A 57,671-nucleotide genomic window follows, 5' to 3' on the forward strand; every position below is an offset into this window, starting at 1 on the left:
CAACATACTCCCGCAGGGGTTGCTTCGTGATCGGTCTGGGCGGCGGACACGACGTCACGTATCCGCTCGTCAAAGGACATCGTGAAGCCGGTGCACCGTTCGGACTCATGAATATCGACGCGCACCTCGATGTACGGCAGAAGAAGAACGGACTTCACCATTCCGGGAGCAGTTTTCGATTGCTCATCGAAGAAGGCATTGTCTCTGGGACAGACTTTGTAGAGTTTGGCATCCAACCGCTCGCTGCAGCGAAGGCACATGCCGACTGGGTCACAGATCAAGGCGGCCACATCCACTACCTCTACGCCATACAAGCGGAAGCAGTAGAAAGGAATTTTGGTATTGCCACCGCCGCACTCGAGAGCTATTACCTCTCGTTCGACATCGACTCCGTCCGAGCCTCGGACGCCCCCGGTTGCAGCGCACCTTCACCCGTTGGCTTCACCGCAGAGGAAGCACTGGCGATGTGCGCGATAGCTGCTGCCTCCGGCAAGTTGCGTGGCTTTGATATTGTCGAGACGAATCCCCTGTTCGATATTGACGGGCATACGTCACGCCTGGCTGCGATGATGATCGCGACGGTAATAGCGTCTATTCCCCAGTAGGACCCGGGGCTTCTATCTCACAATTAAATATCTTGGCTGTAAACTCAAACGCCGCAGTAGTGCGAACTACTGCGGCGTTTGAACGAAAAACATGATTTCTACTATTCGTTCGTCACCACAACCCGCTTCGAGGTCACGAACGGGATACCATCGGTGCTCACGCCGCTGATGCGGACGATATAACTGCCGGAAGCGACACGAGCCCCTGCATCGGTCGTTGCATTCCAGACCCACGTGCCAGTAGTCGCTGACGACGTGAGCTGTTTGCCGAGCATATCGTACACTTCGATCGTTGCAGACGTCGTGCCCGTCACAGTTGCGACCAGTCTCGATGACATCGGATTCGGCGTCAGGCTGATCGTCACCCCTGAAGGGATCTCCGCACGAACCGAACTCGTCGCTGCTCGTACTCCCTGAAGCTGGAAGCCGGTGCCGAGGAGATTATGTGTGGAGTTGATGACAAGAGTATCGTAGTGAACATCTTTGTCGTTCGCCGTATAGATCACGGTGACGGTCATATTGTCGCTCGGGTGTAGAACAAACGGCGTCGTTGCAGGCGTCGTGCTCTGAATTTGGAAGTACGTACCGTTTTTCAGCGTCACTCCGTTGACCGTAACGTCCACCGTGAGGTTATTAGTGAACGTAAACGTCTTCGTCGGACGATCGCCATGCGACTCGATTGAGATCACACGCGGCTCGTTCGGATAGAGTTCGCGAATGACCGTATCGTTCGTGTGCGTATCCGCATCATGAACCGCAAAGCCTACCAGCGTTCCTTTCGCTTCGTGGCAGGTAATGCTGTCGCCGCTAAGCCAAAAGATCACACACCCGCTGTAGACTCCCTTCGGGTCGCCGTTATTCAATGCGAACGGCGTAAACGTATAGTTGAGGTTCGCCGTACCATGCGCAGGTACGGTGATCGGCAGCGAGGAGGTCAGAGTGAATGCACGAGCATCTTCGCAAGCGACGCTATCGTTGGTGATTGTGATATCGGCGCCGGTCTTGTTAATGAGCTGCAACGCACGATTTGCACTGGCCCCGATCACGATCGGATCCTTGTACCCGGCTGTCTGCTCCGTGCGCAAACATGCATCGCCGCTATTGTTACTTCCCTGTGAGGTTGCCCCAAATCCGACGACCAACTGCTTTGTGGCGCTACCGATCGTGTAGTTCACGGTCAGATTACATTTCGCTGAGCCAGCAGTGCTCGATGCAGTATAGCACATCGTGATCGTGATCGACGATCCCGGAGCAAGCGTATCGTTTCCGGAGAAGCTCGGCCTGAGTGAAAATTGCTGTCCGTCGCAACTCGTCCAGCCAGTAATAACGATCGACTGAGAAGACGAATGATTCGTGATGACAATATCTTTACAAGCGCTTGCGCCAGCTGCCAGTGCTCCGAAACTATATTCGCCCGGATCTGCGACCAGACCGTCGCTCGTCCCACCTCCGCCGTTACCCGAATCCGTCTTCTTATAGGCCGCTGTTACCGCGAGATCGGTATGATGAGTATCATTCTGTCCATCGTAATGCCATGTGACATCCAGTGAATCGACGACTTCATGACGGGATGAATCCGACGTATAGCACACGGTAAACTGTTTCGTTTCTCCGGAATCGAGCGTCACATTATCGGTAAATGACGGGTCGACACTGAATCCACGATCATGCAACATCGACCAACCTGTTAAGACGATCGTCTTCCCGGTCCAGTTGATGAGCGTGAACGTATGGCATGAATCCGCTCCCTGAGCAAGCGCTCCGAAGCTCCACTTACCCGGGTCAAAGATCACGACAGCATCGTGACCGCCATTGCCGCCACCGTTCGATCCTGTTACTTTGCCCACGAGCCCCAATGTCTTTCTACAGTCGCTGCCGACCTTCGAGATGGTGATTGTCCCATGTACCGAGCTCCCTGCTGACGCGCCGGAGCCGGGATGGAAGACGACGGTAATCTGGACGCTATCGCCCGCCGCAAGTGTATCGATATGCGGAGTGACCGAGAATGCGTCGGTACCACTTAAGGAGATCTCGAGCGTGATCGTAGTCGAACCGGTGTTCGTCACCCAGAAGGTTCGAGTTTGCTCGGAGCCTGCATTCGCCGAGAACGACCATGCCGAGTCTGCCGTTGAAAGCGAATACGCACAATCCGCCTTGGACGATTGTGCGGTTACGGTAGCTAAGAGCAGCGCCAACAAACTAAGCACTGCGGATCGAAGTAGAATTCGTGTCATGTCGGTTGAGATGAGATGATACAACTCACTGTACGCACTCAGGGTAGCTGCGTGCTTCTGTAAAATGCCATTATTGTCAAAAAGTTACAGTGCGGAAAAATAAAGTAGGAACCGCATTCAAATAATTTATGTATTTAGATTGAGTCTTAATAACGATGACAGACGAACCTGCTCAAAAACTGACTCGGCTCCCCAAAAAGGAGCCCGCGGCGGAGGTCGTGGCAAATCCGCACGATGTATTCCGAAAGTATCTCAAAGACGGTGATTACCGCATCACCCCGGAACGCTTTGAAGTGCTCGATGCCGTCTTGAAATGGGACGATCACTTCGATGCCGATAATCTGTTCATCTATTTAAAAAACAGTGGTTCGAAGGTCTCCCGTGCCACCGTATATAAGACACTCAATCTTCTGCATGAATGCGGGCTCGTCTCCCGCTATCGGTTTTCACAGGGGCACGCCCAATACGAAAAAACCGTTGGCCGCCCGCACCACGATCACCTGATCTGTACTACGTGCGGCAAGATCATCGAGTTTGACAATCAGCGCGTCGTGCAGATGCAGAACGACATCTGTATTGCGTATGGCTTTAAGCCGCTCTACCACTCCTTCCAGATTTTCAGTCAATGCCTCGATGGCGCGGCTGATATCCAGGACTGCGAGTATGCGCGGCAGTTCAAGTCCGCCCTGATGAATCCGGAGAAGCGTCACAAACATTGATCGAAGGAATAGCAGCAATGTACGGCAAATTATTCAACCAGTTCATCATCAGTTTCCGCGAGTCGATCGAGGCATCACTCGTTGTTATGGCCGTCATGGTGGCCCTGAAAAAGCGCGGAGACGAACGTATCCGCAAAGCGGCTCTGTGGGGGATCATTACCGCAGTCGCGACATGCGCTGTCGGTGGGTACATGCTCGGGACGATCGCTCTTGTCAATAACCATGGTGTAGAACTTGCACTCTATATCTCTGCCGCCGTCGCCGTCACGACCATGGTCATCTGGATGATGCGCTCCGGCAAGAAGATTCGTCAGCAGATCGACGATCGCATCAATTCGACGATTAGCAAAAGCGGCTTCCTCCCGATGCTCGGTATTTTCCTCTTCGTGTTCTTTATGATCACACGCGAAGGGTTCGAGATGGTGCTGCTGTTGCTCGCATTCGGAGCTGGGGTCGGTGGCGGCTATTACGTCAGCGCCATGCTCGCAGGCATCAGCCTCGCTGTGATCCTCTCCTATTCAATCTCGAAGGGACTGATCAAGGTCAATATTGGAAAGTTTTTGCAGCAATCGGCGTATGTGCTGATGATCCTCGTTGTCCAGCTTGTCTTCGACTGTCTGCACGAAGCATACGAGGGTAATTTCCTAGCGCAACCCTCCAATCAAACGTATGCGAATTTCGTCGACTACGTTCACGACCAGGTGCCGGTGTTTTCCTACGCGGCACTCGGGTTATTCGCGATTATTGTGATCTATCATCTGGTCACAAATCTCGGCGCACGACGTGCGGCGAAGTCCGAGCCGGCTCGCGCCTGAGAGAAACTCCACTCTGCCTAAACTTAGTATCCCGTAGAGGGTGTTTAGTGCTCTCACATTCTTTACGTGTATGAACGACCGTATGCACCGTATCATATTTGCTACTACCACTGTCATTCTCACAACAACAGCGGTATTCGCTCAACCCCAAAAGAGTCCGTACGAGATCAAGGACCCAAAGATCAGCATCGTGACCTACCGGCCCGAACACGATAACTCTGGGATCGATATGGCAAAGCAATTTCAGGGCGCGAAGCCGCTGCCAACCTCGCAATATCTCAAGGAAGAGAAGCACCTTCGCAATATCCGGCAACTGAGCTTCGAAGGTGAAAATGCAGAGGCGTACCTCAGCCCGGACGACAGCCACCTCTGTTTTCAGGCGCGAGGACGAGGTGAAGGTCATTGCGATCAGATCTTCACGATGACGCTCGATGGAAAGAATGTAAAACACATCTCGACGGGGACGGGACGTACAACGTGTTCGTACTACATGCCCGACCAAGCGCATATTCTTTACGCATCGACGTTTAATAGTGACGATGCCTGCCCGCCGGAACCAGATCACTCGCTCGGGTACGTATGGCCGCTCTATCGTTCATACGATCTCTATATTGCCGACACTAACGGGGTGACGATTGGCCGTCTGACCGCCGATACTACCTTCTATGACGCCGAAGCTACCATCTCTCCGGTCGGAGACCGAATTGTATTCACCAGCACACGTGACGGAGATATCGACCTCTACTCGATGAAACTTGATGGGACCGGCATCAAACGCCTGACAACAGAACTTGGCTACGATGGTGGCGCATTCTACTCGCTCGACGGAAAACAGATCTGCTTCCGTGCTGCACGCCCTACGGGCAAAGACGCCGATGAATACAAGGCCTTACTTGCGAAGGGACTTGTCAAACCCGGCGACCTGGAAATTATGGTCATGAACGCCGATGGCACCGGCAAGAAACAACTCACACACAATGGCAAAGCCAACTTTTGTCCGTTCTTCTACCCGGACGGCAAACGTGTAATCTTTTCATCGAATATGGACGATCCGCAAGGACGCGAGTTCGACCTTTATGCCGTCAATACCGACGGTACCGGGCTCGAACGGATTACGTATGCAAAGGGCTTCGACGGTTTCGCGATGTTCACCCGTGATGGTAAACATTTGGTGTGGTGTTCGAATCGAAATGGCTCACACCCCGGCAATACCAATATTTTCGTTGCCGACTGGGTCAACTAACAACCACTACTGTACTGAGAGGATATCGACGCTACCCGGTGTGAGCTTATAGACACCGGGTGCTCTGCGGGCAAGTGCGGTAATACGGAGGTCGTGCAGTTTCAGTTGTACGAGCAGATCTCCCTCACCTCCATGAATCTCAAGTGTCCCGTCTTTACTGAGACCAGACGTTAACCATGCAGTAAAGCTCTCTCGGTCTGACGGCGGTACGGAAATGATCAGATGCGGAATCTCCGGCACAATCACGGTATTCCCACCTGTCACTTGTGTGATCTTCTGTTTGAGCGTGAATGATTCTATTTTATTCACCCGCTTACTCGCTTCATCGAGACCGGAAATATCCAGCTTGAAATTCGCAGGAGACCACTTCTTGGCCGCCGACGAATGATCTCCCGGATGAGCAACCTCAGTACCCGCCTGACTAGAACGAACGATTTCCGGCGAAAAAAGAACTGACAAATACGCCGGATCTTTCGAACCAGCGTCGAGCGCCGGAAATCCAACCTCCGTGATCAATGCATTTGTAAACTCTCTGGTCGAACGTGCTTTTGTATTGAAATCTGCGGCAACGATAGCACCATCCTTACGCTGATGAGACTTCGAAAAGGAAGCCTGGATCCACTCGTAGATCGGTGACCCTTGTACCGAAAGCCGCGCAGAAATATCTTCATACTTTACCGGTCCCAGATGCTTCCGCACGAGCGACGCAGGTGCAGCATCGTTGTTGAACCCCGGGCTTGCTACCGTAAAATCGAGCATCCCTGAACGTATTTTCGAACGCAGCGCCGACGAACCCGGCGCAACCCCCTGGCTGCCACCGGTACCGCCGGCAAGCAGATCGGCTCCCTGAAAATTTTGGCTTGCGGCTTCATCGTTCAGCAACACGTCACCGATAAGAATCAACGTCGCCGAAGTGCCGCCAACCGTGATTGGTTCTGTGAGTGCCATGTGACCGGTGATCGGTGCATTTGCGGACGAAGACCGAGTGAACTGCAGCTGACCAGAATACCGCTCGAGCGGGATTGTGAGATCCAGTGAACCTCCTTGCGCTCCTACGCCTGAGACAATCAAATGGTCTGTTGTGCCACAGAGTGCACGTTCGATCTCGAGCAGAGCACTATCATTCAAAAGCCGTGTATCCAGCGAGATATGGACCAATGGGACGCCTGCGTTTGCATTGGTAGTACCACCAAATTGCGACGGGTCGATCGATAGTTCACGCGATGACGTAGTGGCAATCGAGTGCCAGAGATCATTCTCTGCCGACGCGAAACGGCTGTCACGTAACAGCGGCGACGGTGGGGCATTGAGCTGATGAAAAACTGTACGATCAAATGGACTCGAGTGCGCATTGACGACAAACCCTTCGAGCGCGCCACCGTGAATTGGTTGATCGGGCGGCAGAAGTATAATGTCGTTCGTCGCATTGTCGGACGGTACCTGTGGCGTCGAGAAGGTCAGGTTCAACTCCTCCCCATCCGACCCATGGGCCACGGCGGGTAGTATACGCGGTGCAAAATTTCCACCGCCTTCGGTAGCCGACGCCTCTGTCGCACCGTTGCCCGAAAGCCAATCGCGCAGGACATTTGCTCCATCGCCAGGAATCACCGCACCTGCCCGCGGATAGAAGAGCAACGACGAATTCGCAAGACTCAGATACAACGGACTCGTACCTTGTGTGGACGACACGAATCCGATCATCCCTTGATCGCCGCCTGCACCACCCGTGCCGCCAGAACCACCACCAACCAGTCCGGTATTTGTACGTCCCGTTGTACCATTGCTGTCAGCACCAGTCGCTGCCCCGACGCCGGTGCTGCTGTCTGAACTGCCGCCGTGGAGCGTATCGCAATTCCACGACACGGTAAACAAATACGGCTGAGCCCACCCGTCGTTGCTGAGCACAAACGCGTTGCCTGCCTCATCCAATGCTCGAACACTCCAGATATATCGTTTTCCGACTTCCGGAAAAAAATATTGGGCGGGCCAAAGAATTGATGTCTGCATGAGCAGATCGCTTTCGACGAGTGCACGATTTCCTCTGATCGCAGCAATGGGTTCTTGTCCCGGATATACCTCGAATATTGCGAAATGGTATCGAACAGTCTGTGTCGGAGACGGCGAGATGGGCGTCCACTGAAAGAATGGCATCGGAGAGCCATCCCGTGTGAAGATGACATTGTTCGCCCCTGCTCTGCAGAGCACTGAACCATCCTCCGGAAGCATCAACTGCGGCGGCGAGTAGGCAAAGATTTGTGTGCAACCGGCCTGATCGGGGCTCGAGGCGATCGGCGCACCAGTTGCCGCATCCAGCACCGTAACTTTCAAGCATAACAGTCCTTCCGGTACCCTACCGGATCGTTGGGAATTGGCATCGATGGCATTCTCATAATGCATTGCATTCATCGGGACCAAGTCCTCGCCGTTGAAAATTGTCAACCCCGTAGGATTCGATGTAGAAGGTCCGTTCAGAGTGATCGGCGGAAGCTTTGCGGGATCGGAGTTTGCGACGTGCTGACCATTGAGCGTGAAATCGGTGCGAATTTTTACCAGTCGTGTCGGTCCGGCATTACGCACCATGACCGTAGCCGTTGAGGCTCTGCTTTGCCAGTCGGAGAGAAACTGTGACGGTCGGGTTATGATTGGGGCATCGACCTGCACCTGTGCGAACGCAAAACGCGCCGAACAAAGCAGAACAATGACAAAGAGATGATGTAGCGCCCGTCTCATTCCATGTAAAAATACAACAAATTCGCCCCCTGCCACATAGACGCCAAAATCAACCACTGTGTGACAGTTTCAACCAAATATTTACGAGTTTTATCACTACCGAATCATAGGAAACCCTAACAGTGTTTAGTACAAACGATGGACCAACGATCCACTTTCCGAACTACTATACCAACACTGCTTAGGATCCTGGGCAAGAGAGTGTTGCTCGTGACGACACTCGTACTCTTGAATTCGGCTGTAATGGCTCAAGAACGAGAGGTTAAACATCCCCCACAAGCTGGAACGGGACTGCCCGGGCTGGTACGTCCCCTCTCGCTCGCACTCGCACACTACATCATTCCGCTGCATCCGGGGTGGAGGGTCTCAGAAACGCTGGATACAATACGGGGACTTACCAGGCTGGTCTGCACTCTCCCGCCCGACTCGCTGGATCTACAATTGCAGTGCATTTCACGACCTGTCAATGGTGCAGAGATGACCAGCCACGAGTGGGACAACTTAAAGGATCAACTTCGCAGCGAATACGGTGACCGCAAGATCGGCACAATGGTACTCTTGGATACGACCATGATCGGGCATCCGACGAGTGAAGGGATTGTGGGCAGACTCGAACTGTTGGCTCGCATGCCGGATCATCTTGAATTTGCAGCCGCAGTCGTCACCACACGCGAGATTCTGCTGCTGACAGCTCCCATCCCAAATGAAGAGATAACCTCGAAGGTACCATTCTATCGTTCGATCGTCGCAGAGATCAGGGTGCAGAAGTAATTTAAATCCACAACACGGTTTGAGGCGTAATGGCTTGTAGGTAACAACCTTTTATGCCGGTGAACTTGTTGTGGGAATGTCACCGGTTTGAGGTTGTAACCCATTGTGGGTAAATGCCGGAGCCTCAAGCTCCGGCTATTTTTTTTTAAGTTCAGTTCTGAAAACTGATGCGCATTGTACTTGTACTCACACTCGTATCGACTCTCACCTGCACGCTTGCAGCCCAGCAGCGTCCGAATGTCGATACACTTACCCTTGGAGGTGTAAAGACATCGATCCCGCTGAATTCGGCCCCACAATTGGCTCACTTCGATACGATCTTTTGGAGTGCGGACATGGGAGCAGGGATGTTGCGCCATCCGGACAACGCGTTCGGTCACACCGGCGAGTACCGCGTTGCCATTCAGGACGGCAAAGTACAACAGATCACGTTCGCGATCGGCGCGCACAACAAAGCCGAAGCGAAGAAATTCTATGACGAGGTATATGCGCGACTGACGGCCGCGTATGGACAACCCGATGGCAGCAGTGCGACGGAGTTTCGCTGGGAAGGCGTCGAACAATTTTTTGCGACTCGCTTGTCAGACGATGGCAATGCAGTGAGCATTGTCCTCTCCAAGTTCGAAGGCCGGTAATTCGAATGTCATTCGAATTCTTTATCGCCAAACGATACGCGCTCTCGAAGCGTCGCGAGCAATTTATTACGATCATTAGTGCCCTGTCTGCGCTTGGGATCGTTGTCGGGGTTGCTGCGCTAATCTGTGTGCTTTCGGTCTTCAATGGGTTTTCACGCGTCGTGACGGATATCCTCGTTAATTTTGACCCGCATATTCGTGTTACAGCCCTTTCCGATTCGACTACAACGAACGCTCGGTATCTCAATGGCATCGACAGCTTGGTACGAATCGCAAAACAATTTCCCGGAGTCCATGCAGCGGCAGCCGTCGTCAAACAAAAGGCGGTGATCGTCCACTACACACTGCCCCGCGTTGCTGTCATTAGCGGGATCGATATCTCCGATGTCGATCGTGTCTCTGGCCTTGCCAAGACCGTTCAGGCCGGCTCGATGCAACTCGACTCACAGGGGATTGTCCTTGGCCAATTACTTGCGGATAATCTTGCCATCGCGACGGGCGATACCATTCAGGTCTTCAGTTCGACCGGAATGGAGCGCATCCTCTCGGAGCCGGTCACTCCGAAGACGCGATACTTTATCGTGCGCGGAATTTTCGCCGCGAACAACCGCGACTACGATGGCAATAACGCATACGTCAACCTTGCTGCGGCGCGTGACTTGTTCGACGTCCCGAACGACGCGGCGACCCAGATCGACATCCGGTTGAATAATATCGACGAATCGCAAGAGGTGAAAACCGAGATGACGAAGCGCTTCGGTCTGCATGGCGTCTCGATCGACACGTGGTACGACCTCCATCACGACCTCTATAATGTGATGGAGATCGAGCGATGGATTGCGTATGTCATTCTCATCATGATTGTCGCCGTCGCGTCGTTCAGTATCTTCAGTGCGCTCACGCTCACCGTGTTCGAGAAGCGCCGGGATATCGGACTCTTAGTCGCACTTGGAGCCGATCGGAACCAGATCCGAAAGATATTCCTGTCACAGGGCCTCATTACAGGTGTCACCGGCGTACTCATCGGATGCGTACTGGGTCTTGCTGTCGTTTCGGCGCAACAGCAGTTCGGATTTTTCAAACTCGATACGAGTGTGTATATCATACCTGCCATGCCGGTTGAGTTACACGCGCTTGACTTCCTCGCCGTAAGTATCGGAGCATTGGTGCTTGTGGTGCTTGCGGCCATTTTCCCTGCGCGTCGCGCAGCGGAAACGCTTCCTGCCGATTCTCTGCGTTGGGAATAGCGGCGAACAACGATCATTGTTGTGATTCCATGGCTACAATATTAGCAGTTCGAGGACTCGGCAAACTATACCGTTCAGGCACCACGTCAGTCGAGGTGTTCTCTAATATTACGTTCGATGTCGCACAAGGCGAGGTCGTGGCACTCACCGGCGCCAGCGGCTCCGGCAAAACGACGTTACTAAATATTATCGGCACGCTCGATCAGGCGACGTCCGGTACAGTAGGAATCAACGGACAGGACATCTCAAAGCTCTCGCCGGCGGCGATGGCGTCATTCCGCAATACACACATCGGATTCATCTTCCAATTTCATCATCTGCTGCCGGAGTTCACCGCCACCGAGAATGTCGCCATGCCGTCGATCATCGCGGGTGCATCATACGACAAGGCGACTAAACGAGCAACGGAGTTACTTGACGAGGTAGGATTAGCCCATCGGGCAACCCATCGTCCTTCGGAGCTTTCGGGCGGCGAAGCGCAACGAGTGGCAGTTGCCCGTGCATTTATGATGCAACCAACGCTTGTCCTGGCAGATGAACCGACTGGTAACCTTGACCCGGAAAATTCCGACAAACTGTTTTCGCTGATCCTCTCGCTTGCAGCGCGTCACAATCAAACATTTCTGATCGCAACCCATAACCTCGATCTTGCCAAGAGCGCAACACGAACGCTCCATATCGAGAAAGGCGGGATTCGCGCATAACGAGCGAGGGGTGCGTAGCGTTGACCGTCTGTTCCGCTATTTAAAAAAGATATCGTACCCAAAACGCAACAGGGTCCCGACAATAACTACAAGAAAGAAGACTCGTATAAAGGTATTGCCCTTCAGGATTGCAAGCCGTGCACCGACGAATCCACCGAGCGCATTGAACAACGCCATCGGTAATGCGATCATATATAGTATCCGCCCACTGAGCAGGAAAAACGTGATCGAACCAAGATTCGTCGAGAGGTTCAGGAATTTTGCGTTCGCGCTCGCACGCAAGAAATCGTATCCAAGCAGCGTGATCAACGCCAGAATAAAAAAGCTCCCGGCCCCGGGACCGATAAAGCCGTCATAAAAGCCAATGAAGAGGCTAATCGATACTGTGTAGAGCAACTCCAGCAGCGGTGAATGCTCTTTATGCGTATGGCTCCCAAAATCTTTCTTACTATACGTATAGATCGCAACGAGGCTCAACACAACTAGCAGTAATGGCTTCATGAAGCCATTACTGACGACCGTCAACAATTTGGAACCGGTAAATGCGGAGATACACGCGATTGACGTCATGATCGCCAATCGCTTGATGTTGAGTGTTACGTGGCGCGAGTATTGATATGCTGCGATGCTTGTCCCGCAGAACGAGGGCAGCTTTGTAGTCCCGATAACCGTCGCGACAGGGTAGCCAGGAAGCAGGACGAGCGCGGCTGGGATTTGGATCAATCCTCCCCCTCCGACGACAGCATCAACGAGCCCCGCACAGAAGGCGGCGGCGCACAACAGAACGAGTTCGGTGGTAAACACGGCTGCAAAGATACGATTCGCGGTGCTTTCACGTGGAGGAACGTGGAACAACCCTACCCTATGCGCCGTTTAACTTTGGCACTAATACAACGACTTACATGGCACAACCAACCCGTCAGGCCACGCGCCCCAGAACCGCTCAGTCCTCAACCCGCACGCGTTCGTCACAAAGTTCAGGCGGTGCCGCGCGTCCGTTCAGCATGCCGCTGGAGCGCCAGAATATCATCTATATTTTGGCAGGCGTGGCTATTGTAACGCTTGGGTATATCCTCATGGGTAGTGGCGATGCACTTGGGTTCGTGCCGTTGAATGTTTCACCATTCGTTCTTGTCCTCGGCTACCTTGTCGTCATTCCGATGGGCATTATGTACGGAGCACGTCGCAAAAAAAGCCCGGCGACGATGGCCGAGCAGCAACACAGCGCGTAAATCAACTCAAAGCTCCTCCAGGAGCCGTACGGTTACCGTTCTCGTTTCGCGATCGACCCCGACGAATTCCTCGCCGGCCATTGTCATTAATCGTTCGCTGCCATCTCGCATGGTCAGAACGAGTATATTCCCAGCCGGCATTTCCAAATGTTGCCGGACGGTCCCGATCACTTCCTTCGAATCGGCATCCACGACGTTCATGCCGGGATATTCATGGTAATAGGCTTTCCCTTTCGGCGGGGGGAGGGTTTCGGACTCAGGGATCAGGACTTGTGCTTCACGATAGAGGTCTGCCGTATCGCGGTCGGTAATCTCTTTGAACTTCAAGAGGATCCCTTTAACCGTCTCGCGTGTGGACAACAGGGTCAGTTCGGAGACGTCTCCGTTTTCTTTTCGGACCGTTACCGTCTTGAGCTTCTTGAACCGCCGGTTGTCGTAGGTATACGAATCGGCTGAAAGCTCGCCGGCTACGCCATGCGGCTTTCGGATAACGGCAACGAGTATGAGCGCTTCGTTCACGGGCCTAAGATGCAAAAGGCGGGCCTGTGAAGACCCGCCTTTCGCGGTGACATTGGTGTTCTATACCAAGCTTATTCAGCAGCCGGCGCTTCTGCTTCGGCAACCGGAGCCTCGGCCGCTGCAGCTTCCGCGGCAGCAGCAGCAGCAACTTCCGCAGCCTTTGCAGCTTCAGCATCGGCGATCGCCTTTGCGGCAGCAGCAGCTTCCGCTGCTTTCGCGTCGGCCTTCTTCTTCGCAGCTTCCTTCTGGCTAACGAGCTTCTTGGCGTAGGATGCTTCCTTGTTCGCCTTCCACGTATTGAAGATCTCTTCTGCGCGAGCCGGATCGATCTTCTTCTTTTCGAGGTGGAATTTCAGCATGATGCCCTTCGAGGAAAGAAGCGAACGGACCGTGTCCGTCGGCTGTGCTCCGACACGGAGCCAATACATCACGCGTTCTTCGTTGAATTCAATCTTCGTGCCCGGCTCGCTCTTCGGGCGATACTGGCCGAGGGATTCGATGAATCGGCCATCACGGCGGTTACGTGAATCGGTCGCAACCAGCTTATAGATCGGAAGTTTCTTTCTTCCCTGCTTCGCAAGGCGTAGCTTTACCATAGTTTGTTCTGATTTTGGTACTGAATTCGGCAGAGGAAGTCTGACGGGACGAACAACTATGAAAGCCCCAAGACAGAGTCTCTACCACGATTTCGAGCCGCATACAACACAATTTGGCCCGAAAAATTTCCCTATTCCGACCTCCGGCAATGCCCAACTTATCCAGACGTCATTCTGAGCAAAGCGAAGAATCCCTTCATGAAACGCAGTGAGACCCCGCCACAGCCATTCTTCACGGAGCGTACATGGAGAATATGCTCAGAATGACAGTACTACACCATAAGTACAAATGAGCCCTCACCCAACCTCACCCCGGGTCATCTCCCCCAGCCGCGATATCGTCCGCAAATACTTCTTCGTATCGCCCCCGACAAAATAATACCGCTGAAAGAGATCCTTCGGCTCGACCGAGGCTGAGGCAAAGAGCCGGATGTTATTATCATACGCCTTGTCCACGAAGTAGACGAACCTGAGCGCTTTATGAGGATGATCGATCGGAGCGATACCCCGCAACACTACCATCTCGAAATCGGAGAGCGCTTTACGGATTCGCATCGGATGAACCTTCCCAAGCACTTCGAGAAATTCCTTAAATGATGCACTCAACCTATTACATGACAATATACTAACGCCGTCCAGGATCAGATCAAGCTCAGTTTCGGATTCTACCCAAGTGCTTGCTTTACCCTCACCCAAATGGTGCACCGTACGATAGTCTTCGCCGTCAATCCGGACGGTCTCGAAGCGATTCGTCAGAGTCCCCAACTCGCGCTGGAAATCTTCAACTGAGAACTTCCCTTCGCCCAGGGCACCGGGCGGAGTATTGGAGCTCGTCAGGATCGAGACTCCGTTATCGAAAAGCTGGCCGAGCAGATTGGTCGTGATCCTCGTATTGGCCGGATCGTCCAATTCCAATTCATCCAGAACCAGTAGTGTATAGCCCTTGAATGCCCCGACAACTCCTTGAAGCGTCTGCAACCCAACCAGAAACATTAACTCTTGAAAGGACAGATATGCTTTGGGGCCATTAAATGCGTGGTATGCGGACGCCAGTAAGTGAGTCTTACCCACCCCAAAACCACCATCGAGGTAGAGGCCATTTCCCGACTGCTTCGTTTTTGTAAAGAACTTCCCCAAGATGCCACTCGAAGGCTTCGACGTTCCTGCTAACTTCTCAACAAACGACTTCACCCGCCGTAAAGCATCCGATTGCGAGGGGTAGTCCGGCTCCGGGACGTAGTTGCCGAACCTAGCCAGATCGAAATGCTTCGGCGGCACCAAGTCCGTTAGCATTTCCTCCACACTGAGCGGCCGCAACGCTTTCTCGAGGAGAGAACTCGCTTTAAGTGCGGTCTGAATATTATTATTTATCAAGCAACTACCGGAAGTAAACTTGCCTTTTCCGGTTCGCCGACCATTTTATAGATGGCATCGCTGACCCGCTCCATTAACCACATCGGCGTACTCGTCGCACCGGTAATGCCGACCGTCGAAGCGCCCGCAAACCATTCGGATTGTAACTCCTCTTCCTTCTCGGCGAAGTACACTCGTGGGTTCACCGACTTTGCAATATCATGCAGGACTTTCCCGTTCGAGCTCGTGCGGCCGGCGACAAACACGATCACGTCGTTCGCCTTGGCAAACTCGATCAGTTTCTTCTCACGGCCCGAAACCTGTCCGCAGATCGTATCTTTCGCATGAAATTCGACTGCGTCCTCCTCCATTTCCGCGATAACCAATTCCTTCAACCGCCCTTTCAACTCGTCGCGGATGGCATAGAATGTCGGTTTATCCATCGTGGTCTGGGAGAACAGGACCGTCGGCTTGTCGAGCGTCACCTTCTCGGTCGCTTCGGCCAACGTCTTGACCACGATCGCCTCGTCATTGACGACGCCCCGAAGACCGATCACTTCGGCATGGTCTCTCTTCCCGAAAATAACGATTTGGTAGCCTTTGTCGTAGAACTTCTTGATCCGCTCCTGGACCTTCGTCACCACAGGGCACGTTGCGTCGATGACCTCGATCCCCAATCGTTTCAGATCCTCGTAGGTCTTAGGCGGCTCGCCGTGGGCACGGATGAGTATCTTGGTTGCGACATTCTTTGTCGCGTTTTCCTGGGCGATGCGCTCGAAATCCTCGTGATGGATTGTCTTCAGACCTTTCTCGCCCAGACGCTCGATCTCCATCGGGTTATGGATGATATCCCCCAGCGAATAGAGCTCGGCGTTCTGCCCAAGCTCTTCCTCGGCGAAATCTACCGCCCGGACCACGCCCCAGCAGAACCCGCTATTTCTGTCGATGTGTACTTCCATTGGAGTATCAAACATGACTTGAAAGGCCGTCGTTCACCCGAGGAATGCCCGTAACCGCCCCTTCGAACCACCCAACCAATCGTCATTCTGAGCAACGCGAAGAATCCCCCAATGAAACGCAGTAAGCCCCCTTTGAACCTCTCAAACCGACGTCATTCTGAGCGAAGCGAAGAATCCCTCGATGAAACGCAGTAAGCCCCTTCGAACCACTCAACCGAACGTCATTCTGAGCGAAGCGAAGAATCCCTTTGGCGGAGCCTTTCAGGGTTTCAGCAAGGGATTCTTCGCGTTGCTCAGAATGACAGCTTGTTTGGTAAAGAATCGGTCTCGACATCGCACACCCCTCCCACAACCATACAATCCCGGCGGCTGCCCCATCAACAAGTAGGCAGCCGCCGTCGGGTGTTTGCTTGATCCCCCGTGGCGAGGGGTTATTCGTTAGTCCCCGGAAGGCCCCTCGTCACCGGGAGAGACCATATCCGTGACAAGTTGCGGTGCGGGCACACCGAGACACTTCGCGATCCGCTCCAGCGAATCCGCGCTTACATTCGCATTTCCACGTTCGAGATTCCCGATGAAGTTCAGGCTCAGCCCGCTCCGCGTCGCAAGCCGCTCCTGTGTCCATCCTTTTCGGTTTCGAATACGTCGAATGTTCTCACCAATGGTTTTGCGCAAATGCATCGATGCAAATTATGAACAATCCCCGAAAATCCGTACCACGTATGGTTTGTAACATATACTGTGGAAAAGATTTGGGCACTAATACGTGAGCCCGACACTCACGAATAGGTGCCTATACTTTCGACGATATAATATACTGGTGAGAAGAAGGAAACCGTATGACCTATAGGTTATAAAGCCAGCAACAACTCCAAAATAAACTGTAGGGCCAGTAACGGCCCCATCACTGCACCGATCCCCTCACCCGGGTGTTCGATTGATACCCATGACGAAACTACTACCCCTCTTCTCTGTCTTCGCACTGCTCGCAACCACCGCGCATGCTCATGTGTGGCAGGTCGGCCCTACTCGGATGTACACGCTTCCGAGCCAGGTTGCTGCGCTGGTTTCGAGCGGGGATACGGTGGAGATCGATGCGGCGGCGTATGACGATTGCTGTACGTGGTCGGCGGACAACTTGCTCTTGCGAGGCGTCGGCGGCAGGCCGCATCTTAAGAACAAGACGTGCTCCAATAAGGGAATCTGGATCCTCTTCGGGAATAACACGACGATTGAGAACATCGAGTTTTCAGGCGCGGTATCGTCGGATTGGAACGGCGCTGGGGTTCGCGCGCAGGGCGGGAGTTTTACGATCCGTGGGTGCTACATCCATCACAATCAAATGGGTGTGCTCGCGAGCATGACCGATAGCGCCAACGTGCTGATCGAACACTCGGTCTTCGATGCGAACGTCAGTCCGAACGAATCGCTCTTTGCGCATAATATCTATATCAATACGTGCGACACCTTCACGCTGCAATACTGCTATGTGCACGGAGCGCAGGTCGGACACGAGGTCAAGAGCCGCGCGTATGTGAACTTCGTTCTCTACAACCGGATCACCAACGAAGACGACAGCGCCAGCCGCGATATCGATCTGCCGAACGGCGGGCAGGCGTACGTGATCGGCAACATGATCGAGAAAGGACCGAACGCCGACAACACCAATACGCTGGGGTTCGGACTCGAAGGAATGAAGAATCCCGGACCGCAGAATCTCTACGTCGTGAACAACACGTTCGTCAACGACCTACCGGCCAAAGGCATTTACTTCATTCTCCCGAGCAGCGGTTTTGATACGCTGCTGGTCAAGAATAATATCTTCGCCGGGACCGGAGTACTGCTCAACGGCTCGCCTTCGTATATCGATAGCACGACGAATCTGTTCACGTCCGATATTCCGTCGGTGGGGTTCGTCGATCATGGACATTTCAACTACCATCTCACAGTCGGTTCTCCTGCGATCGGCGCAGGCAGCCCCGCAGGGTTCGCACGCGGGTTCTCGCTCACGCCAGAGTTCGAATATGCTGACACCGCAAACGCGGTCGCTCGTGTGCATCTCAAGAGCCAACCGATCGCGCAGGGGGCGTATGAGTATAACGGATCGGAAGCAGTCCGGTCCCCGTCGCGTCCCGACGCTCAACTTCATGCAGTGTATGACCGCGAGCGATCGCTGATCATGATCGATCTTCCCCCGGAAGCCGGTCTCGGAAGTACAGTCACAGTGTATGATATGCTCGGCCATGCACTGGCGGCAATCGCGGCAGATGGCAGAACCAACATCACCATCCCCGTGGCGAACATTCCGTCAGGTCTCTACTTCATTCGTTTGGTATCGCCCACGAGCGTCCTGACGACATCACTTGCCGTCACAAGATAATTAGCACGGGGTATTTATCGTGCTACTTCAAAAAGTATCCATCGAACGTACCGGCAGCGATAGTCTTGCGTTGCTTCGTTGCGAGTTCGATACGCACGAGCGAGGCATTGCCATTGCCGAATCCGTTCGGCCAGGAGTTGCAGAGGATCGAGGCGCCATCGCTGCTCCAGGCGCAGAGCACTTCGGCAGCGTTCCCAGTCGTCAGATCGATCTTCGTGGAGCCTTTGTCCGGCGTGACGATCAAATGATGGCTTGTGCTTTCGTAGAGAAGCTTCGAGCCGTCAGGCGACCATGAAGGAGCAAAACCGCTATCGACGCGCACCGCCGGCGTCCCGGACAAATTGAGCGTGAATACCTGTTCGGCGTCGGCGTAGGCAATTGTCGATGTACCATGCTGCAAACTTACCTGTCCTTCGTCGAACGGGCCCGGATGCACATACGAATTGTAATGTATTGTCTTCTGATTGAGCCCGCCGGTATTCGTACTTGCGAAAGCGGAGCCGCCCGCCGGATCGACAATTTCATAGTAATCGATCATACTATGGTCGTCCGAAAAGCATGGGATCGTTAGTCCGTTGAAATTATCGCTGATCTGCGTGAGCACGGTGCCGTCGGTATTCGCAACATACAGGGTCGCCTTGATGGAGGAGGAATCGTAGGTAGCGAACGCGACTTTCGCCCCGTCGACGGAAAGCATCGGTAGCAGCGCGAGGTTTTTCTCGGTCGGATAGATGAACGAATAGATCGTATGTGGCGACGAGTTATCGTTGTTTGCGACAATGATCTTTACTGTATACGCCGTACCGGCCGTGTCGAGCGTAAGATACGCGACCTTGCCATTCTCTGCGCTGGTCACAAAGCCGACGCCCCAATCGCCGATATAGGCTCCGTCGACATCGGCCGCCTGAATCTTCTGCGGGATCGACCCCTGGGTCGCCCGAAGTGCCGTTAAGAGAGAGAGCATGTTATCCGGCACGTCGCTTTGTGCAATCTTATTGTACACGATGTTGCCGGTACCAGTGGTCGATGGCGTCAACGTCGTGTTGCTTGAGCATCCTGCAACTACAGAAACGGCAAGCAACAATAGCAAATGGCGGTAACGGTTCATACTGCGATCGGAATGAAAGGAATCACAACGGGTGAGGATACAAATAGTTCGTATCCTACATGTCGGGAAGTGGCTCCGTGCGAACGGTGTTGGCTGTCATTCTAAGCGAAGCGACGAATCCTGTTGGCGGAGCCTCACAGGGTTTCATCAAGGGATTCTTCGCTTCGCTCAGAATGACGCCTGGGGTGGGCAAATACCCACAAAACTATTCTCGCTTATACGCTGCTGGCAGCATGCGCAAGTTCTACGACACGTTCTACTTGCTCGTCGAAGGTCAACGTACTGGTATCGATCTCGACGGCATCGGGGGCTTTGCGCAGAGGGCTCAACGCACGTTCGCTGTCGCGTCGGTCGCGTTCGGCGATCTCGGTTTCGAGATTAACGAGGTCGGCGGCAATCCCCTTTTCGGCAAGTTCGCGATAGCGCCGTTCGGCCCGGACCTTCGGACTGGCGATGAGAAAAATCTTCAGTTCGGCATCCGGAAAGACAACAGTTCCGATATCGCGGCCGTCGAGCACAACGCCGCCGCTGGCACCGATCTCCTGTTGCATCTCGACCATCTTTGCGCGAACATCCGCCCGGCTCGAGAGTGCGCTCGCAAGTAGCGCCACATCGGGCGCGACGATCTCTGCCGCAACGTCCTTGCCTTCGAGCAGAACGTTCGCAGATTCGTCGACATCGATGTAGACACGTTCGAGTAGTCTGCCGACCTCATCGGATGCAGGATCGACGACTCCCCACTGCTTGCAATAGAGCGCGAATGCGCGGTACATCGCTCCGGTATTGAGGTGTTTATACCCGAGCCGCTTCGCAACCGTTTTCGCTGTCGAGCTCTTGCCCGAAGCGGTTGGTCCGTCGATCGCGATAATGATGCCGTTGGGTCGCATGTGGTAGTCGTTCGTCAGCAGCCGAGAGCCGATGCGTGCAGAAATCTGCTCGCCAATACTCAGTTTGAACGGAACTCGGTACTAACGATCGTCAATTCCTTCGGATAGGTCATTGCACCGATCGGCGTCGAGAGTTTTGGCTGTGCTTTGAGCTGTACGTGCGAGACGCCACCCTGGCCGCTGATCGCCATTGCAAGGTTGACAAGTTCTTCGTAGCCTTTGTCGGCGAAGAAGTGTTTCAGATCAACCGATGCCTGCAGCGGGATGATGACGGTTTGTCCGCCGTTCGGCAACGAGACGGCGCTGCCGATTCCACCCGTGATGGTCTCTTTCCCATCGAGAAGCAGCTTGTACGGAAATTCGGTGAGCGAAAAACCCGAGAGGTTTGCCTTCGGATCCGGTTTGTTCGGGTTGCGAGCCGCGACATTCAGTGTGAACGTCAGCGGGAATTTGCCCGACTTGAAATTCGAGAGTAGGTTGATACCATCCATCACACTGAGGTCCGAGACGGAATGCTTGCCGGAGAGGTTCACCCCCATCAGGCTCACGTTCACAGCATCCTGTAGTTTAAACTCTGCGCGGGTCAGCCCTGCAAGGGCATTGAGCGTAGCGCAAGAGTTGAGGTTAAGCAGCGCCGCAACACCTGCGGCAAAGATCGCCGTGATGGCGACAAACGAGAAAAGTGACTTCTTCATATTCGGGATAACGTGTTAGAATAACAGATGTTCCCGCAACCACCGATTATTATTTCTTCACAAAATGGATCTTCCCTCAAATTGCATCAGAATAGACAGGCCCGCAGGTAACAGTAACTTAACAATACGATATTGCCGAGGTAACGGCACATTGAATCGCTTGTATGGCCTCCCAATGTTTGGTACACGAACAGTTCATACTGTTCATTGCATTCTTCACAACCATTTGAACAAACAATGTCAAAGCGAATCATAGCATCGATCTTGGCCCTCGCTGTTGCCGTGGGCTGCGGGAAGAAATCGGACACGGCACCAGGAGCCGACTCGACAAAGACAATGTCGACGGCGCTGACCGGTGCAGGCTCGACGTTCATCGAACCGATCATGACCCACTGGGTAAGCGAGTTCGCCAAAGCAGGCAACCCGAACGTAAACTACCAGGGAGTCGGCTCGGGCGCTGGAATTAACAATCTCATCGATCACACGGTAGACTTCGCAGGCTCCGATGCTCCGATGAACCAGGGTGAACTCGATCGCGCAAAGGCGCCGGTCGTGCATATCCCGGCAGTCATCGGCGCGGTGTGCGTCTGCTATAACATCAAAGGTGTCGATAGCGGACTGAAACTCGACGGCGATGTACTCTCGAAAATCTTCATGCAGACGGTTACATACTGGGACGCCCCCGAGATCAAGGCAATGAACCCGGGCATGAAGCTCCCGCACGAGAAGATCTTCACGGTCCACCGTTCCGACGGTTCGGGTACGACGGCAATCTTCACGAATTATCTGACGAAGGTCAGCGATACCTGGAAATCGAAGATCGGCGAAGGCAAGACGGTCAACTGGCCGGAAAGCGCACTCGGCGGCAAGGGAAATGCAGGCGTTGCCGGCATTCTGAAGGAACATGCCAATTCGATCGGCTACGTCGAACTCGCGTATGCGGAGCAGAACAAGATTCCGTATGCGCAGATGAAGAACAGCGCGGGCAACTTCGTCAACCCGAGCGTCGAGTCGGCCAGCGCGGCTGCCGATGGTGTCGATATGGGTGCAACCCTCACCCCGATGATCACCAACACTGCCAACCCGCAGGGCTACCCCATTACGGGCTTTAGCTGGTGCATCATGTACAAGAACTCGCCGAAGGGAACGGACGTCAAGAAGTTCATGCACTGGATCATCTCCGACGGGCAGAACGACTGCAAGGCGCTCTACTATGCTCCGCTTCCGGAGAGCGTTCGTAAGCTGGCATCCGCCGCAATCGACGCGCAGTAAATTTCCCGGGAAAGACAAGAGAAGCCTCAACCTCGCAAAAGCCCCTTGAGACGAAAGTCTCAAGGGGCTTTTGTTATGCCCTAAGCGTACGATACTCGAACGGTCTCCACACTATCGTGCCATCCGATTGCGAAGCGCAAAGCGTGTCAAAAGGCTGAGCGAAAGAATAAAGAATATTAAGATCATCGCACCCGCCAGCGCCAGATGATGCAGTGACTCATATGGGGACGTGGCATATTTGTAGATGTTGAGCGGAAGCGCATCGATCGGCTGGTCGAGCGCCGTGCTGAATGTCATATTCCCGAATGCCGTAAACAACAGTGGCGCCGTCTCCCCTGCAATGCGCGCGATAGCAAGAACGACCCCAGTGATAATACCATCACGCGAGGCCGGCAGGATTACCGAGAACATCGTACGCGCTTCTGTCGCCCCAAGTGCGAGCGACGCCTCTCGCAATCCGTTCGGGACCAGCCGCAGAATCTCTTCCGTTGTGCGCATGATCGTCGGGATCATCAGTATCCCGAGTGCAAATGCACCGGCGACAACCGTGAATGCATGCCCTGGCATCATCTCTGCCGTCGGCAGAACGACAACCACGTACGCAAACAGACCAAGTACGATACTCGGAATGCTGTTGAGAACGTCGGTTAGCAACCGTACAATGCCGGCAAGCCGCGAGCGCGAGCCGGAGAGATAGACGCCGCCGAGGATCCCGAGCGGAATTCCGAACACACTCCCGAGCCCTAGCAATTCGAGCGTGCCGACGATGCCATTGAGCAGTCCGCCTCCGGGCTCTCCCTGCGGCGCCGGACCTTTGGTGAATACATCGAGGTTGATCGACGATATTCCCCCGACAACGAGATAGCCAAGAACGGCAACGAGCGCCCCAACCGATACGATCGTTGCTGCAGTACAGAGGCCGATCATTAGCCCGTTAACGATCCGTTGTCGACCGGCAAAGGTCCGCGGGTCGAGCCGTGCGCGTGTAAAGGAATGTGTCATCCGTTGATATTCTGGGCAGTGTAACGTACTAGCAGTTTCGCGATGATATTCACCACCAGCGTGACGACGAAGAGTGTCAGACCAATCTCGATCAGCGCCGAGCGATACAATCCGGAGGCCTCCGCCAATTCGTTGGCAATCACACTCGACATCGTGTACCCGGAGTTGAAGAGTGACGCAGTGAACCGAGGCGAATTGCCGATGACCATGGTAACTGCCATCGTCTCACCCAGAGCCCTACCAAGGCCCAGAATGACCGCTCCGATGAAGCCGGACCGTGCATACGGCAGCACTGCATGCCAGATCGTCTGCCACTCGTTCGCGCCGAGTGCATACGAACCTTCGCGGATGGCCTGTGGGATGTTTCGCAAGATATCGCGTGAGACCGAGGTGATATACGGGATGATCATGATCGCCAGAATTATCGAGGCGCTGAGCATATCATACCCATTTGGCGTGTCGCCGAAGATCGGCAGCTTCGAGAGCAGCCCATTCGCAGCGATCGGGGTCTCGACATATTTGACAAGGAACGGCTGCAAAACGAACAGCCCCCAAAGACCATAGACGACGCTCGGAATCGCCGCAAGCAGTTCGACCAGAAACGAGATCGGTCGGTACAGTCGTGGCGGACACATCTCCGAAAGAAAAATCGCCGAAAGTAAGCTGATCGGTACCGCGATCAAGAGTGCCCAGGCCGAAGAGTAGAGCGTGCCCAGAATGAACGGCAGTGCTCCGAATCGCTCACTGCCGGGATCCCACGTCTTATCTGTGAAGAAATGAAACCCATACCGATGGAGCGAAGCCGCCGAGCCGCTAAAGAGCTCGACAAAGATCCCCACGATGATCGCCAATACGCTCAGCGCACACGCGGCCAGAATCGCATAATAGATCGTATCGATCGTTTTGCTTCCGAGGCGCCGCCGGGTCTTGTTGCGCAGGCTCGATTTCGATGTCGAGATGCCGGTATCAGACATGGGATATGGATATAGTTCTCCCCGAGATCGGGTTGCATGGGAGCACAACTAATCCGCACGGAACATCGGTTCTCCCGGCAAATTACCAAATCATTAACAATTGGACACGACTATAAATCGGTGGAGACTATAGACCAGAAAATACAGTGGCGGGACCACAATTTAAAAAGAGTGCGGAGCGGACGGGACTCGAACCCGCGACCTCCTACGTGACAGGCAGGCGTTCTAACCAGCTGAACTACCGCTCCATCCGCATCTCGAAAGTTGCGGGCATATAACTGTTATTTAATGCCAGAAGTTCGGCTACGGCAAAAAAAATGCCCGCCGGGTAGGCGGGCATAGGATTCGGTATCTCAAAGCCTTAGTGCAGATTCGGGTTCGCCGTGCGTTCACGCTGTGTGATCGGCAAATACTGCCACGTGTCCGCGCCCAAATGCCACTTGTTGAAGCGGCGTTCGTCCGCCAGACGCGCGCCAGTACAGAAGAGCTCCTTGTCTCGCTCGATGTAAATGCTGTCGAGCGAAATAGACGTTAACTGATCGAGTCCGTGCGAGGTACGTACCGAATTCACGTGGCCAAGCGCCCCGTTGAGGTCGTTTGCCCGTGCAGCACATTCGGCAAGGATCAACTCGTTCTCCTGCCAGGTAAGGAAGGAGATCGACGATGCGTCCTCCGGGTATTTATCCTGCTGATAGAGCGTCAGCGTGCTGTCGATCGGTACGGGTACCATCGGAAGACGGGCCGCCTCTTTCGGGTCGTCCTGAACATACTGATGGAAGCGCGGATCGAGCGTGAATTGCAGACGGCCGTTCCCCGCTGTGCTCCACCAGAAGTTGCTTGCTTCCGACGAGAATTTGCACAGCAAATCGCTCGCACCCGATTGCATGCCCATGCCAGCATCTGTTGCCGCCGTAGTATAATCACCCGTCAGCAAGTGAATGCGGGCGATGAGAGTATGGGTCTGGGCTGCTTGGTCCGGCGTTGCGTATTGCAATGCAAGATTCAGACGTTCCAGCGCAAGCGCATACATCTGGCTCGACGGAATGAAGGGGCTGAGGTTAATCACCCCTCCCCCTTCGGTCGGGTTCAACGCGAAATACGTTGCATAATAGTAGCGGGCCACGCCACCGTAGAAGTATCCGGTGAACATTGCCAAATTACGCAGCGAGGTATCTTTGTAAGTAATCCCCTTTGCACGCGATACCAGCGTGTCGGCATACAGCCTCAACTGACCTAATGCCAATTCTGCATCCTCAACACTGCCGTTGTTGATACGGATGTTCCCCATATCGACTTCGAGATACGTCGGATATGTGGCTGTGCTTAAGCGTGTATCGAATACCAAGGCGTCCGATAAGCCATCCGAAAGGCAGGTCAGCTGTGCCGTCGTGTTGTTGAACGTCGCAATGACGCCCGTAACGACGAAATTGGTCTGGCTCTCACTGCTGAGCAGTTTATCGTCGACCGAACTGATCGGCGCCTGAATGTTCTGTACGAAGTCCTTGCAGCCGAAGAGCGACAGCGACGCAAGGCAAGCGATCGAAAGAATAAGTCTGTTCATAGTCATAGTCGTCCCTTCCTTAGAATCCGAGTGTGGCCGTGAAATAGAAGACGCGCGGGTTCTGCAGCGTCAGGAAGTCCTGTCCGCGATATACCGTATATGTCGAGCCTTGCGTACTGAGTTCGACATCGGGCATGCGGTACGCCTTCGAGATCCATGCCAGATTCCGTACGCCGACCGAAACGGCCAGCGACTTCACCTGACGGCCCGGCAACACATCGCCGAGAACATCTCCAAAGTCATAGCGCAAGCTTACCTCGCGAAGCCGGACGTAATCCGACGATTCAAAATATCCGACCGCACCTGGTGAGTTCGGATCAAGCTGGGCAAGACGATCGGCGGCAGCATTGTATGCGGCCGAACCGGGCGTCAGTGCTTTGATCGTCGTGTCGCCATGCACCGACGGGAAAACGAAGCCCGGATTTCCTTGCAAACCAAGCTCACGGATAAGTGTATTGTATTCCTTGTCGTTGCCGTAGTATGTCTGGAATTGGCGCGTCAAATTGTGGATCGTACCACCCATCTGCCAATCCGTCAGAACATTCAGCGTGAAGTTCTTTAGGAATCGGAAATTGATCGTGAACGAGCCGCTCGTTGGGGCAACCGGGTTACCCAGGTACGAACGAACTGTATCCGTCGACGGGCCGGCATACGTCCCGTCTGTATTGAATGATGCCTTCCGCACGGCGAAGGTATAGAACGCCGAACGTGGCTGGCCGACGGCAATCGCATTCTCGCCCGAATAGATCTCCGGCGCTCCTCCGAGGCTTGTCACCTTATTCTTCCCGTAATTCCAGATAAGGCTCAAATCGAGCTGATAATCTGGTGTGTGAAAGAGCTGACCGTACAATGTCGCTTCGATACCGCTTCCTTCGATCGTACCGACGTTGCGCGGTGTCGCACTGGCAGTCAGACCGGTCGATGGACCGTTCGTGAAATTCACGATCGAGTTCGTTGCGTTCTGCATGTAATACGTGAACTCGAGTCCGTAGAGGTTCTTGTATTCGAGGTCAAGTCCCAATTCCAACTCACCGATACGCTCCGGCTGGATGGCATCGTTACCGATCGATACAATGACCGCCCCAGGACCGTCGCCGCTCGGCGTCGAACCCCAGCGAAGACCGGATGCTTGCAACGGGTCCGGGAGAATACCCGACTGACCGTAGGCAACACGGAATTTCGCGATATTCAAATCGGTCGGCAAAAAGTCTAATTTGTCGAGGCGAATCGCGCCACTGGCACGCGGATAAAAGATGCTCGGCGCTGCAGTACCGATCGAGGTTGCATATTCATTACGAACCCCAAGCGAAAGCAAATACTTGTCCTGCAACGAGAAATCCTGTAAGAGATAGATCCCCGCGCTCCGGCTTGCAGCGAGCCCTTCGTCGGCGGAAATAAACTTCGCGCCTGCACTTAGGTTGGTAACGATGTCCGTTGGGAAATTCTGTTTTGTAATGAAGAACGATTGGCTCGATTCATAGAACAACTGTGAGCCCAACGTAGTCGACGTCTTGATATCCTCGCCCACCGGCCAGTTGTATGCGGCAGAAAAATCGAGGTTCGTACGATCTTCGTAGTTATTGTTGAGCATCCGCTGTCCGTTCGTCACCCCGAATGCGGAATAGTCGAGACTTGCAGGGTACATCTGTTGGATGCGGTATGCATAGCCATCGTATCCAACCGACGCACGCAGCGTGAGGTCGGAAACGGGGTTATAAATCCCTTCGATCGATCCGGTGAATCGGTGGCTACTATTGGTAGTCGAGATATTCGCCCCTAAGATACTATCGGCACCGGCGTATGAGCCAAGCCCACCGACCGACTTGGGTCCGAAGATCAACGTGCCACCGAGTGCACCGAGAATGTTATTATCATTCTGGGGGAGCGATGCGTCGACAAGCGAGTAGCTCATCGTGGTGTTGATCTTGACTTTATCGGAAGGAAACGCGCTGAAATTCGCTCGCAGGGTATTGCGCTCTTGCGAGTTATTGTACTGGATACCATCCTCGTTTCGATGGTCGAACGACGCGTAGTAATTGAATAGGTTATTGCTTCCGGCGATACTCAGTTCGTGTTCGGTGAACGGACCGGTACGAAATGTCTTGTTCGCATCGTCGAACGTCAGCGCCATATCCTGGGTGTACTTCGTTGCTTGCTCGTTCCAACCCGATATGATCTTGTACTGATACATCGACCCACCGCCGAGCATCCCTGCCGACGGTCCGTTCTTGGTTTTGATCAGCACGACGCCGTTCGATCCCGATGTACCGTAGAGTGCGGCAGCAGCCGGACCTTTGAGGATCTGAATATCCGCGATGTCGTCAGGATTCAATGTTGCAAGCGCACCAAACGCTTGTCCGCCGGTCAGACTGACGCCGTCTCCAAGTTCTCCATTCGGTACTCGGACACCATCGATGAATATTGCCGGTTGGCCGCTGCCATTGAGGCCGCCACCCGAGCGCATATCGAAGCGGATTCCACCTCCGACCGTGCCAGAGCCTGGCGTTATCTTCACACCTGGAGCCTTCCCATCAATCACCTGCGTCAGATCCTGGTAGTTTGCCGTTTGCGTCAGTTCGCCGGCGTTGATCTTCACGACAGCGACATCGGCATCGCTCTTGAACCGTGTCTGCGCTTCGCCGGTCACGACAACGTCTTCCATACCACGTACATCTGGCAGCATTTTGATCGAGATGTCCGTCGCCTGCGATGCAGTAACTGTGAGTTTGTACCGATATTGTTTAAACCCGAGATAACTGACGCGAACAATATAGTCGCCTGGCGGCACCTCTACGAAACTAAACGAGCCGTCATCTTTGGTCCGTCGACCGATCTTTGGTCCGCTTTCCGGGACGCCTACTTGTTGAAGAATGACCGTAGCCGCAGGAAGGCCCTCTTCCGTCTGAGACGAGACTACCCTTCCGGTGACCGATCCATTCTGTGCGAAGACGGTGGAAACACCGAGCAACAACAGCGCGGCGACCATCCACGATGATGCAAGATATCGAGTGTATTTCATAATTAGCGATGAAGCTGGTGACACAACATCGTCACGTGGTACCCTTGAGGTACTTCGTCGTGGCGTGACAAGAACTAACCCAAGACAATAATACGACGTTTTTTTTCAGATTGTACTAAATTTATGGAAAGTAATTACATGGGGAGCGATGCAAGTATGTTATCTAATTTGGGTTGCGAGGCTCTCAAGATCGCAGTTCACCGCACATTTGCTCATTTTGCAGCCTTGAGATACCTGAACTTACGGGAGGAATCAGGAGGCTTAGATTCGGTCCATTTTCCAACAGTTCGTCGGCGAGACGAGTACACGAGTACGAGTTGAATCGGTAAAGGCGAGCCCGGCAATACTCTGGCAAATGTCGTCGGCCACACGGCCACAAAGATAATAACTGTGCTCCACCAAGCCGGTCACGATCGAGGTGCAATCCACCTGATTGATCTTGTTGTGCAACATCATCGGCCGAGCCGCACCGCCCGTACCGAGCCGCTCCGGATTCCCCTTAGTGTAATCGGAGATATGCATGGCGAGGTCGTTGTGGTTATAATATACCGTCACGAACTTAGCCAGGTCGTCGAGATCCTGATATGGTTGACCCGGTTCAAAAATGTTATCGTCCACGTCCGGCGCACATAGAAAAATATGTTCGAAGACACGCGGCAGATTCGATGTGGGCGAGAAGTCTGCGATACGACCGATCGCATTCTGCAGCACGTAATTCCCCATCGAATGGCAAAGCAAATGGATATTCTGATTACAGAGTTGTTGCGAATTACCGTCGACGTCCGGACGACGAAGTTTGATCAGGTAGTCGCGAAGTTTCAAGATGCCGCGACCAAATGCCAGACCGGATGCTGCGGCCTCGGTACGGTCGGACTTATAGGAAACGAACGGAAGCATCATCCCATCCGAGGGCCACGAGAATAGCACCACAAGCGTCTTTCCATTCTGCCGTGCGTTGATCGTCTCTTGCAATGCAGACGCGGTACCGACTGCATCGTCCCACGAAACATTGAATCCGTGGATCATGACGACTACATTTGCCGAATCGATCATCGCCTGCCGAAGCTCGTCGAACATCGCTTGCGAACCATACACGGCGGCCGGTTGCGTTGCTTCCGAACGATTGCGATCAATATCTTCCTGAAATGCCTCGATCTTCCCTGTCTTCGATTGAGCCGTTAAATATCCGGTGAGTTTATCACCGTCACCAAGACCAAAGCCGCAATCTTTCTGCAGATGCGCTTGCAAGGTCGCCTCGTCTGCTTGCAAGGTGACTTTTCCGAACCGTAGGTTTTCCGTGCCATCGTCGCTAAACTTCGTGCCATACGATGTGGGATTCCATTGGTCGGTTCCGAGATGATTTCGGTTGGTTGCGTAGTAGAGGGTAATAGTCTTCATAAGGCGCTGAAGATACGTAATGTCTGTGTGCCGGTCGGGGAGTGGAGCTGAGGGGACTCGAACCCCTCACCTTTTGAATGCCATTCAAACGCTCTACCAGATGAGCTACAGCCCCAGCATACACGTGCGGGACTTACCCGCAAATGCGCGAACTAAACGGGTTTTGAGCCAGAGACGGTTCCCGAATGGAGGAGAATGTAAAATGTAACATGTAAAATATAAAATGAAGAAATCGTATTTCAGTCAATATCGATTGTACACTGTCCCTCGCGCAATGGTTACGCATTCCAGAACTGACGATCCAAGCTCCGGTACTGTATCGCTTCGGATAGATGCGGGATCTCGATATGCTCGCTGGAAGCAAGGTCGGCGATCGTGCGTGCGACTTTGAGAATACGGTCGTATGCCCGAGCAGAATGCCCCATTTTCGTCATCGCCTGTTTGAGTAGTTGTCGGCCATCGTCGCCGATCTCACAATACTCCTGAATTAACTTCGGTGACAGGTCGGCATTCTTGAATATCTTTCCTTTCGGATTAAGAGCATTGTGCGTTTCGTATCGCGAGCGCTGTATCTCACGTGCATGCTGGACGCGTTCGCGAATCGGCTTCGAGGGTTCGCCGCTCGATTTTTTCTGCAATTCCTCGATCTTCACACTCGGCACATCCACGTGGATATCGATACGATCGAGAAGTGGCCCCGAAATCTTACTCATATAACGCGAGCGCATCTGCTCGGTGCATGTACATTGATGCAACGCCGAACCGAAATTGCCGCACGGGCATGGGTTCATCGCACACAACAGCATAAAATTCGCCGGGTATTCGACCGTGACTTTAACGCGCGATATCGTGACGCGCCCGTCTTCGAGCGGCTGTCGCAGTACCTCTAGAACATTCCGCTGAAACTCCGGCAACTCGTCGAGAAACAACACCCCGTGGTGCGCCAGCGATATCTCACCGGGACGAATATTGTTCATCCCGCCGCCGACGAGCGCTGCATCGCTGATGGTATGATGCGGTGCGCGAAACGGGCGATGAGTAAGCATCGGCGTGTCCGGTGGCAAGATACCGCTTACCGAGTGGATCTTTGTCGTTTCGAGTGCTTCGTCGAATGTCAGTGGAGGTAATACCGACGGAAATCGCTTTGCAAGCATACTCTTCCCCGAACCCGGAGAGCCGATCATGATCACGTTGTGCCCGCCCGCGGCGGCAACCTCAAGTGCTCGCTTCACGGTTTCCTGTCCTTTCACATCGGCGAAGTCGAGCAACGATTCATCGACTCGACGTCGGAACAGGTCTTTAATGTCAACGGTGGTACGTGCAAGCTGCGACGTCCCGTTGAGAAGTCCAACGGCTTCGCGCAAGGTACTGACGCCGTATACTTCCAATTCAGGGACCAGCGCCGCTTCTTTCGCATTATCGTGCGGCAATATAATCCCCTTGAGCTTTGGCAGATCGACTCTCGAATCGCGGGCATGAAGCGCCACATTAAGCGCACCGTGGATTGGGCGCACCGTCCCGTCGAGGGCCAGCTCGCCGAGCAGTAGATATTGCTGCAAGGTTTCGGGATCGATTCCTCCGGCTGCTGCCAGCAGGCCGAGCGCAATCGGCAAATCGAATCCGCTTCCCTCTTTTCGAATATCCGCCGGCGCGAGGTTGATCGTGATGCGTTTCGAGAAGTCGAATGCCAGGCCCGAATTCTTCATCGCGGCCATGACGCGCTCTTTACTTTCGCGCACGGCGGAATCCGGCAAGCCGACCATTACGAAGTTCGGCGACATATTTTCGATATGACATTCGATCTCGACCGTATAGGCTTCGATCCCCTGCGTCGTAGCAGAGTAACAACGTGAGAACATAGGTGCACCTAATGATTTCGTATAAGATACGACGTCGCGACGGGGGGAGGACTCAAATTTCGCTTATGGCTCTGCATTAACCGCTATAAATAGCGGTCATTCTGAGCGAAGCGAAGAATCCCTTCGGCGAAGCCACACGACGTTTCATCAAGAGATTCTTCGCTCAGAATGACAATAGGCATACCAGCCTACAGGAATGCACTACTAAAATTTCCCTTGAGGTCCCCCCTAGAGCCGAAATCTTCGTACACTCGGAAATACTACCTATCGTTTGCCGTTTTCTACCGCTTCGGCAGCAGGTGGCGTAGAAACGGGCGGCTTCGGGGAAGAAGGGCCACTATGTTTTGCATATCGTGCCTCTCTCCACGCTTCGTACTGTGGAGTGTTGGGCAACATACTTGGCGCGGGATCTTCGCGTTCGTGATAGAGATACTCTTTGATGAGTTTGCGGGCAATCGGTGCCGAGACCGCTCCACCAAAGCCTGCGTTCTCAACCATCACGCACATTGCGATCTTTGGTTTATCGAACGGTGCAAAACAGATGAACCATGCATGGTCTTTCCCGTGCGGGTTCTGAGCTGTACCGGTTTTACCTGCGATATTACAATCGTGCGGCCCAGGTGTTTCGGCGGCATGGGCAGTTCCACCTGGCTCGTGGACGACACCCCACATGCCATTGCGGACGATCTCGATAATGGAATCGCTGACGGCAACATGGTGTCGCTTAGGCTGGTAATCCTCCCACTTCCCCGTCTTGTTATTATAGATTGCGCGTGCAGCGTGCGGTTGCACCCATACACCGTGATTGGCCCAGCATGACGCGTATGCAGCTTGCTGCAACGGTGTCACGCCGATCTCGCCCTGACCGATGCCCTGACTGACGATATATCCTTTCGTCCATCCGCGGGGGTAATGTTTGTTCATCCATTGGGTATTCGGGACGCTTCCGTTTCCTTCGAATGCAAGATCGGCACCGGTCGTATGGTCGAACCCGAAATCTCGCGCATACTTCTGCATCGAGTCGATACCCAAGGCGAGAATCGCTCGGTAATAGAATACGTCGCACGATGCAACGATCGAGCGATGGAAATTCACTGCACCGTGCGTCGCATCGTCTTTGTACGTGTGATCGCCGTAAGTGAACGATCCGCCGCAGTTCAAAGAGAAATTCAGTGGCCAGGTTTTCGTTTGCATCGTCGCAGCGGCCATCATCAGCTTCCACGTCGATCCGGGCGGATAGCGGGTTTGTGTTGCGCGATTGAAGAGTGGATGGCTGGGATCGAGCATTACTTCCTGATACTCGGCTTTCGATGTACGCCCGCTGAAAATATCAAGATCAAAATCGGGCTTGCTCACGAGTGCCAGGATATCGCCGGTATTCGGGTCCATAGCAACCACCGCACCGTGCATTCCTTCGAGAAGTTGCTCGGCATATTCCTGGAGATCCATGTCCATCCCAAGTTGGATACTTTGCCCATCGACGGAATTCTGATCGGATGCTCCTTCACGAAACCGGGCCTGTCGCTGTCCGCGCGCATCGACGGCAACATATTCGTACCCTTTCTGTCCACGAAGCTCCCGCTCGTGATAATTTTCGAGGCCGGTCGTACCGACGATATCACCAGGATGATAGTAACTGCTGTCGGCCGTGGTGTCGAGCTCTTCGAGCTTTGTTTCCGAGATCTCCTTCGTAAACCCGAGCAGATGGGATGCCCTGACCGGAGCAACATACTGCCGCTTCGACTCGAAGGTCACATCAACCCCCGGCAACTGGTCGAAATGTTCTTCGATGGCTGCTATAACCCGTGCATCGACATCGCTGATGATCTTGACCGGCTGGAATCTGGTGTAGGTACCCGATTGATTCAACCGATTCAAAATGTAGGTCGTATCTACCCCGATGAGCGATGCCAACAGCGGCAACGTCGTCTTGCGGTAGGGTTGGAAGTCCTGCGGTGTGATGGTGATCGCGTAGGACGGAATGCTGGCGGCAATCACACGGCCATAGCGGTCGTAAATAGCGCCGCGAACCGGAATACGCTCAATGCGTTTAATACCTTGTGCACTTGCTGCACCTCGCAGTTCGGCTCCCTCGAGTATCTGCAGCTGCACAAAACGGGTGGTAAACCCGGCGAAGACGAGCGCAACGATTGTCGCGAAGATTCGTCGTCGGGTTGGAGATGCAAACTCGTGGTCGGAAAAGAAATCGAACATGCGTAGCATCAGAACCCTCAGCCGCCGACTCCTTGTTCCATCTCGCTGTTTTTTCGTATTTTTATTGCCTAAATATCCCCACGGCTTATGAAGCACATCGTACTCTTGATACTGGCTGGTTTGGTGATATCCTGCAGTCGTTCGAACGACGAACCGTGGGTGCTCACGAAGGACATTAATATCACTGCATACAAATCCGACCCGGAGAACGGGAAGCAATATCTTGATGTCATTTACGAAAATGCGACCCCGTTCAATGTTCGAAAACTCAAGATCGAATTACTCGAACGAACGGGGACGAAAATCGATACGGTAGTCAAGGAGATCACGCCGGAACAGATACTCCACCCGAAGGACCGTCATCTTGCAAAGCGGCCGGTCGGCGAACCAATCGCCACCTTCGATGAGGTCAGCGTCGGTCGTGTCTGGCTCGTGAAGGAGTAGTCAAGTCAATCCATGAGCCAAACATTTGTATTTGACATCGAAACCGTACCGCTTCCGTTCGACGAATCGTTCGACGACGTTCAGAAAGAATACCTGCTGCGCGGTGCGACAACCGAAGAGGAGAAAGAGAACCTCAAGCGTTTCGGCGCACTCAACCCACTGCTCGGACGGGTAGTGTGTATCGGATTATACGTCCCCGAAGCACAAAAAGGCGTCGCATTATCTCTCGGTCCAGAGGAATCGGAAGATACCGTCGAATATGAAGGCCACAGCGTCAAGTACAAGACCTTCATTGACGAGTCTGCGATGCTCTCGCATTTCTGGCAGGGTCTCGAGGACTCGCGCTATTCCGCATTCGTCACATTCAACGGCCGCAACTTCGATTGCCCGTTTCTGATGCTACGTTCGGCCGTATTGGGGGTGCGCCCGAGCGTGAACATGATGGCTGGGACTCGGTGGTCGTTCCGGGTGTCGGGTAAACGCTCTGAGGCCGACCACATCGACTTGGCCGATAAACTGGTTTTCGGAGCAGGTTTCGACCGCAACGGGGCAACACGTAAGTTCAATCTCGATTTCTATACCAAGAGCTTCGGCATCAGATCACCGAAGGCCGAAGGCGTCACCGGATACGAGGTGCCGGAGTATTTTGCTGAAGGCAAAATACGTGAGATCGCGGAATACTGCATGCGAGATGTTGTCGCGACGGCTGAATTGTATGACCGTTGGAATGCGTTATTACGGTTCTAAGTAACGCATCGCACCTGCTATTTTCTATCCATTCTTCATAGCGCGACGTTTTATCCGCCACCGTCGTCGATCGTCCGAGGCGAACGTGGGTGGCAAACGACGGTTTATTTCCGTCATCACGTTCATTGCGATCGGGGCAGTTGCACTCGGCACGGCGACACTGATCGTGGCGCTTGCGATTCTCTCCGGCTTCGAACAGACACTCACCGACAATGTCGTCGGCTACACCGCGCATGCCGAGATATCGTCGTATGGCAACCGCCCGTTGCCGGAGTACCCGACGACCATTCGGAAATTAACAGCGAGAGTACCCCAGATCAAAGCGATCACACCATTCGTCGAGCAGGAAGCGATCATCCGTAGTTCGAGTGGAATCGTCGGATCGGTCGTTCAGGGAGTGCCGATCGGCGATTCGATGACATACGCGTTCAAGAAGCTCATCAGCGGCCGCATCCCGAACGACGCCTTCACCGATTCGATCCCCGAGATCGTCATCAGCAAAGGCGCTGCGAAGGAGTTGCATACGACCGTCGGTAAAGTCCTTACCATCTTTCGGTTTATCGAAGGCATGCAGACACGCGAGGACATGCTGCGATTCCTCCAGCGATTCCGGGTCGTCGGTATTTTCGAGACCGGGATGAGTGAGTATGACAATGCACTGGCATATACCACACTTGCAAGTGCTCAGCATTTCCGCATGATCAGCCCGACGCAGGTCAGTGGCTTTCGGCTGCTCTTCCATGATTTGTCGAACATCAAGGGGACGATGCTCGATCTCAAACGCGAGTTGCATTACCCCTACTTTGCGCAAAGCGTGTATGAAATGTACCCCACGATCTTCGGCTGGATCGAACTCCAGAAAAAACCTATCCCGATCATTCTGGGGCTCATCATCATCGTTGCGGCGTTTAATGTGATCTCGACACTCCTCATTCTCGTCATGGAAAAGACGCGCCAAGTCGGGATCCTGAAGTCGCTCGGAGCAGCGAACGGAAGTATCCTATCGATCTTTGTGACCGAAGGAGCGTACATCGCCTTGATGGGTACTCTGTTCGGAAATATTCTCGCACTCGTGTTGTCGTGGCTGCAATACCACTACCACTTTTTTAAGTTACGGGCCGACATCTATTTTATGCCGAGTGTACCGATCTCGATCGAATGGCAGCATTATGTGCTTGTGAGCCTCATTGCACTCGCCATCACGATCACTTCTGCATTCATTCCGGCACGGATCGCGACGAAGATCATGCCGGTCAAGGCCTTGAAATTCGGATGACCCCTGTCAGAGTTGTTACCGGTTTGCTCGTTCGCAACGGCACGGTATTGATGTGCGAACGACGCAGCGATAAAATCTACCCGTTGCATTGGGAATTTCCGGGCGGGAAGGTCGAGCCCGGTGAATCCTTGTACGAAGCACTTCGCCGAGAACTCAACGAAGAACTCCGTATCGATACCCTAGCGGCACGGGAGTACTTCGAGGACGTAATGACCTACTCGAACGGCATCACCTATCATGTCACATTTTTCATCGTGACGAGCATCACCGGTGAGCCAGTCAACACGGAGTTCAATGCCATCGGCTGGTTTTCTGCGTCGGAGCTTTCGTCGCTTCTGCATTTGAGCGGGAATACACAGATCATCCGGCGCCTCGTTACGGAGGGTATTCCGGCGGAATGACCACGGCGCAACGAACACGGTTTCTCGAAGCCCGACGTCGGCTCCTTCGGTGGCATCGCGAACAGAACAAGCGATCGTTTTCGTGGCGGCATGATGTTCGCGTTCCGTACCACGTCTGGCTCTGCGAGATGATGGGCCAACAAACGCAAGCCAGCCGCATCGAAGAATACCTTCGTCGATTTCTGAATCGCTTCCCTACGGTGCACTCGCTTGCAGAGGCCCCCCAACGCGATGTCGTGCGTGCGTGGCAGGGGCTCGGATATAATCGCCGTGCTGTCTATCTTCACAAAGCGGCAAAACAGATCGTCGAGCAATTTGACGGTTCGCTTCCGTCGACCGAGACCAAATTACGATCTCTTGCCGGTGTTGGCGAATACACCGCACGTGCAATCCAAGTATTCGCCTTCGGCAAGCATGTTTCGGCCGTTGACGTCAACGTGAGTCGAGTTCTGACCCGCCTTTCAAAACGCACACAAGACCGGGCTTTTCTACTGCCGATCTCGGATGTACACGAGATCAACCTCGCTATTCTACCGTCGAAGCGTACCCGTGACTGGCATGAAGCGATCATGGACCTCGGGGCAACGATCTGCACGAAAAATCGTCCACAGTGCGATTCCTGCCCGTTGCGTTCGCAGTGTCCGTCGGTCGGGTTGCAAAACGCACAACGGCCCGAACGAAAGAACTCAAAGACAGAACCACTGTTCTTCGGCCATCCGAAACGCATTTGGCGAGGTCGCGTACTGAAATTGATTGCGGCATCACCGCTGTCTCGGCAACGACTTCGCTCGGTGCTATCGGCGAACCATTCGATCGATGCCTCGATCGCCGACGATATACTGACACTTGTGCTCCCGGGGCTATTGGAGGAGGGATTTATTCACCTGACAAAGAGTCGCTATGAGCTCCGATAACGCGGCAACACTACTACCGGAGCCATGGGCTGGAGTATATGCAGAGCGAAAGGATGCGATACGGGCGCGTCTCGCCGACTTCGCCGCAGTACCTGTTACGGAGCATTTTTACGAATTACTCTTTTGCATACTCACCCCGCAGTCGCAAGCGAAAAACGCCGAGCAGGTAATCGCGAAGCTCAAATCCGATCGTTTCCAGGAGATGGCCTTCGACCCTACCGATCTTCTGCGTACACCCGAGCACTATATTCGCTTTCATAATACAAAAGCAAAACGCCTGCTCGCGATCCGCGATATGTTCGCGGATATCAGTTCGCTGTTACGGACACATTGGTCGGAGCCACTTGTACTGCGCGCCGCGATCAGGGAAACAGTCCCGGGGTTCGGACTCAAGGAAAGCTCGCACTTTCTTCGCAATATCGGCATCCGCGACCTTGCCATCCTCGACCGTCATATCCTGAAGCATCTCAAGGCCGTTGGCATCATTGGGCGCATCCCGGCATCACTGACCGACAAGCGCTACTTCGCGATCGAGAAAAAATGGAAGAAGTTTGCGTCCAGGGTCGGAATACCTATCGATGAATTGGATCTCCTCTTTTGGAGCATGGAAACCGGCGAGATACGGAAGTAGAAACAGACGGCAGGTTAGCGTTTGAACGGCTCGATGCGATCGCTGAAATCCGGACGGTAATAATCCTGGCTTTCAAATTCCTGAGCCCAACCGTTGGTGAAATCGAACTCGTCGAGTAGTTCGAGGACTTTCTCATATTCACGAGCTCGAATGCGACGGTTGAGCAACATCAATCGTTCGGAGCGATCTGCGTTGACATCGTTGATCAGATTGGTCGGATAATACTGGCTCATTACCGATAATGTCAGTGACGGCGACAACTCATTCGCGATCATCCGCAGTGTATCTTCCGAGCCCGCCATATCGTTCGGCAGTACAAGGTGCCGAATAATCATCCCGCGCTTGACCAGTCCATCCTCTCCGATCAACAGATCGCTTCCCATCTGCCGATACATCTCCGCAAGCGCCAGACGCGAATGATGCACATAGTCCTTCACGCCGGAGTAATCGTATCCCGCTTGTTCATCGGAGTATTTGACGTCGGGAAGATAGACATCAATGATTCCGTCGAGCAGTCGGAGCACATCGACAGAATCGTAACAATTTGTATTATACACCAGTGGAATATGCAATCCCCGTTCGCAAGCGATCAGGAGCGACTCGACGATCTGCGGGGTAAAATGTGTCGGAGAAACAAAACCGATAGAATGGCAGCCTCGCGAGTCCTGCAGTTCGATCATCATCTCAGCGAGTCTCTCGGCCGTCACTTCATTCTGCTGCTCCTGTTTGTATCGTTGGCTGATCTGGAAATTCTGACAATAGACACATCGGAGATTACAATTCCCGAAGAAGACATTCCCCACCCCATTGGTGCCGACAAGTGCAGGTTCTTCGCCGAAGTGAGGGCAATACGAAGAAACAATCGCTTTTGCGCCACTATAGCATCTGGCGATCTCGCCCTTTGTGCGGTCAACGGCGCAATCGAGCGGACAGATGTTGCATGCCGAGAGCATTGCATGCAGTGCATCGGCCCGGTGGCGAAGCTCACCGGACTCGAACATCTTGCGATATGACGGTATGTACTCCATCGATGAGTGTCTTGCCTAACGTATTGACACATACTGAAAAATCCCATTCGGAGCTCAGTTGGGAGCCTCAAGACTCGAAAGGATCCCCTTCTGTGTTCGGAATGGCCACTGGCAAGAAAGCCTATTCGTAACTTTGTATTAGTGAAGAAGATACTTATCGTTCGGACCGACAAGATTGGTGATATGGTACTGACGCTGCCGATGGCTCAGGCGATCAAACTCGCGGACCCGGAATGCAGGGTCGTCTTCATGTCGCAGCCATATACAACACCGATCGTCAAACTTTCGCGGTTCGTCGATGAGATCGTAGAATACGATGGTTCGTACTATTGGGGACTCATCAAGGCCTTTCGGCGTATACGACCGGATGCTGTCGTTCTCCTTTCGCCGAAGGCTCGTTATGCGATCGCCTCGTTCTTCGCCGGCATTCCCATTCGTGTCGGCAAAGGATACCGATGGTATTCGTTTTTCACGAATCGCAACGTATTCGAGCATCGCCGAACTGCCGAACGAAACGAAGCTGCTTATAATCTTCGGATGCTTGCATCTCTTGGCATCGATGCAGATGAAGAGTTACTACCACAACTCGATTTGAGTATATTACCAACTGTTTCCATTCCGACTCAGCCATACATCGTCCTCCATACCCAAACCGGCGGCTCTGCCCCGATCTGGGATGCGGATAAATGGAGCGAACTTGGGTCGGCACTGAATCAAACATTCGGGTTTCCGGTCGTGCTGACAGGTACAGCGTTCGAGAGTGAATTCTTGTTCACCCTCTGCGAACGAATGAAACACTCGCGGCTGGATGTTCATATACAACCACAGAGTGATTTGGCAACGCTCTGTAGCGTTCTTTCAAAGGCCGCACTTGTGATTGCCGGAAGTACCGGACCGGGGCATATCGCCGCCGCACTCGGAACCCCGACGATCGGGCTCTTCCCGCGTGCAACGGCACTCTCGAAAGAGCGCTGGGGGTTCCGCGGGAAACGCGCTATAAACCTCGACGCCACGGTCGCACCGAGGCCCGAATGTCCACAGTGCAAGAATTGTAATTGTGTTTCGTCTATTACAATCGGCCAAGTCATCGACGCAGCCAGAACGCTCATGAACCAGTAGAATAACCGTGATGCAATTACTTCATTTGCTTCTCCCCCTTCTCGTCGCCTTCGGAGCGACGGGGGCCAATATAGCGCACGCACAAACGGCAAATGGTGCATTGCGTTCGCTCAACAATTCGGCCTTTACCGTGGGTGAACGTCTCACGTTCGATATCAGCTACGGCTTCATCACGGCAGGACAGGCGGTGATGACGATCCCGGACTATAAATATGTCAACGGCCGTCAAACCTACGAAATCAATACATACGCCGTCTCGACCGAGACGATGGATAACGTATTCAAAGTTCGCGATAAATATGCGACCTATCTCGACGTCGATGGAATATACCCGCACCGCTTCGAGCAACATGTTCGCGAAGGCAAATACACCAAGGATTACGAAGCATTTTTCGATCAGGAAGAAGGCACGGCAGAAACCGACGACGGGCAGAAGTATAAAATACCCCGATTTGTACACGACATCCTCAGTGCGTTCTACTATGTCCGGGTGTTGGATCTAAAGCATTATCACAAAGGCGACAAGATCACGCTCGAGAATTTTTACGACGGGAAGGTTCATCCGCTCGACGTCATGGTACTTGGGCGGCAGCAGGTCGAAGTTGCAGCCGGGACATTCAACTGTGTGGTCGTCGAGCCGATGGTCGTCGCCGGCGGGTTGTTCAAAAATGAAGGATCAATCCAAGTGTGGCTCTCGGACGATGAAAACAAGATCCCGGTGAAAATGGTATCGAAGGTCCTGATCGGCAGCATTAGCGTCGATCTGACGAGCTATGCCGGGTTGAAGAATGTGGCGACCGCCAAGGTCAACTGACCGTCTTCGTAAGGCGGCACCCGAACTCCTGTGATGCTTACTCGCAGTCGTGTGTTGTAGGCTCATAATTTCTTGTTTCGGGAATGAACGCCGCAGCACTTCAGTACACCGTACGCGAACCGAAGAATCCGACCAACGGACAAACGCCTGCCATTATCGTGTTGCATGGGTATGGCGCAAACGAGCTTGATCTAATCCCGGTTGCGACGGCTGCCTCCGACACACACAAAGTAATCAGCCTTCGTGCTCCGATCGAATTGCCATGGGGCGGATATGCGTGGTATCACCTCGAGCAGTCGATCCAGGGACTTCGTGCCGACCTCGAATCCAGACTCCGTTCTGAGACCCTTGTGATGGAGGCTCTCCCCACCCTTATCGAACAAGAAGGCCTCGATGCCGACCGAATTGTGCTGATGGGGTTCAGCCAGGGAAGCGCAATGTGCTATAGCCTTATCGCTCGCCATGATCTCGGAACGATCGGTATTACGCTTCAGGGTGTTGCGGCCATGAGCGGATACATCCCTCGCGATGCACTCGAGCCGTTGGCTGCAAAAAACCTAAACGGACTCCCGGTGTTTTTATCCCACGGCGAGTATGACGAATTAATCCCGTTCATTTCGCTCGACGAATCACGAACGCAGTTAACCCGTGCCGGTGCAAATGTAACGGCCGATATTTATGAGATCGGTCACGGTATCGACGAGGATGTGCTCGGAGACCTCCGCCGTTGGTTTTCCAAGTACACGAAATAGTCTATCGGTCTCTGCCATTTTTTTTCCTTTCTTCTGTCCGGGTTTGGTCGCCCCAACCGATATAGGTGTAGAACAAACGCTCTCAACACGACGAGAGCACACTTTTTCATCTATATAATTGACGAACATGAACGAATACGTATTACTCTATCGCGGTGGGATGTCGCAGGATCAGGTTTCCGCGCAAGAAATGGAACAACAGATGAAGCGTTGGCAGGACTGGTTCGCCAAGCTCGGCGAGGAAGGCCGCTTAAAAGATTGGGGAGCTCCGTTGCAGCGTGAAGGCAAGCATGTCGCCAAAGGAGGAGTCATTACCGACGGCCCATTCTCCGAAGGCAAGGAAATCATCGGAGGATACTCGATCATCAAGGCAACGGATATTGCCGAAGCTGCAATGATCGCGCAAGACTGCCCTGTCTTGTTAGCAAAGCAAGGCAGCGTCGAAGTGCGTCCGGTCATGCCGATGTGATCGAACTCGATAGACAGTCCGACTCTTCAACCGCCCCACTGGTTCGTGAGAGAACACAGTGGGGCGATTGTTGTTCAATGGTATATTATTCCGGTGCATGGTCGAGGACGTATGCAATCCCGATCGTGTACACGCATACCATTTGCCAACAAACCAGCTATGGGAATCACGATCGAAGCTATCGGAAATATTGCGATTGCGCTCTCAGTTATCGTCGCGCTCGTCTTTGGCATCGCGCAAGTAAAGGCAGCAGAACGCGACCGGCGCGAACGTCTCACGCTCGAAACACTCAGAATTTTTCAAACCCGCGAGTTTGCCGAACAACTCTCGTTCATTCGGGATCTGGAGGCGCCGACTGACGGAGATAGCTTGAGGGCGATGCCGCGAGATCACCAGATTCTACTGATCCAAACGGCCCAGCAGATGGAGTCGCTTGGTATGATGGTCTACGAACGCTACATTGACCTCGATCTGATCGATAAAACACTCGGTTCGTTCGTTGCGACATCGTGGAAAAAGTACGAGCCGATGTTCCTAGACATGCGCACCTCTATTCCCGACCCGTTCTTGGGCGAATACTTTCAGTGGCTTGCCGAACGCATCGACGAACGCATGCGAGAGAGTCCCCGCGAGCCGTTTTACAAGCAACGAATACCGAAGCGGTAGCACGCCAGTACGTGAGCACAGAGATCAATACCGTTGTCGACCAGCTATTCCGACAAGAATCCGGAAAGCTCGCCTCCTCGCTTTCGAGAGCATTCGGGTTGTCTCGGTTGGGGGTTGTCGAAGATATTGTACAGGATACGCTGCTCGCAGCATTGCAAAATTGGTCGTTTCGCGGCGTCCCGGAAAATCCAACCGCCTGGCTTCATCGTGTCGCCAAGAATAAAGCAGTTGACTGGATCAGAACGCGTCAGCGGGATCCACAAGTCTGGAATGAGTCCATTCCCGGGCTTGCTGCCGCAACGCATTCGATGGAGATCGAGCAGCACTTTCTTTCCTGGGAGATCGCCGACTCGCAACTTCGAATGATGTTCGCCTGCTGTCATCCGGGGATTTCCGAAGAATCGCAGATCGCACTGGTTCTCAAAACGCTGTGTGGATTTAGTGTTCGCGAGATTGCAAATGCCTTCTTGACAAACGAAGCGAGTATCGAAAAACGACTCGGCCGCGCACGCAAGTACTTCCGAGAGCACCGTATCGAATTGGAAGTACCATCGCGTCAGGCCGTCCACGATCGGACCGGGACAGTCTTGCGAAGCCTCTATCTGCTCTTCAACGAGGGGTACAAACGGACCGACAGCGAGGGCTTGCTCAATCGGGATTTGTGTCTCGAAGCATTACGGCTTGCCCTCTTGCTCGCAGACCATGCGGAAGTGGGCACACCGGAGTCAATGGCTCTTGTCTCATTGATGAGTTTTCACGCCGCTCGTTTCGAAGCGCGAACCGATGTGAACGGCGAAATCGTCCTGCTTTCAGAGCAGGATCGTTCACAATGGAATCCGACACTGATAGACAACGGCGTGCGCTATCTTGAACGATCGCGACCGGATATCAATATCAGCACATATCATCTTGAAGCAGCGATCCAGTCGCTGCACTGCACCGCTGCAACCTTTGAGCAGACCAATTGGGCTGCGATTCTTGGCTTGTACAAACGTCTGAATACGCTTTCGCCGAGTCCGGTCACGACGTTGCATATGGCTGTCCCTGTCTGCCGTGTTCATGGTCCTGCCACCGCGATCGGATTGCTTCGTTCAGCCCCGCTCACCGAATATTATCTGTATCATTCTGTCCTCGGTCATTGCTTGGAGCAGGCCGGAATCGTGTCGGAAGCGATCGCGTCTTACGAAGCAGCCCTCCGCCTGACCAAAAACGAACGCGAGAAACATTTACTACTCGCCCGACTCGACGTGCTCCGTGCCGACGGAGGATCGAAAATGCGGTGATAAAACCAATTCCCGAGTTGTTTACTGCCATTCAATAATTTCTACGAATGGCAGATACGATGATGGCTCTGCGCAAGACCAAGCGCGCACGCGGAGCCGAAATGCAGGAGATCCGCATCCCGGACATCAAGCCGGACGAGGTGCTCATTAAGATCCACGCTTCGAGTCTTTGTGGAACGGACGTACATATCTATAATTGGGACGAATGGGCCCAGAGCCGTATTAAAACCGTGCCCTATACCGTCGGGCATGAGACGAGCGGCACGGTCGTCAAAGCCGGCTCGATGGTCAAACGCGCAAAAGAAGGCGATGTGGTCTCTGTCGAGACGCATATCCCCTGCGGCCACTGTAAGCAATGCCTGACCGGCAAAATGCATGTCTGCCATAATCTGAAAATCCTTGGCGTCGATACCGACGGTGCATTCGCCGAGTATCTTGCCGTGCCAGACGTTGTCGTCTGGAAAAGCGACACGTCCATCCACCCCGATCTTCTCTCAATCCAGGAGCCGCTCGGCAATGCCGTGCATGCAACGTTGATGGAGCCTGTTCACGGCAAATCCGTGGTGATCCTCGGCGAGGGACCCGTCGGTCTGTTCTCTGTCGGAGTTGCCCGTGCAAGCGGTGCGTCGAATATCTTCGTCACCGGCATGGACCCCTTCCGTCTCGGCATCGCGAAGAAGATGGGCGCCGACGTCACGATCGACGTCACCAAAGAAAACGCGGTCGAGATCATCAAAGAAGGTACCGGAGGGCTCGGCGCAGATGTCGTGCTTGAAATGTCGGGTGCACCACGGGCCATGCAAGATGGCGTCGCCGCACTTCGCCGTGGAGGCCGTTACTGTTTCTTCGGCATCTTCAAAGATAATCTTGTGCCGACGCCGCTCAACGATATCATTTTCAATGGCGGTACATTCTACGGCATCAACGGGCGCTTGATGTTCGATACATGGTTTACGGTTTCGAACCTGCTCGCCTCGGGGCGTCTGGACGTCAATCCGGTGGTCACTCACCGGTTGGCTCTGACGGATTACGAGCAGGCGTTCGAACTCATGACCGAGGTGCCTAAAAAGGCCGGTAAGATCATTCTGTTCCCCGGCGGAGTACCCAAACAATAACTTTCTCGCATCTATAAATCTGGCAGAGGCTTGCCTCTGCCTGCGAAAATCTTGTACCCAATTTATGACAGACGTTAAGCCCCTTCAGATCGGCCATTCGCCGGACCCGGACGATGCCTTTATGTTCTATGGTTTTGGATCCGGCAAGGTAACCATCCCCGGCTACGAGATCGATCATGTGCTCGACGATATCCAGTTGCTCAATGTTCGCGCGATGACGGCAGAATTGCCGGTCACCGCGATCAGCGCACATGCATATCCGTATGTCGCAAAGGATTACTGGATCATGAAGACCGGCGCGTCGATGGGCGAAGGGTATGGCCCGATCATCGTCTCGAAGAAATACAAGACGATAGACGAACTCAAGGGCAAGACAATCGCACAACCGGGCAAGCTGACAACGGCGAACTTGCTTTTACGCTCGTGGTACCCCGATCTACAGACCGTTGAGATGGCATTCGACAAAATTATCGATGCCGTGCTTGCAGACGAAGTCGATGCGGGGTTGCTCATCCACGAAGGTCAGCTCACCTGGGCAAGCTATGGGCTCAATAACCTTGTCGATTTCGGCATCAAGTGGCAAGAAGAAACAAACGGGCTTCCGTTGCCTCTCGGCCTCGATCTTGTCCGAAAGGATTTCGGATTGGAGCAAGCGGTCAAAGTTCGTGAAGCGCTTCAAGCATCGATCAAAGCTGCCTATGACGATCCTGACGGATCGATTCCGTATGCGATGCAATGGGGCCGTGGCATCGACAACGAACTTGGAGGCAAGTTCGTGAAGATGTACGTCAATGACGTTACCTACGACATGGGCGAACGCGGGCGCAAGGCGCTTCACTATCTGTTTGCTCTTGGGGCAAAGAATGGGATCATCCCCGAGGTTGGAGAATTCGAATTGATCTAAAGCCCCAGTTGCGTACGATATTGAAGGGTTCGCGAACACAGTTTCGCGAACCCTTTTTCTTTTGAACACATCACCGCGGATATTTGGAATCTGGGAGAAACTTCCCTATATTTGTACGTGCAGTTTGCTGTCTGCTTGCATTCCCGCAACCTAATGGATACATTGCGGTAATCGACCCATCCCATAGCAGACCGAAAGTACTACGGACACGCAAGACTCCCCTTGCTTTTTATTGATGCGCGCCCGCAATACAGTGTTTTATGCAACCCTCTGACGCCCACGATACGTCGGAAACGATAGCGACATCGACACATTCAATAGGAGGTACCATGAGAATCCGTCATTCTCTGGTTGAACGAATTGGCATCAGACCGACGATCGTCTTCATTGGCATCGCGAGCGTACTCTTCGGTTTTGCGATAACTGCATTCGCACAACTGAACGTCTCGGTCACGGTCGTACCGCCGTATTCTCCGAATCTTGATGTGTGGATGAGCAACCCGTCGCGGGTACTAATCACGGTAATCAATACCGACCCGACACGTGGATATGACATTCGCCTGGCCGGCAGCGCTCGGAACTCCGACGAAAGCGTCGTAATGGAGTCAAAGCTCGACGCCCCCTCTCCGATGATCCATGTCGATGGCGGCGCAATGAAGCAACTCACACTGAGCGACTTCCGCCTCTTCGACGCGAATATGGTGCGCTTCAAAGGCACCAGCTCCACACAGCTTGCCCGCACGCATACCCTACCGGAAGGAATGTACCGTATCTGTGTTCAGGCGCTCGACTACAGTACACGCGCTGCTCTCTCACCGGATGCGCCGAGCGGCTGCGCGACATTCGGGATCCGCAATGCTGAAGCCCCCATCCTGACGCAACCATCCGATGGCGCAACAATCGAACCCGAGCGGGCACAGATGATCCATTTCCAATGGCTTGCACCGATCGGCGCCCCGCCGCAAGTCACATACCAATTCAGCATAGTCGAGTTGCAAGGAAAGCAAAACCCGGAGGCTGCCTTTCGCGGGGCTGGCAAAATAATGGGCATCACTCGCGATGGGCTTACATCTACGTCGCTGATGCTTCAGAGCACAGAACTCAAAATGCTCAGTGGGAAGCAGTATGCCTGGCGCGTTCGTGTAATCGATCCCGCGAATACTACGGCATTCAAGAACGAAGGGTATTCTGCTGCAAGCTCGTTCCAACTCGGCGGCGGTGGTATTATCGTCAAACCGAAGCCCAAGATGCCCGATACCCTCGTCGCCGGCGGGTTTGAGATCGTCGTCCAGAAATGGGACAGTTCGTCGAAATCTATCGATCCGAAATTGCCAAGCGGAATCGGCTGCATCAAGTTCGATTGCACAAAGTCAAAGAAACTTGCGCCGTGGTTCGATGCGGGCAAGCTCAATACGACGACGTTCAATGTGGTGGCAACCCCGATCAGCGACTCGATGAGCCAGATGCATCTACCGGAAGCCCAGCTCATCGAACCGAGCGCGAAGATCGGCGATAAACTGTTTGTCGAACTGCCGACGAAAAACGTCTCGATCGCCAATCAGATACTCGACCGCAATAAGCTAATCGACTGGTTAAAATTTCATCCGAAGCTCGATTGCATTGTGGTAGGATTTCATGATGTCGAGTGGACACCTCCGAACAAGACTAAAGTTGTACTCACGTCCGGGACAGCCATATACCCCACCACACCGGCGACACCGCCGCCGCCTGCGCAATTGGCACTCGACTCCGCATTCACTCTCGCGATCGATTCGCTTGTCATTACCACGACAGAAGCGACAGTACAAGGCAAGCTATTGCTGCCGACCAATATCATCAGTGCCGACACATGTACCAGAGCATTCTTGAAACTACCGAAAACCACCATCACCTCTAATTGCGAGTTTTATAAAGAGGTCACCGTGGGCGATTCTGCATATGGACGCTGGTGGATCGGTAACACGGGCATGTTAGTGCACGGCGAGCAATATGTCATCGACTTTTCCTCGAGTCAGTCTGCTTCCGGATTAAACCCGCCGCTGCCGCCGGGGTGGAAAGGCGTTGTCCTCCGTCGCGGTGCCAACGATGCAGCTGCGAGTGAGAGCATCATCTCCAATCGCGGATACGTCAAGGCGCCATACACATATACCGACGCCACGATCACAACACACGGCTTTAACGGCACGCTAATGCTCACGCTGGGGTCGTGGGGATTTACCACACTCGAACCATACGGATACCTTGTTGCCCTTCGATCCGGTACGTTAACGTTTGCCAATAGCGAGATCACCGGCGGAGCATTTTTCGACAACCGGATCGGTCTGCCACAAATGGCAATTCGGTCGTCGTCCGGCAACCGCATCTACGCCGCGTACGATTCGTTGATCGTGCAGCCCGACATGGACCTCTTCGCAAAGATCAAGATCAACGATAATTACACGTGGGGTGAATTCTCGAAGACGGACGGAAAGCCGACGTATTACAAACTCGACTACGACCCGTCGGGAGCAAAGGACTCCGGCAGCTTCTATCTCTCCGCTCGCCAGATCAAACCATACTACCCCGCAGATTCCTTCTGGCACAACCCTGTGCTTGTAGCGCCGGAAGTGCAGATGGAAAGTCAAGGGATCCAGGGTGTACTATTGCCCTTTGTCCATCGCCGCGATTTCACGATTTTTACACCCGACGTTCCGATCCCGCCGACCAAGAAACTCGTCTTCCCGAAGGAGACAATCTTGAAAGGCTGGATGAACATCATCCGAAGCGGTGTGCATGCGGAGATCGACATTGTCTGCGATTCGGCAAAACTCGGGAATATGCTCATCGGCGACTCCTTACGATCAAGGTACCAGGGCGAGCAGAGCTTCCAAACGAGCTTCGGTATCTGTTTCTTTAAACGTGGCGACCGCAAAGACCAGGTCTCGACAACGGCTGCGGCAAACATCCCGAAAGAAGTGATGCCGTTCCAATTCGTCGAGAGTGCGGTCTGGAACAGCGAACTCGCCGGTGAAGTCAGTCTTCCGAAACCTGCGGAGATCAGGGTCGCATTCAAGAACATGATGTTCACATCGACTGCCGATTGTGCGGGCGGGCAGGTCGATCTCTCGAAACCCGATTCGCTCCCCTATTGGGGCGTAAAGATCGTCGCGAAAGACACGAACAAGTCGGCCGGTATCGTATGCGCACGACTTGGAGTGATCTATCTCACCGCAGCCGGTATCGCGGAGGAGCATCACTATAGTAAGCCGTTCTGGCTCACATGGGGCGAGATGAAGGCCGATGGGAATCTTGGTCGGCTGTTCTTCGACTACAATAGTGTCGGTCAACATTTCGACGGCTTCCCGTTCACGCCGCAGGCAGTGCGATTGTCGGATTATAGCCCAATGCGGATGGATACTGCACGCGTCCCCGGTTCGATGACCGTCGGCGCACTTGCCGGATCACTCTATGCGTATGGGATGGTATCGATACATTTCTTCGGCGGAAAGATGGTTTCGCTCTCCGACTATCTGGTCGAAAATACATCGAGCCCCTACCTTGCGCGATGGGTCCGCGAGCAGAAAGACCCCGTATATGGCAATCCGGGGAGCGATATCCACTGGCAACGTAACTGGGGTGGCGGTATTGCCGACTTCGACTATACAAATGTCATGTACGACAGTACTGCGCAAGTCGGGTTCTATGGTACCGGCACTGCGACATTGCTTGAGATCTCAGGCGGCATTAGTTCGTCGATCACGATCCGTGCCGATCGCTCTTGCTTCAGCATGTATGCCGAGGCGAGCCACGACATCAACATGGCAGTCGTCGCGAATTTCTCGTCGATGGGCAAGATATGGGGATGCGGATGCATTCTCGGCGAATCGCTCGAGCGTGTTGTGGTTGGGGGCGAACTTTCGAGTGGATTTGGCGTAGGTGCTAGCCTTGCTGCCAGAGGCGGTGCGATGGTCGCGATCAAGATGTCATTTACACCGACGCAGACGAAACTGTCGATCCAGGGCGATATGTACGTTCTGCTTGCAAGCAGCATCAACGCCGAGGTGTCGGGGATGGCAGAACTGACCGAGGATCACGGCGCCGGTTATATCGAAGGTTATCTCAAAGGCGACATCTCGCTGACAACATTCCTCACCGGCATCACCGCAGAAGGCGAATTGCAGTGGCACTTCGGGATCGACTATCAGGCAATCCAGGGGCGCGTTGCGGTCGGCATCTACGGCCCGTTACAGACCGGTATGGAATCCGGCGTATTCCTCGGCAACAACTGCCCGAAGGATAAGATCTGGGTAACCGACGGTATCAACTCGCGATTCTCCTTCAATAAAGGCGGACTCCCGACGAGGCTGACCGGCATGTACGCATACATCTCGATCTCGCAGTCGATCAATCTCTATATCGTCAGCGGAGGGTATGAGGTGTATACGGGCATCGGTGCATTCCTTGGCACGAGCCCGCCGGTGGGTTCTGGCTTTGGGGTGATGGGAAATGTCGGCGTGCGCATCTGGGGCGAGATCCTTGGCGGCCTTGTGAGTGCATCGGCCTATGGCGATCTGCAATTCATCGCCGGCATTCCACCTGCGTTCGAAGGCTCGATCGGCCTGGAAGCCTGTGTGCTGTGGGTGTTCTGCGGCAGTGTCGATGTGCACTGCGGATATAATCATAGTGACGGATTCTATATCAATTAACGGCGGAGAAATGAACATGAACCGAACAACGACTCAGCCGACAATGCGGTATACGATCTGTACTCTGCTTACGTTGTGCGCATTTATTGCCATGACTGCACGCACCCGTGCCCAGGAACTACGCGGATTTACGAAGCCGGCACCCGGAGCGTTCGTCTATCTCTCGTGGGCTCCGGATACGAGTGCCCCACCGCTTCGGTATAATATTTATCGCAAGCTTGCCGCGGATGCATCCTTTCCTACGACCCCGCTCAACGGCAGTACCCCCATCTCGCCGGTGACGAATTGTGTGACGTTCAAGACAATCATCCCGCAGGGTTCCGCCGATTGGAATTTGCTTGCAAACGCATTTGCCGATAGCATCACTCATGTCCCGCTTTCAAATGTGTGCGACATCGCAACATACACGTTCGGTGGCAAACTATGGAATCGCGCTATCCTTTTTGCTCGTGCTCGCAAGCAGGTCGGAATCGTGATGGGGTTTGCCTATCAGGACAATTCGGCAGTAAACGGCACGAGTTACCGCTACCGCATCCGTCGCGTGAATAGCTCAGGGACAGAACTTCCTTCGACAGGCGCCGACGAGGTAACAATTACGTGTGGCACACCGTCTGCGATCGCCGCTCCGACGAGTATGCGCATCGTCATCGGCGACGCGAAATTGCAAATACTATGGGCAAAGCCGTCGGACGAGCGCTTCCGCGCCTTTAACGTGTACCGTTCGCAAGGCGGACCGTATCGAAGAGTGAACGAGACCGATATCAGCGCCGATATCACCGTTGACCTCGACAGTAACACCGTCGCGCCGTCTCCGTCGAATGGCTTCACCGATTACGAACGATGGGATTCCGCCGGACACGTTGCCCCTCGCTCGGTCACCGGGATTGCTGGTACATTTTCCGGGCCGGCGAACGGAACAAGCTATAGCTATAAGGTTACACTCAAGGATATCCTGGGAAATGAAAGTCCGTTCTCGGCAATCGTCTCAGGCATTCCGGTGGACAAGACTCCTCCCGCCATCCCGACCGATGTTATTGTAACGGCGAGCGAGGCGCAAAGCAGTATCGACATCCGCTGGCCAAAGAAGACGAAAGACGTGCTCGGTCACGATGAGAATATCACGGGGTATCGTGTATACCGCTACGGTTCGGGAGAGAACCCGGCGGACCCGAATACAGCCGTCGGCGGCCTCGTTGCACAGCCCGCAGATTCAACGATCTTTCTGACGGTCACCGATCACTCCAACCCACTGCGCGATCCCTGTAAAGATTCGACGCATTGGTATCGGGTTCTGGCCGTCGATGCCGCCGGCAACCAGTCCCAACGCTCGATTGCCGTCAGTGCAATGCTTAAAGATACGACCAAACCCAAAGACGTCAAAGGCACACAGGCCAAAGGGTTCGATGACTACATCAAAGTGGAATGGAAGCCGAATAGCGACTGCAATATCTCGCAGTACCTGATCTATCGCGCACTCTGCGATTATGGCGATTGGATCCCCTGCGATACCCCTCGCGTCTCCGCTGCAGGGGTACCGACGAACAACAATTATCAGACAAGCGACAAAAAGCGCGGGCCAAAGTCACCGAAAGATTGCGGAGGTCCGTTCGCACTCGTCGGTATACTCTCGCATAAAGATGCGCTCGACAGGGCATCGGCAAATGGCGGACTCGCCTTCTACGACGATCACACGGTCCCAACCGGCTCGCCGGTTTGCTATGCATACCTTGTAAAAGCGCAGGATATGGCAGAAAACATCAGCGGCACATTTCCTGTACCGACCCGGCCGCCGGAGATTGTCGTTTGCGAACGTCTCCGCGACAAAACCCCACCGCCTCCAGGTATTATCGCAGGACTATATTCCCGCGACAGCGCGATTCGCATCGACTTCATCGGGCAACCGATCCAGGATATTGCGGCATACCATATGTATCGCTCGGATAGTGCGAACGGTACATATCATTGGGTTGGCGGCATGACGGTCGAACCGCCGCCGATGGTCGGGCATATCCTGCATTCGCCATATCATCCGTCGGCTGCCGTTGGCTGCGACTCGATACCGCTCGTGAGCAACCCATATATGAGCGCGGGGACGTTCGTCGACAAACGAGTCGAACGCAAAAAAGTCTATTGGTATAAGGTATTGGGGATTGACCAGAACGGTAACGAGTCGAAGATTGACAGCGCCGTTGCAATGAGCACGTTTACGTTTGCAAGTAATCGCGAACGGCCCCCGAGGATCAATACGATCACATCGGTCGAAGGCCCATGTGCCCTTCGAATCAACTGGACCCCGACGTATGATTCGACGACGACACTCGGCTTTGTCGTCTTCCGCTCCGAAACCATGAATGGCCCGTACCTTCAATTGGAAAACATCGTCAAAGACAACGTCTTTGCGGACAATTCGGTCGAGCGCAATAAAACCTACTGGTACCGGGTGGCGCAACTGAAAGCGGACGGGCTGCTGACGCAGCTTTCCGACCCCAAAAATGCACTACACCCATAAGGAGCCAACTATGAAGATCCATGTTCGATCGCTGCTTCTGGCCTGCATTGTTCTCGTCAGTATCGCTACCAACGTGCGTTCACAAGACGCACCCGAAAAGTACGGCTGGAGCTTCCGGAATTTCGGAACACCCGTCTATTACTGGGACATCTATCGCAACTCGATGTTCGGTATCCCGCAAGATTCGAGCGGCCTGACCGCCCCGTTCGATCTCTTGTTCTACAGTCTGTGCTTTAGGGATAAGCTTGGCACGAGTGGGAATTGTTACGGGCTGGGATTACTGAGCCTTGTGATGAACAACGATGGCGGACACCTCGGCTTCTGTTGTCCGACGAACTTCTACGGTGGTACGTCCGGTGTCGGGCCGACCGATCCGAAGCTTTTGCGTGCGATCAACATTATGCATGGTCATCAGGTCACGCTCGCATGTCTGCAAGTCTTCTTCGATCAATTCCTGAACGGACATTCACAGAATGCAACGTTCGTGACGCCGATCGCTCAACAGACCCTTGATAAAGAAGGCGCATTTCTGGTCAGCATCACGAAGTCGCTTTCACCTTCAGACGGAGGGCATACGCTGATTGCATATAAGATGACGAATCTCGGAGGCAGTCATTATCGAATCTGGGTTGTCGATCCGAACCGCATCTGGGCCGATTCGGTAACACCGGATAATCGAGATTTCTATACGACAAATAAGAACTACATCGATTGTAACGGCGCGACATGGAAATACGACATGGGAGGAAGTCTGGGCATCTGGCCGACTGGCAGCGGACATCTCACGGTGCTGCCGGTATCGGTCGCAGAGCCGACCGGCCGCGTTCCTTCATCGCTCGGCCTTGCCGTTGGCGATCTGCTGAATAAGATATTTATCGCTCATAATGGCGAAGGCGCTACGATCGAGCAGATCACGAGCAACGGGAAACGACTCTTCCTGCCTGGAACGAAGCAAGTCGATTGGAATGGCACAACGGGATTACGATCGATGGCACCGTTTTTCCCAAGCGATGCACCTACCGATGGAAAGCCATTTCAATTTGAGCTCTACTACAACATCGGCGCACTTCGCAGTGCAGAAATTACATTTAACAGCGGTACAGCGGGGGCCAGCATCGCAATGGGCGACAACACGGGCTATGGGCTCGTCGATTGTCGAGATCCGCAGGTTCATCCCATCGTGAAGTTTAGCGGCATCGGTACCGCTTCGCCGATTGCACAGATTAGTGCATCATCGAAACCAATCCATTGCGATGTTACGCTTCTGATTCCTACCGTTGCAGGCAAGACAAACAGAACATTTACTGTTCACGATGTCGAAGTACCAGCAGGAAGTACGGCAGAAGTTGCAGTCGACGGTGCCCGAAGCATCGTCGTGCGTGGCATATCGGGACACAGAGCGTCATTTGTCGTATCGCAACAATCGCTCGAAGCCAATGACAACTTCGCTACCGAGCCGATTCTCGTTACACCGAAATACGAGTCGCGTTGGTCTGAGGAAGACTGGATGCGGCTACGTCAATCAACTGTGCCACAACTGACCGGTCGCTAACACGTCGGCTCACTGCACCACGGCAAGCGTCGGCAGAACAACGTCGGCGTTGATGTGATGGTGCAAACGTGCCGAGTCGATCACCGATTGAGGATATTCTCCGTCGCCGTACTCCGCGACGATATCGTAGAGGGTCGTACGCTCGGCCGGCGTGAAGCCTGCATCTCGGATGAGATCGACCATTTCCTTTACTGAAGTGGTATGTACGAAATTCGCGGACGCATGGACGTTCTCATCCTCGATCGTCCCCCCGAAATCATCTGCACCAAAATGCAGCGACATCTGGCCTGTCTTCTTTCCTTCCGAAAACCACGATCCCTGAATATGAGAGAAATTGTCGAGGAAGATGCGGCTAAAGGCGATCATCTGCAAATACCGTGTGCCCGATGCATACGTCGAGATGATCTTCTCAAGCGGCGTATTTCCCGGCTTAAAGCTCCAGGGGATGAATGCGGTAAACCCCTGATATTCATCCTGTAGATCTCGAATAGCGTTCAGGTGCTCGACGATATCTTCGTCATTCTCCAGGTGACCGTACATCATGGTGGCCGTGGTCTTATACCCGATCTTATGCGCTTCACGCATGACCGTCATCCAATCCGCGCTCGTCCCTTTCTTGTTCGAGATCTTTTTCTTTACGCGATCGCTGAGTATCTCTGCACCACCACCAGGGATCGAGTTCAGACCTACATCATAGAGCGCTTGCAAGACCTGTGGGACCGTCAGACCTGACACGTCGCTCATGCCGATGATCTCGCTCGTCGAGTAAAAATGGGGGTGGATCGTCGGCACTTCTGCGCGGGTGCGGCGTACCATCTCAAGATAGTATTCGAACGGGATATTCGGATTCACGCCGCCTTGCAACAAGATCGTCCGAACGCCACGCTTGGCGGCGCCTTTGAATTTCTCAATCATCTGATCGACCGAGTAGGTGTACGCATCGGCGTCTGCTTCATGCCGATAGAACGCACAGAAGATGCAGTCGATGTTGCAGACGTTCGTGTAGTTCGGGTTTGAGTCGATAACGAACGTGACTCGACGCTCCGGGTTGTGGCGATAGCGCACATGCTCTGCCATCTCCGCAAGGTCAAGCAACGACCCGTTCTTCAACAACCAGAGGCCTTCCTCGTTGCTGAGTCGTTCGTTCGAAAATACTTTTGTCTTGATCGCCTGTAGCATGTCCATTGTGTACGCCTATGCAAGTACTGCTTGTTCTTTCAAAAACTCCTCGATCGCAGCCTTCTCCGGCTCGCCGAGTTCATACGTAAATGTACCGAGGTACATTTCAAGGTCTTCTCGGGTCAAGCCGATTCGTTTGGCGTGTTCGCGCCCGACCTCGGCATAGTGCCCCTTTGTTTCGCGAAGCGAACGTTCGATCGCACCGCCGATCTCAGCCTTTAATCCGGGGTCCACGCTGTTACGAACAGCCCACACTGCAAAGACGAACGGCATCTTCTTCCATGCCGTCCATTCCTCTGCAAGATCGTATACATTCAAGAACGTCGCCAAGCCGAGCTTCCAACGGCGCAATGCTTCATCACCGATCAGAAGTACGGCATCGAATTTGGTGTAATCGTTCTGTCCGCTCGTTAGGTGCAGCCGCTCGAACGTAACATTCTTCACGCCGTACT

49 protein-coding genes and 2 tRNA genes (2 of these 51 cut by a window edge) are annotated in these 57,671 nt (G+C 53.7%); 28 read left to right on the forward strand and 23 right to left on the reverse strand.

The genetic code is table 11. The features are described 5' to 3' along the window. Positions 1-605, forward strand: the 3' portion of a protein-coding gene (locus tag JSS75_06515; GenBank protein ID MBS1903336.1) for a formimidoylglutamase. The gene continues 289 nt to the left of window position 1, outside the view; the window shows 605 of its 894 coding nt (coding positions 290-894); its start codon lies off the left edge, out of view; it ends in the stop codon at positions 603-605. Positions 606-706: 101 nt separating this feature from the next. On the opposite strand, the gene JSS75_06520 is transcribed toward JSS75_06515, so the two are convergent. Next, positions 707-2,839 (reverse strand): choice-of-anchor D domain-containing protein, encoded by a 2,133-nt coding sequence (locus JSS75_06520; protein ID MBS1903337.1) that lies wholly within the window; start codon positions 2,837-2,839, stop codon positions 707-709. Positions 2,840-2,994: 155 nt separating this feature from the next. Between JSS75_06520 and JSS75_06525 the strand changes: the two genes are divergently transcribed. The 3 genes from JSS75_06525 to JSS75_06535 all read left to right on the forward strand — a co-directional run bounded on the left by JSS75_06525 (position 2,995) and on the right by JSS75_06535 (position 5,616). Then, positions 2,995-3,558 (forward strand): transcriptional repressor, encoded by a 564-nt coding sequence (locus JSS75_06525; GenBank protein MBS1903338.1) that lies wholly within the window; start codon positions 2,995-2,997, stop codon positions 3,556-3,558. Positions 3,559-3,575: 17 nt separating this feature from the next. Then, positions 3,576-4,373 carry an FTR1 family protein gene (locus JSS75_06530; GenBank protein MBS1903339.1) on the forward strand — a complete coding sequence of 266 codons (798 nt, stop codon included), beginning with the start codon at positions 3,576-3,578 and terminating at the stop codon, positions 4,371-4,373. Between the two features lie 82 nt (positions 4,374-4,455). Continuing rightward, complete coding sequence (locus JSS75_06535) at positions 4,456-5,616, forward strand: PD40 domain-containing protein (GenBank protein ID MBS1903340.1); 1,161 nt, start codon at positions 4,456-4,458, stop codon at positions 5,614-5,616. Positions 5,617-5,622: 6 nt separating this feature from the next. Here JSS75_06535 and JSS75_06540 read toward each other — a convergent pair whose 3' ends face one another. Continuing rightward, positions 5,623-8,346, reverse strand: a complete 2,724-nt coding sequence (locus tag JSS75_06540; GenBank protein ID MBS1903341.1) for a hypothetical protein — start codon at positions 8,344-8,346, stop codon at positions 5,623-5,625. A 477-nt stretch (positions 8,347-8,823) separates the two neighbouring features. Here JSS75_06540 and JSS75_06545 point away from each other — a divergent pair, with 477 nt between their 5' ends. From JSS75_06545 to JSS75_06560, 4 genes are all read left to right on the forward strand, one after another. Further along, positions 8,824-9,117, forward strand: a complete 294-nt coding sequence (locus JSS75_06545; protein MBS1903342.1) for a hypothetical protein — start codon at positions 8,824-8,826, stop codon at positions 9,115-9,117. A 167-nt stretch (positions 9,118-9,284) separates the two neighbouring features. Continuing rightward, a complete protein-coding gene (locus JSS75_06550) occupies positions 9,285-9,752 on the forward strand; it encodes a hypothetical protein (protein ID MBS1903343.1) in 468 nt (155 codons plus the stop codon). A 5-nt stretch (positions 9,753-9,757) separates the two neighbouring features. Further along, positions 9,758-10,999 carry an ABC transporter permease gene (locus tag JSS75_06555; protein ID MBS1903344.1) on the forward strand — a complete coding sequence of 414 codons (1,242 nt, stop codon included), beginning with the start codon at positions 9,758-9,760 and terminating at the stop codon, positions 10,997-10,999. Between the two features lie 29 nt (positions 11,000-11,028). Continuing rightward, positions 11,029-11,703, forward strand: coding sequence for an ABC transporter ATP-binding protein (locus JSS75_06560; protein MBS1903345.1), 675 nt, complete (start codon positions 11,029-11,031; stop codon positions 11,701-11,703). A 36-nt stretch (positions 11,704-11,739) separates the two neighbouring features. Here JSS75_06560 and JSS75_06565 read toward each other — a convergent pair whose 3' ends face one another. Further along, positions 11,740-12,507 (reverse strand): TSUP family transporter, encoded by a 768-nt coding sequence (locus JSS75_06565; GenBank protein ID MBS1903346.1) that lies wholly within the window; start codon positions 12,505-12,507, stop codon positions 11,740-11,742. Between the two features lie 98 nt (positions 12,508-12,605). Between JSS75_06565 and JSS75_06570 the strand changes: the two genes are divergently transcribed. Beyond that, a complete protein-coding gene (locus tag JSS75_06570; GenBank protein ID MBS1903347.1) occupies positions 12,606-12,935 on the forward strand; it encodes a hypothetical protein in 330 nt (109 codons plus the stop codon). A 6-nt stretch (positions 12,936-12,941) separates the two neighbouring features. Here JSS75_06570 and rimM read toward each other — a convergent pair whose 3' ends face one another. From rimM to JSS75_06595, 5 genes are all read right to left on the reverse strand, one after another. Next, positions 12,942-13,454, reverse strand: a complete 513-nt coding sequence (rimM, locus tag JSS75_06575; protein ID MBS1903348.1) for a 16S rRNA processing protein RimM — start codon at positions 13,452-13,454, stop codon at positions 12,942-12,944. A 71-nt stretch (positions 13,455-13,525) separates the two neighbouring features. Beyond that, positions 13,526-14,050, reverse strand: a complete 525-nt coding sequence (rpsP, locus tag JSS75_06580; GenBank protein ID MBS1903349.1) for a 30S ribosomal protein S16 — start codon at positions 14,048-14,050, stop codon at positions 13,526-13,528. 297 nt (positions 14,051-14,347) lie between these two features. Next, on the reverse strand, positions 14,348-15,328 hold the full coding sequence (gene zapE, locus JSS75_06585) for a cell division protein ZapE (GenBank protein MBS1903350.1): 981 nt from the start codon (positions 15,326-15,328) through the stop codon (positions 14,348-14,350). A gap of 92 nt (positions 15,329-15,420) precedes the next feature. Then, on the reverse strand, positions 15,421-16,362 hold the full coding sequence (locus tag JSS75_06590; protein ID MBS1903351.1) for a 4-hydroxy-3-methylbut-2-enyl diphosphate reductase: 942 nt from the start codon (positions 16,360-16,362) through the stop codon (positions 15,421-15,423). 438 nt (positions 16,363-16,800) lie between these two features. Beyond that, the gene (locus JSS75_06595; GenBank protein MBS1903352.1) at positions 16,801-17,037 is read right to left on the reverse strand and encodes a helix-turn-helix transcriptional regulator; all 237 of its coding nucleotides are present in this window, start codon (positions 17,035-17,037) and stop codon (positions 16,801-16,803) included. 271 nt (positions 17,038-17,308) lie between these two features. Between JSS75_06595 and JSS75_06600 the strand changes: the two genes are divergently transcribed. Beyond that, complete coding sequence (locus JSS75_06600) at positions 17,309-18,742, forward strand: right-handed parallel beta-helix repeat-containing protein (protein ID MBS1903353.1); 1,434 nt, start codon at positions 17,309-17,311, stop codon at positions 18,740-18,742. 22 nt (positions 18,743-18,764) lie between these two features. Here the strand turns inward: JSS75_06600 and JSS75_06605 are convergent, their stop codons facing one another. The 3 genes from JSS75_06605 to JSS75_06615 form a co-directional block, all read right to left on the reverse strand. After that, the gene (locus JSS75_06605) at positions 18,765-19,850 is read right to left on the reverse strand and encodes a PD40 domain-containing protein (protein ID MBS1903354.1); all 1,086 of its coding nucleotides are present in this window, start codon (positions 19,848-19,850) and stop codon (positions 18,765-18,767) included. A 215-nt stretch (positions 19,851-20,065) separates the two neighbouring features. Beyond that, the gene (locus tag JSS75_06610) at positions 20,066-20,737 is read right to left on the reverse strand and encodes a (d)CMP kinase (GenBank protein ID MBS1903355.1); all 672 of its coding nucleotides are present in this window, start codon (positions 20,735-20,737) and stop codon (positions 20,066-20,068) included. 59 nt (positions 20,738-20,796) lie between these two features. Further along, positions 20,797-21,432 (reverse strand): hypothetical protein, encoded by a 636-nt coding sequence (locus JSS75_06615; GenBank protein MBS1903356.1) that lies wholly within the window; start codon positions 21,430-21,432, stop codon positions 20,797-20,799. A 237-nt stretch (positions 21,433-21,669) separates the two neighbouring features. Between JSS75_06615 and pstS the strand changes: the two genes are divergently transcribed. Continuing rightward, positions 21,670-22,704 (forward strand): phosphate ABC transporter substrate-binding protein PstS, encoded by a 1,035-nt coding sequence (gene pstS, locus JSS75_06620; protein ID MBS1903357.1) that lies wholly within the window; start codon positions 21,670-21,672, stop codon positions 22,702-22,704. 111 nt (positions 22,705-22,815) lie between these two features. Here the strand turns inward: pstS and pstA are convergent, their stop codons facing one another. From pstA to mrdA, 9 genes are all read right to left on the reverse strand, one after another. After that, on the reverse strand, positions 22,816-23,706 hold the full coding sequence (gene pstA, locus JSS75_06625) for a phosphate ABC transporter permease PstA (GenBank protein MBS1903358.1): 891 nt from the start codon (positions 23,704-23,706) through the stop codon (positions 22,816-22,818). Next, a complete protein-coding gene (pstC, locus tag JSS75_06630; protein MBS1903359.1) occupies positions 23,703-24,680 on the reverse strand; it encodes a phosphate ABC transporter permease subunit PstC in 978 nt (325 codons plus the stop codon). The genes pstA and pstC overlap by 4 nt, the downstream gene beginning before the upstream one ends. Before the next feature lie 174 nt (positions 24,681-24,854). Further along, positions 24,855-24,928, reverse strand: a tRNA-Asp gene (locus JSS75_06635). A 113-nt stretch (positions 24,929-25,041) separates the two neighbouring features. Beyond that, positions 25,042-26,241, reverse strand: a complete 1,200-nt coding sequence (locus JSS75_06640; GenBank protein MBS1903360.1) for a hypothetical protein — start codon at positions 26,239-26,241, stop codon at positions 25,042-25,044. A gap of 19 nt (positions 26,242-26,260) precedes the next feature. Further along, positions 26,261-29,260, reverse strand: coding sequence for a TonB-dependent receptor (locus JSS75_06645; protein ID MBS1903361.1), 3,000 nt, complete (start codon positions 29,258-29,260; stop codon positions 26,261-26,263). Between the two features lie 261 nt (positions 29,261-29,521). Continuing rightward, entirely contained in the window at positions 29,522-30,658 is a 1,137-nt protein-coding gene (locus JSS75_06650; protein ID MBS1903362.1) for an alpha/beta hydrolase, read from the reverse strand. 42 nt (positions 30,659-30,700) lie between these two features. After that, positions 30,701-30,773: transfer RNA gene (locus tag JSS75_06655), tRNA-Ala, on the reverse strand. 163 nt (positions 30,774-30,936) lie between these two features. Next, positions 30,937-32,517 (reverse strand): YifB family Mg chelatase-like AAA ATPase, encoded by a 1,581-nt coding sequence (locus JSS75_06660; GenBank protein MBS1903363.1) that lies wholly within the window; start codon positions 32,515-32,517, stop codon positions 30,937-30,939. A 264-nt stretch (positions 32,518-32,781) separates the two neighbouring features. After that, positions 32,782-34,731 carry a penicillin-binding protein 2 gene (gene mrdA / locus JSS75_06665; protein MBS1903364.1) on the reverse strand — a complete coding sequence of 650 codons (1,950 nt, stop codon included), beginning with the start codon at positions 34,729-34,731 and terminating at the stop codon, positions 32,782-32,784. A gap of 87 nt (positions 34,732-34,818) precedes the next feature. On the opposite strand from mrdA, the gene JSS75_06670 reads away from it, so the two are divergent. The 6 genes from JSS75_06670 (at position 34,819) to JSS75_06695 (ending at position 39,144) form a co-directional block, all read left to right on the forward strand. After that, positions 34,819-35,175 carry a hypothetical protein gene (locus JSS75_06670; GenBank protein MBS1903365.1) on the forward strand — a complete coding sequence of 119 codons (357 nt, stop codon included), beginning with the start codon at positions 34,819-34,821 and terminating at the stop codon, positions 35,173-35,175. Between the two features lie 12 nt (positions 35,176-35,187). Then, positions 35,188-35,922: a ribonuclease H-like domain-containing protein gene (locus JSS75_06675; GenBank protein MBS1903366.1), complete on the forward strand. Its 735-nt coding sequence runs from the start codon at positions 35,188-35,190 to the stop codon at positions 35,920-35,922. Positions 35,923-36,007: 85 nt separating this feature from the next. Then, positions 36,008-37,198: an ABC transporter permease gene (locus tag JSS75_06680; protein MBS1903367.1), complete on the forward strand. Its 1,191-nt coding sequence runs from the start codon at positions 36,008-36,010 to the stop codon at positions 37,196-37,198. Beyond that, on the forward strand, positions 37,195-37,599 hold the full coding sequence (locus tag JSS75_06685) for an NUDIX domain-containing protein (GenBank protein MBS1903368.1): 405 nt from the start codon (positions 37,195-37,197) through the stop codon (positions 37,597-37,599). Before JSS75_06680 ends, JSS75_06685 begins: the two co-directional genes overlap by 4 nt. Next, positions 37,596-38,513 (forward strand): A/G-specific adenine glycosylase, encoded by a 918-nt coding sequence (locus JSS75_06690; GenBank protein ID MBS1903369.1) that lies wholly within the window; start codon positions 37,596-37,598, stop codon positions 38,511-38,513. The genes JSS75_06685 and JSS75_06690 overlap by 4 nt, the downstream gene beginning before the upstream one ends. Next, entirely contained in the window at positions 38,500-39,144 is a 645-nt protein-coding gene (locus JSS75_06695) for a DNA lyase (GenBank protein ID MBS1903370.1), read from the forward strand. Before JSS75_06690 ends, JSS75_06695 begins: the two co-directional genes overlap by 14 nt. 14 nt (positions 39,145-39,158) lie before the next feature. On the opposite strand, the gene JSS75_06700 is transcribed toward JSS75_06695, so the two are convergent. Beyond that, positions 39,159-40,172, reverse strand: a complete 1,014-nt coding sequence (locus JSS75_06700) for a radical SAM protein (protein ID MBS1903371.1) — start codon at positions 40,170-40,172, stop codon at positions 39,159-39,161. A 141-nt stretch (positions 40,173-40,313) separates the two neighbouring features. On the opposite strand from JSS75_06700, the gene JSS75_06705 reads away from it, so the two are divergent. From JSS75_06705 to JSS75_06755, 11 genes are all read left to right on the forward strand, one after another. After that, entirely contained in the window at positions 40,314-41,291 is a 978-nt protein-coding gene (locus JSS75_06705) for a glycosyltransferase family 9 protein (GenBank protein MBS1903372.1), read from the forward strand. Positions 41,292-41,301: 10 nt separating this feature from the next. After that, positions 41,302-42,105 carry a DUF3108 domain-containing protein gene (locus tag JSS75_06710; protein MBS1903373.1) on the forward strand — a complete coding sequence of 268 codons (804 nt, stop codon included), beginning with the start codon at positions 41,302-41,304 and terminating at the stop codon, positions 42,103-42,105. Positions 42,106-42,188: 83 nt separating this feature from the next. Further along, positions 42,189-42,857: a dienelactone hydrolase family protein gene (locus JSS75_06715; protein MBS1903374.1), complete on the forward strand. Its 669-nt coding sequence runs from the start codon at positions 42,189-42,191 to the stop codon at positions 42,855-42,857. Positions 42,858-42,984: 127 nt separating this feature from the next. Further along, positions 42,985-43,326, forward strand: a complete 342-nt coding sequence (locus JSS75_06720) for a hypothetical protein (GenBank protein MBS1903375.1) — start codon at positions 42,985-42,987, stop codon at positions 43,324-43,326. A gap of 159 nt (positions 43,327-43,485) precedes the next feature. Further along, positions 43,486-43,992 carry a hypothetical protein gene (locus JSS75_06725; protein ID MBS1903376.1) on the forward strand — a complete coding sequence of 169 codons (507 nt, stop codon included), beginning with the start codon at positions 43,486-43,488 and terminating at the stop codon, positions 43,990-43,992. Positions 43,993-44,003: 11 nt separating this feature from the next. After that, on the forward strand, positions 44,004-45,275 hold the full coding sequence (locus tag JSS75_06730; GenBank protein ID MBS1903377.1) for a sigma-70 family RNA polymerase sigma factor: 1,272 nt from the start codon (positions 44,004-44,006) through the stop codon (positions 45,273-45,275). Positions 45,276-45,322: 47 nt separating this feature from the next. Continuing rightward, positions 45,323-46,390 (forward strand): L-threonine 3-dehydrogenase, encoded by a 1,068-nt coding sequence (tdh, locus tag JSS75_06735; GenBank protein ID MBS1903378.1) that lies wholly within the window; start codon positions 45,323-45,325, stop codon positions 46,388-46,390. A gap of 64 nt (positions 46,391-46,454) precedes the next feature. After that, positions 46,455-47,294 (forward strand): ABC transporter substrate-binding protein, encoded by an 840-nt coding sequence (locus JSS75_06740; GenBank protein MBS1903379.1) that lies wholly within the window; start codon positions 46,455-46,457, stop codon positions 47,292-47,294. A gap of 329 nt (positions 47,295-47,623) precedes the next feature. Then, positions 47,624-51,979 (forward strand): hypothetical protein, encoded by a 4,356-nt coding sequence (locus JSS75_06745; protein ID MBS1903380.1) that lies wholly within the window; start codon positions 47,624-47,626, stop codon positions 51,977-51,979. A gap of 16 nt (positions 51,980-51,995) precedes the next feature. After that, a complete protein-coding gene (locus JSS75_06750) occupies positions 51,996-54,488 on the forward strand; it encodes a hypothetical protein (protein MBS1903381.1) in 2,493 nt (830 codons plus the stop codon). Positions 54,489-54,498: 10 nt separating this feature from the next. Continuing rightward, positions 54,499-56,040: a hypothetical protein gene (locus JSS75_06755; GenBank protein ID MBS1903382.1), complete on the forward strand. Its 1,542-nt coding sequence runs from the start codon at positions 54,499-54,501 to the stop codon at positions 56,038-56,040. A gap of 9 nt (positions 56,041-56,049) precedes the next feature. Here the strand turns inward: JSS75_06755 and mqnC are convergent, their stop codons facing one another. Both mqnC and mqnE read right to left on the reverse strand, forming a co-directional pair. After that, positions 56,050-57,219 carry a dehypoxanthine futalosine cyclase gene (gene mqnC, locus JSS75_06760; GenBank protein ID MBS1903383.1) on the reverse strand — a complete coding sequence of 390 codons (1,170 nt, stop codon included), beginning with the start codon at positions 57,217-57,219 and terminating at the stop codon, positions 56,050-56,052. A 15-nt stretch (positions 57,220-57,234) separates the two neighbouring features. After that, a protein-coding gene (gene mqnE / locus JSS75_06765; protein MBS1903384.1) for an aminofutalosine synthase MqnE crosses the window boundary here: on the reverse strand, positions 57,235-57,671 show its 3' end. The gene runs 1,447 nt beyond the window's last position; 437 of the gene's 1,884 nt are visible here — the last part of the coding sequence; its start codon lies beyond the right edge, outside the window; it ends in the stop codon at positions 57,235-57,237.

Source organism: Bacteroidota bacterium (genome assembly GCA_018266755.1).
GTDB lineage: Bacteria > Bacteroidota > Ignavibacteria > Palsa-1295 > Palsa-1295 > JAFDZW01.

Excerpts from the sequence above, each read along its gene's own strand:
- mqnC (MBS1903383.1), bottom strand. The coding sequence starts at position 57,219 with ATGCTACAGGCGATCAAGACAAAAGTATTTTCGAACGAACGACTCAGC.
- JSS75_06660 (MBS1903363.1), bottom strand. The coding sequence starts at position 32,517 with ATGTTCTCACGTTGTTACTCTGCTACGACGCAGGGGATCGAAGCCTAT.
- mrdA (MBS1903364.1), bottom strand. The coding sequence starts at position 34,731 with ATGTTCGATTTCTTTTCCGACCACGAGTTTGCATCTCCAACCCGACGA.
- JSS75_06675 (MBS1903366.1), top strand. The coding sequence starts at position 35,188 with ATGAGCCAAACATTTGTATTTGACATCGAAACCGTACCGCTTCCGTTC.
- JSS75_06755 (MBS1903382.1), top strand. The coding sequence starts at position 54,499 with ATGAAGATCCATGTTCGATCGCTGCTTCTGGCCTGCATTGTTCTCGTC.
- rpsP (MBS1903349.1), bottom strand. The coding sequence starts at position 14,050 with ATGGTAAAGCTACGCCTTGCGAAGCAGGGAAGAAAGAAACTTCCGATC.
- JSS75_06540 (MBS1903341.1), bottom strand. The coding sequence starts at position 8,346 with ATGAGACGGGCGCTACATCATCTCTTTGTCATTGTTCTGCTTTGTTCG.
- JSS75_06685 (MBS1903368.1), top strand. The coding sequence starts at position 37,195 with ATGACCCCTGTCAGAGTTGTTACCGGTTTGCTCGTTCGCAACGGCACG.
- JSS75_06610 (MBS1903355.1), bottom strand. The coding sequence starts at position 20,737 with ATGCGACCCAACGGCATCATTATCGCGATCGACGGACCAACCGCTTCG.
- JSS75_06670 (MBS1903365.1), top strand. The coding sequence starts at position 34,819 with ATGAAGCACATCGTACTCTTGATACTGGCTGGTTTGGTGATATCCTGC.
- JSS75_06745 (MBS1903380.1), top strand. The coding sequence starts at position 47,624 with ATGAGAATCCGTCATTCTCTGGTTGAACGAATTGGCATCAGACCGACG.
- JSS75_06750 (MBS1903381.1), top strand. The coding sequence starts at position 51,996 with ATGAACCGAACAACGACTCAGCCGACAATGCGGTATACGATCTGTACT.
- JSS75_06710 (MBS1903373.1), top strand. The coding sequence starts at position 41,302 with ATGCAATTACTTCATTTGCTTCTCCCCCTTCTCGTCGCCTTCGGAGCG.
- JSS75_06555 (MBS1903344.1), top strand. The coding sequence starts at position 9,758 with ATGTCATTCGAATTCTTTATCGCCAAACGATACGCGCTCTCGAAGCGT.
- JSS75_06740 (MBS1903379.1), top strand. The coding sequence starts at position 46,455 with ATGACAGACGTTAAGCCCCTTCAGATCGGCCATTCGCCGGACCCGGAC.
- JSS75_06615 (MBS1903356.1), bottom strand. The coding sequence starts at position 21,432 with ATGAAGAAGTCACTTTTCTCGTTTGTCGCCATCACGGCGATCTTTGCC.
- JSS75_06715 (MBS1903374.1), top strand. The coding sequence starts at position 42,189 with ATGAACGCCGCAGCACTTCAGTACACCGTACGCGAACCGAAGAATCCG.
- JSS75_06645 (MBS1903361.1), bottom strand. The coding sequence starts at position 29,260 with ATGAAATACACTCGATATCTTGCATCATCGTGGATGGTCGCCGCGCTG.
- JSS75_06570 (MBS1903347.1), top strand. The coding sequence starts at position 12,606 with ATGGCACAACCAACCCGTCAGGCCACGCGCCCCAGAACCGCTCAGTCC.
- JSS75_06725 (MBS1903376.1), top strand. The coding sequence starts at position 43,486 with ATGGGAATCACGATCGAAGCTATCGGAAATATTGCGATTGCGCTCTCA.
- JSS75_06520 (MBS1903337.1), bottom strand. The coding sequence starts at position 2,839 with ATGACACGAATTCTACTTCGATCCGCAGTGCTTAGTTTGTTGGCGCTG.
- JSS75_06605 (MBS1903354.1), bottom strand. The coding sequence starts at position 19,850 with ATGAACCGTTACCGCCATTTGCTATTGTTGCTTGCCGTTTCTGTAGTT.
- JSS75_06700 (MBS1903371.1), bottom strand. The coding sequence starts at position 40,172 with ATGGAGTACATACCGTCATATCGCAAGATGTTCGAGTCCGGTGAGCTT.
- JSS75_06530 (MBS1903339.1), top strand. The coding sequence starts at position 3,576 with ATGTACGGCAAATTATTCAACCAGTTCATCATCAGTTTCCGCGAGTCG.
- JSS75_06695 (MBS1903370.1), top strand. The coding sequence starts at position 38,500 with ATGAGCTCCGATAACGCGGCAACACTACTACCGGAGCCATGGGCTGGA.
- JSS75_06690 (MBS1903369.1), top strand. The coding sequence starts at position 37,596 with ATGACCACGGCGCAACGAACACGGTTTCTCGAAGCCCGACGTCGGCTC.
- JSS75_06535 (MBS1903340.1), top strand. The coding sequence starts at position 4,456 with ATGCACCGTATCATATTTGCTACTACCACTGTCATTCTCACAACAACA.
- JSS75_06545 (MBS1903342.1), top strand. The coding sequence starts at position 8,824 with ATGACCAGCCACGAGTGGGACAACTTAAAGGATCAACTTCGCAGCGAA.
- JSS75_06590 (MBS1903351.1), bottom strand. The coding sequence starts at position 16,362 with ATGGAAGTACACATCGACAGAAATAGCGGGTTCTGCTGGGGCGTGGTC.
- pstS (MBS1903357.1), top strand. The coding sequence starts at position 21,670 with ATGTCAAAGCGAATCATAGCATCGATCTTGGCCCTCGCTGTTGCCGTG.
- pstC (MBS1903359.1), bottom strand. The coding sequence starts at position 24,680 with ATGTCTGATACCGGCATCTCGACATCGAAATCGAGCCTGCGCAACAAG.
- JSS75_06550 (MBS1903343.1), top strand. The coding sequence starts at position 9,285 with ATGCGCATTGTACTTGTACTCACACTCGTATCGACTCTCACCTGCACG.
- JSS75_06600 (MBS1903353.1), top strand. The coding sequence starts at position 17,309 with ATGACGAAACTACTACCCCTCTTCTCTGTCTTCGCACTGCTCGCAACC.
- JSS75_06560 (MBS1903345.1), top strand. The coding sequence starts at position 11,029 with ATGGCTACAATATTAGCAGTTCGAGGACTCGGCAAACTATACCGTTCA.
- JSS75_06525 (MBS1903338.1), top strand. The coding sequence starts at position 2,995 with ATGACAGACGAACCTGCTCAAAAACTGACTCGGCTCCCCAAAAAGGAG.
- pstA (MBS1903358.1), bottom strand. The coding sequence starts at position 23,706 with ATGACACATTCCTTTACACGCGCACGGCTCGACCCGCGGACCTTTGCC.
- JSS75_06640 (MBS1903360.1), bottom strand. The coding sequence starts at position 26,241 with ATGAACAGACTTATTCTTTCGATCGCTTGCCTTGCGTCGCTGTCGCTC.
- JSS75_06720 (MBS1903375.1), top strand. The coding sequence starts at position 42,985 with ATGAACGAATACGTATTACTCTATCGCGGTGGGATGTCGCAGGATCAG.
- JSS75_06650 (MBS1903362.1), bottom strand. The coding sequence starts at position 30,658 with ATGAAGACTATTACCCTCTACTACGCAACCAACCGAAATCATCTCGGA.
- tdh (MBS1903378.1), top strand. The coding sequence starts at position 45,323 with ATGGCAGATACGATGATGGCTCTGCGCAAGACCAAGCGCGCACGCGGA.